Annotated in this window: 48 protein-coding genes, 1 tRNA gene and 1 pseudogene (1 of these 50 running past the window's edge); 20 read left to right on the top strand and 30 right to left on the bottom strand. The window is 66.7% G+C overall.

The window, feature by feature from the left end:
• The first annotated feature begins 49 nt into the window (after positions 1-49).
• From UU7_RS05220 to UU7_RS05230, 3 genes are all read left to right on the top strand, one after another.
• Positions 50-1153 (top strand): Glu/Leu/Phe/Val dehydrogenase dimerization domain-containing protein, encoded by a 1104-nt coding sequence (locus UU7_RS05220; RefSeq protein ID WP_007806066.1) that lies wholly within the window; start codon positions 50-52, stop codon positions 1151-1153.
• A 138-nt stretch (positions 1154-1291) separates the two neighbouring features.
• Positions 1292-2836 carry a phospholipase D family protein gene (locus tag UU7_RS05225; protein WP_157581921.1) on the top strand — a complete coding sequence of 515 codons (1545 nt, stop codon included), beginning with the start codon at positions 1292-1294 and terminating at the stop codon, positions 2834-2836.
• A gap of 79 nt (positions 2837-2915) precedes the next feature.
• A complete protein-coding gene (locus tag UU7_RS05230) occupies positions 2916-4073 on the top strand; it encodes an isovaleryl-CoA dehydrogenase (RefSeq protein WP_040672900.1) in 1158 nt (385 codons plus the stop codon).
• Between the two features lie 153 nt (positions 4074-4226).
• Here the strand turns inward: UU7_RS05230 and UU7_RS05235 are convergent, their stop codons facing one another.
• The 6 genes from UU7_RS05235 to UU7_RS05260 form a co-directional block, all read right to left on the bottom strand.
• Entirely contained in the window at positions 4227-6293 is a 2067-nt protein-coding gene (locus tag UU7_RS05235; protein WP_007806072.1) for an alpha-galactosidase, read from the bottom strand.
• A 125-nt stretch (positions 6294-6418) separates the two neighbouring features.
• Positions 6419-7666, bottom strand: a complete 1248-nt coding sequence (locus UU7_RS05240) for an RICIN domain-containing protein (RefSeq protein WP_007806074.1) — start codon at positions 7664-7666, stop codon at positions 6419-6421.
• Between the two features lie 113 nt (positions 7667-7779).
• Positions 7780-10719, bottom strand: coding sequence for a TonB-dependent receptor (locus UU7_RS05245; RefSeq protein ID WP_007806076.1), 2940 nt, complete (start codon positions 10717-10719; stop codon positions 7780-7782).
• A gap of 306 nt (positions 10720-11025) precedes the next feature.
• Entirely contained in the window at positions 11026-11955 is a 930-nt protein-coding gene (locus tag UU7_RS05250; protein ID WP_007806078.1) for a 1-phosphofructokinase family hexose kinase, read from the bottom strand.
• Positions 11952-12875, bottom strand: coding sequence for a carbohydrate kinase family protein (locus tag UU7_RS05255; protein WP_007806079.1), 924 nt, complete (start codon positions 12873-12875; stop codon positions 11952-11954). The genes UU7_RS05250 and UU7_RS05255 overlap by 4 nt, the downstream gene beginning before the upstream one ends.
• The gene (locus UU7_RS05260; protein WP_238530897.1) at positions 12872-14173 is read right to left on the bottom strand and encodes an SIS domain-containing protein; all 1302 of its coding nucleotides are present in this window, start codon (positions 14171-14173) and stop codon (positions 12872-12874) included. Before UU7_RS05260 ends, UU7_RS05255 begins: the two co-directional genes overlap by 4 nt.
• On the opposite strand from UU7_RS05260, the gene UU7_RS05265 reads away from it, so the two are divergent.
• Genes UU7_RS05265 through agaR form a run of 3 tightly spaced genes read left to right on the top strand, consistent with a single transcriptional unit; the run spans position 14168 to position 17130 of the window.
• Positions 14168-15073: a class I fructose-bisphosphate aldolase gene (locus tag UU7_RS05265; protein ID WP_040672904.1), complete on the top strand. Its 906-nt coding sequence runs from the start codon at positions 14168-14170 to the stop codon at positions 15071-15073. The genes UU7_RS05260 and UU7_RS05265 overlap by 6 nt on opposite strands.
• Positions 15074-15098: 25 nt before the next feature.
• On the top strand, positions 15099-16340 hold the full coding sequence (locus UU7_RS05270; protein WP_007806085.1) for an amidohydrolase family protein: 1242 nt from the start codon (positions 15099-15101) through the stop codon (positions 16338-16340).
• On the top strand, positions 16333-17130 hold the full coding sequence (agaR, locus tag UU7_RS05275) for a transcriptional repressor AgaR (RefSeq protein ID WP_007806087.1): 798 nt from the start codon (positions 16333-16335) through the stop codon (positions 17128-17130). The genes UU7_RS05270 and agaR overlap by 8 nt, the downstream gene beginning before the upstream one ends.
• 16 nt (positions 17131-17146) lie before the next feature.
• Here agaR and UU7_RS05280 read toward each other — a convergent pair whose 3' ends face one another.
• Positions 17147-19978, bottom strand: coding sequence for a S8 family serine peptidase (locus UU7_RS05280; RefSeq protein WP_007806089.1), 2832 nt, complete (start codon positions 19976-19978; stop codon positions 17147-17149).
• 226 nt (positions 19979-20204) lie between these two features.
• Between UU7_RS05280 and UU7_RS05285 the strand changes: the two genes are divergently transcribed.
• The 5 genes from UU7_RS05285 (at position 20205) to UU7_RS05305 (ending at position 26862) form a co-directional block, all read left to right on the top strand.
• Positions 20205-21389, top strand: a complete 1185-nt coding sequence (locus UU7_RS05285) for an acetyl-CoA C-acyltransferase (RefSeq protein ID WP_007806090.1) — start codon at positions 20205-20207, stop codon at positions 21387-21389.
• 161 nt (positions 21390-21550) lie between these two features.
• Positions 21551-21976, top strand: a complete 426-nt coding sequence (locus UU7_RS05290) for a hypothetical protein (protein WP_007806092.1) — start codon at positions 21551-21553, stop codon at positions 21974-21976.
• Positions 21977-22132: 156 nt separating this feature from the next.
• Positions 22133-23740, top strand: a complete 1608-nt coding sequence (locus UU7_RS05295) for a carboxyl transferase domain-containing protein (RefSeq protein WP_007806094.1) — start codon at positions 22133-22135, stop codon at positions 23738-23740.
• 42 nt (positions 23741-23782) lie between these two features.
• Entirely contained in the window at positions 23783-25471 is a 1689-nt protein-coding gene (locus UU7_RS05300) for a molecular chaperone HscC (RefSeq protein WP_007806096.1), read from the top strand.
• Positions 25471-26862 carry a J domain-containing protein gene (locus UU7_RS05305; RefSeq protein ID WP_007806098.1) on the top strand — a complete coding sequence of 464 codons (1392 nt, stop codon included), beginning with the start codon at positions 25471-25473 and terminating at the stop codon, positions 26860-26862. The genes UU7_RS05300 and UU7_RS05305 overlap by 1 nt, the downstream gene beginning before the upstream one ends.
• Here the strand turns inward: UU7_RS05305 and UU7_RS05310 are convergent.
• The 6 genes from UU7_RS05310 to UU7_RS05335 form a co-directional block, all read right to left on the bottom strand.
• Positions 26844-27728: an FTR1 family iron permease gene (locus UU7_RS05310; RefSeq protein ID WP_007806100.1), complete on the bottom strand. Its 885-nt coding sequence runs from the start codon at positions 27726-27728 to the stop codon at positions 26844-26846. The two genes, UU7_RS05305 and UU7_RS05310, sit on opposite strands and share 19 nt — an antisense overlap.
• 4 nt (positions 27729-27732) lie before the next feature.
• Positions 27733-28059 carry a cupredoxin domain-containing protein gene (locus UU7_RS05315; protein WP_040672893.1) on the bottom strand — a complete coding sequence of 109 codons (327 nt, stop codon included), beginning with the start codon at positions 28057-28059 and terminating at the stop codon, positions 27733-27735.
• A gap of 201 nt (positions 28060-28260) precedes the next feature.
• On the bottom strand, positions 28261-29340 hold the full coding sequence (gene cgtA, locus UU7_RS05320; RefSeq protein ID WP_007806103.1) for an Obg family GTPase CgtA: 1080 nt from the start codon (positions 29338-29340) through the stop codon (positions 28261-28263).
• 148 nt (positions 29341-29488) lie between these two features.
• Positions 29489-29746, bottom strand: a complete 258-nt coding sequence (rpmA, locus tag UU7_RS05325) for a 50S ribosomal protein L27 (protein ID WP_007806105.1) — start codon at positions 29744-29746, stop codon at positions 29489-29491.
• Between the two features lie 19 nt (positions 29747-29765).
• Positions 29766-30080, bottom strand: a complete 315-nt coding sequence (rplU, locus tag UU7_RS05330; RefSeq protein ID WP_007806107.1) for a 50S ribosomal protein L21 — start codon at positions 30078-30080, stop codon at positions 29766-29768.
• A gap of 152 nt (positions 30081-30232) precedes the next feature.
• Positions 30233-30748 (bottom strand): DUF2059 domain-containing protein, encoded by a 516-nt coding sequence (locus UU7_RS05335; RefSeq protein WP_007806109.1) that lies wholly within the window; start codon positions 30746-30748, stop codon positions 30233-30235.
• 140 nt (positions 30749-30888) lie between these two features.
• Here UU7_RS05335 and uvrA point away from each other — a divergent pair, with 140 nt between their 5' ends.
• Positions 30889-33831 carry an excinuclease ABC subunit UvrA gene (gene uvrA, locus UU7_RS05340; protein ID WP_007806112.1) on the top strand — a complete coding sequence of 981 codons (2943 nt, stop codon included), beginning with the start codon at positions 30889-30891 and terminating at the stop codon, positions 33829-33831.
• The gene (locus UU7_RS05345) at positions 33828-34283 is read left to right on the top strand and encodes an acyl-CoA thioesterase (protein WP_007806114.1); all 456 of its coding nucleotides are present in this window, start codon (positions 33828-33830) and stop codon (positions 34281-34283) included. The genes uvrA and UU7_RS05345 overlap by 4 nt, the downstream gene beginning before the upstream one ends.
• Positions 34284-34333: 50 nt before the next feature.
• On the opposite strand, the gene UU7_RS05350 is transcribed toward UU7_RS05345, so the two are convergent.
• Entirely contained in the window at positions 34334-36016 is a 1683-nt protein-coding gene (locus UU7_RS05350) for a serine hydrolase domain-containing protein (protein ID WP_162098638.1), read from the bottom strand.
• Between the two features lie 207 nt (positions 36017-36223).
• Between UU7_RS05350 and UU7_RS05355 the strand changes: the two genes are divergently transcribed.
• Together UU7_RS05355 and UU7_RS05360 are read left to right on the top strand one after the other, a co-directional pair.
• Positions 36224-37675 carry a DUF4139 domain-containing protein gene (locus UU7_RS05355; RefSeq protein ID WP_007806118.1) on the top strand — a complete coding sequence of 484 codons (1452 nt, stop codon included), beginning with the start codon at positions 36224-36226 and terminating at the stop codon, positions 37673-37675.
• 19 nt (positions 37676-37694) lie between these two features.
• Positions 37695-38459 carry an enoyl-CoA hydratase/isomerase family protein gene (locus tag UU7_RS05360; RefSeq protein WP_007806120.1) on the top strand — a complete coding sequence of 255 codons (765 nt, stop codon included), beginning with the start codon at positions 37695-37697 and terminating at the stop codon, positions 38457-38459.
• Positions 38460-38524: 65 nt separating this feature from the next.
• Here UU7_RS05360 and UU7_RS05365 read toward each other — a convergent pair whose 3' ends face one another.
• The 3 genes and pseudogenes from UU7_RS05365 to bamJ form a co-directional block, all read right to left on the bottom strand.
• Positions 38525-39379 (bottom strand): sulfurtransferase, encoded by an 855-nt coding sequence (locus tag UU7_RS05365; protein ID WP_007806122.1) that lies wholly within the window; start codon positions 39377-39379, stop codon positions 38525-38527.
• A pseudogene (locus UU7_RS05370) lies at positions 39376-40181 on the bottom strand (NUDIX hydrolase). Before UU7_RS05370 ends, UU7_RS05365 begins: the two are co-directional and overlap by 4 nt.
• Positions 40182-40208: 27 nt before the next feature.
• Positions 40209-40937 (bottom strand): BamJ family beta-barrel-assembly machinery protein, encoded by a 729-nt coding sequence (gene bamJ / locus UU7_RS05380; protein WP_007806123.1) that lies wholly within the window; start codon positions 40935-40937, stop codon positions 40209-40211.
• A gap of 159 nt (positions 40938-41096) precedes the next feature.
• Here bamJ and UU7_RS05385 point away from each other — a divergent pair, with 159 nt between their 5' ends.
• Positions 41097-41879, top strand: coding sequence for an enoyl-CoA hydratase/isomerase family protein (locus UU7_RS05385; RefSeq protein WP_007806125.1), 783 nt, complete (start codon positions 41097-41099; stop codon positions 41877-41879).
• Between the two features lie 29 nt (positions 41880-41908).
• Here the strand turns inward: UU7_RS05385 and UU7_RS05390 are convergent, their stop codons facing one another.
• From UU7_RS05390 to UU7_RS05415, 6 genes are all read right to left on the bottom strand, one after another.
• Complete coding sequence (locus UU7_RS05390) at positions 41909-42817, bottom strand: DUF1684 domain-containing protein (protein ID WP_007806128.1); 909 nt, start codon at positions 42815-42817, stop codon at positions 41909-41911.
• Positions 42801-43709 carry a DUF1684 domain-containing protein gene (locus UU7_RS05395; protein WP_040672897.1) on the bottom strand — a complete coding sequence of 303 codons (909 nt, stop codon included), beginning with the start codon at positions 43707-43709 and terminating at the stop codon, positions 42801-42803. The genes UU7_RS05390 and UU7_RS05395 overlap by 17 nt, the downstream gene beginning before the upstream one ends.
• A 34-nt stretch (positions 43710-43743) precedes the next feature.
• Entirely contained in the window at positions 43744-45555 is a 1812-nt protein-coding gene (mutL, locus tag UU7_RS05400; protein ID WP_007806132.1) for a DNA mismatch repair endonuclease MutL, read from the bottom strand.
• Between the two features lie 333 nt (positions 45556-45888).
• Positions 45889-47376: an N-acetylmuramoyl-L-alanine amidase gene (locus UU7_RS05405; RefSeq protein ID WP_007806134.1), complete on the bottom strand. Its 1488-nt coding sequence runs from the start codon at positions 47374-47376 to the stop codon at positions 45889-45891.
• Between the two features lie 167 nt (positions 47377-47543).
• The gene (gene tsaE, locus UU7_RS05410; RefSeq protein ID WP_007806136.1) at positions 47544-48020 is read right to left on the bottom strand and encodes a tRNA (adenosine(37)-N6)-threonylcarbamoyltransferase complex ATPase subunit type 1 TsaE; all 477 of its coding nucleotides are present in this window, start codon (positions 48018-48020) and stop codon (positions 47544-47546) included.
• A complete protein-coding gene (locus UU7_RS05415; RefSeq protein ID WP_007806138.1) occupies positions 48013-49512 on the bottom strand; it encodes a bifunctional ADP-dependent NAD(P)H-hydrate dehydratase/NAD(P)H-hydrate epimerase in 1500 nt (499 codons plus the stop codon). The genes tsaE and UU7_RS05415 overlap by 8 nt, the downstream gene beginning before the upstream one ends.
• Positions 49513-49527: 15 nt before the next feature.
• Here UU7_RS05415 and queG point away from each other — a divergent pair, with 15 nt between their 5' ends.
• Positions 49528-50622, top strand: a complete 1095-nt coding sequence (gene queG / locus UU7_RS05420) for a tRNA epoxyqueuosine(34) reductase QueG (protein WP_007806140.1) — start codon at positions 49528-49530, stop codon at positions 50620-50622.
• 201 nt (positions 50623-50823) lie between these two features.
• Here the strand turns inward: queG and panD are convergent, their stop codons facing one another.
• The 5 genes from panD to pcnB form a co-directional block, all read right to left on the bottom strand.
• Entirely contained in the window at positions 50824-51216 is a 393-nt protein-coding gene (gene panD / locus UU7_RS05425; RefSeq protein ID WP_007806142.1) for an aspartate 1-decarboxylase, read from the bottom strand.
• A gap of 104 nt (positions 51217-51320) precedes the next feature.
• Positions 51321-52166, bottom strand: a complete 846-nt coding sequence (gene panC / locus UU7_RS05430) for a pantoate--beta-alanine ligase (RefSeq protein ID WP_007806144.1) — start codon at positions 52164-52166, stop codon at positions 51321-51323.
• 49 nt (positions 52167-52215) lie between these two features.
• Positions 52216-53046, bottom strand: a complete 831-nt coding sequence (gene panB / locus UU7_RS05435; RefSeq protein WP_007806147.1) for a 3-methyl-2-oxobutanoate hydroxymethyltransferase — start codon at positions 53044-53046, stop codon at positions 52216-52218.
• A gap of 55 nt (positions 53047-53101) precedes the next feature.
• On the bottom strand, positions 53102-53581 hold the full coding sequence (gene folK, locus UU7_RS05440; RefSeq protein ID WP_007806149.1) for a 2-amino-4-hydroxy-6-hydroxymethyldihydropteridine diphosphokinase: 480 nt from the start codon (positions 53579-53581) through the stop codon (positions 53102-53104).
• On the bottom strand, positions 53578-54936 hold the full coding sequence (pcnB, locus tag UU7_RS05445; RefSeq protein WP_007806151.1) for a polynucleotide adenylyltransferase PcnB: 1359 nt from the start codon (positions 54934-54936) through the stop codon (positions 53578-53580). The genes folK and pcnB overlap by 4 nt, the downstream gene beginning before the upstream one ends.
• Before the next feature lie 194 nt (positions 54937-55130).
• On the opposite strand from pcnB, the gene UU7_RS05450 reads away from it, so the two are divergent.
• Both UU7_RS05450 and fdxA read left to right on the top strand, forming a co-directional pair.
• A tRNA-Glu gene (locus UU7_RS05450) sits at positions 55131-55206 on the top strand.
• A 204-nt stretch (positions 55207-55410) separates the two neighbouring features.
• The gene (gene fdxA, locus UU7_RS05455) at positions 55411-55734 is read left to right on the top strand and encodes a ferredoxin FdxA (RefSeq protein WP_007806153.1); all 324 of its coding nucleotides are present in this window, start codon (positions 55411-55413) and stop codon (positions 55732-55734) included.
• Positions 55735-55806: 72 nt separating this feature from the next.
• Here fdxA and UU7_RS05460 read toward each other — a convergent pair whose 3' ends face one another.
• Both UU7_RS05460 and dapA read right to left on the bottom strand, forming a co-directional pair.
• Positions 55807-56397: a hypothetical protein gene (locus tag UU7_RS05460; protein WP_007806155.1), complete on the bottom strand. Its 591-nt coding sequence runs from the start codon at positions 56395-56397 to the stop codon at positions 55807-55809.
• Between the two features lie 35 nt (positions 56398-56432).
• Positions 56433-57329, bottom strand: a complete 897-nt coding sequence (gene dapA, locus UU7_RS05465; protein ID WP_007806157.1) for a 4-hydroxy-tetrahydrodipicolinate synthase — start codon at positions 57327-57329, stop codon at positions 56433-56435.
• A gap of 171 nt (positions 57330-57500) precedes the next feature.
• Here dapA and UU7_RS05470 point away from each other — a divergent pair, with 171 nt between their 5' ends.
• Positions 57501-57671 carry the 5' portion of a glycine cleavage system transcriptional repressor gene (locus UU7_RS05470; protein WP_040672912.1) on the top strand. It continues 348 nt past the right edge of the window, so only the first 171 of its 519 coding nucleotides appear in the window; it begins with the start codon at positions 57501-57503; the stop codon falls past the right edge of the window.

Consider the following 57671-nt stretch of genomic DNA (forward strand, 5'->3'; position numbering starts at 1 on the left):
CCCTCTGCAGATGCCCATCGGCACCGTAAATCATGGAGTCACCGTTGCAATGATCTTTGAAACCATCGAAAAGACGGGTCACGAAGAAGTCGTCTTCTGCCACAACAAGGACGCCGGCCTGAAGGCCATCATCGCGATCCACAACACGGTGCTGGGCCCCGCGCTCGGCGGCCTGCGCATGTGGCCGTACAAGACCGAGCAGGAAGCGGTGAACGACGTGCTGCGGCTGTCGCGCGGCATGACCTTCAAGAACGCCGTGGCCGGCCTGAACCTGGGCGGCGGCAAGGCGGTGATCATCGGCGACCCGAGCAAGGACAAGTCCGAGGCACTGTTCCGCGCATTCGGCCGCTTCGTCAATTCGTTGAACGGCCGCTACATCACCGCCGAAGACGTGGGCATCGACGTCAACGACATGGAATACGTGTTCCGTGAAACCGAATATGTCACCGGCGTGCACCAGGTGCATGGCGGTTCGGGCGACCCGTCGCCGTTCACTGCCTACGGCACCTTGCAGGGGCTGATGGCCGCGCTGCAGTTCAAGCACGGCAACGAGGACGTGGGCAAGTACAGCTACGCCGTGCAGGGTTGCGGCCATGTGGGCGGCGAGTACATCAAGCTGCTGCGCGAACAGGGCGCCAAGGTGTTCGTCACTGACATCAACAAGGAAGCGGTGCAGCGCTGCGTCGACGAGCTGGGCTGCGAGGCGGTGGGCCTGGACGATATCTACGATGTCGATGCCGACGTGTACTCGCCGTGCGCCCTTGGCGGCACCGTCAACGAGCAGACCATCAACCGCATCAAGGCCAAGATCATCTGCGGCCCGGCCAACAACCAGCTGGCCACCGACGAGATCGGCGACGAACTGCAGCGTCGCGGCGTGCTGTACGCACCGGACTATGCGGTCAATGCCGGCGGCGTGATGAACGTGTCGCTGGAAATCGACGGCTACAACCGCGAGCGCGCGATGCGCATGATGCGCACGATCTACTACAACCTGGGCCGCATCTTCGAGATCAGCAAGAACGAAGGCATCCCGACCTACAAGGCCGCCGACCGCCTGGCCGAGGAGCGCATCAGCGCGATCGGCAAGATCAAGCTGGCCCACATGGGCAATGGCGGCACCCGCTTCCAGGGTCGCATGCGCGGTCAGTAAGCGTGTCACCAGGGGCATGCCGGCAGACCGGCACGCCCCGTTTCCGCAAGGGCCTGCCGTCGATCACGGCAGGCCTTTGCGCATCTGCGACAGCCCCCCAATAATCGGAAGCCGGAGGTGCCAGGGATGCGCAGGATCATGATCTGGATGGGTTGGGCCGTGCTGGCCGTGGTGCTGCTGGTCGCCAGCGGCCTGTTGCTGGCCGACCACCTGACCCCGCGCGCCAGCGGCGCCGCCAGCACGACCCTGCCGCTGCAGGCGGCACAGACTCCGATCGATCGCGAACTGGCACCGTATCTCGCCACCCGCCCGGGGCAGACCGCGGCGACCCTGCTGCATGACGGCCTCGACGCCTTCGCCGTGCGTGCCGCTTCCGCGCGCATCGCCGGGCGCAGCTTGGACCTGCAGTACTACATGTGGCACGACGACCTGGTCGGTCACCTGCTGGCGCGCGAGGTGTACGCCGCGGCCGAACGGGGCGTGCGCGTGCGCCTGCTGATCGACGACATCAACACCAAGGGCCTCGACCCGGCACTGCTGGCGCTCGATGCGCACCCGAACATCGAAGTGCGCCTGTACAACCCGTTCCGCAACCGCAGCGGCGTGTGGCGATTGCTGGAGATGGTGCAGCGCTTCTTCAGCGTCAACCATCGCATGCACAACAAGGCGTGGATCGTCGACGGCCGGCTTGCCGTGGTGGGCGGGCGCAACATCGGCGACGAATACTTCGATGCCTCCAGCCGGGTGAACTTCCGCGATCTGGACATGCTGCTGGCCGGTCCGGCCGTGGCCGATGCCAGCGGCATCTTCGACGCCTTCTGGAATTCCAGCGCGGCGGTGCCGATCGCCGCGCTGAACCCGCAGACGCCGCAGGCCTTGCATGCACTGGCCGCGCGACTGGCCAGTGACTCGGCGCTGCCCGGGGCGCGGGACTACCTGCGCCGGGTCGCCGCTTCGCCGTCGGCACAGCGTCTGGTCAACCACGAACTGTCGGCGCACTGGAGCGCCAGCATCGTGGTCGCCTCCGACCCGCCGTTGAAGTTCCGTTCCAGCGATCGGGACAGCTGGCTGCAACACCGCCTGATCGCACATCTCGACGGCGCGCATCGCGAGGTATTGCTGATCTCGCCCTACTTCGTGCCCGGCACGAACGGCACGGCGACCCTGGTTGGGCTGGCGCACGCAGGTGCACAGGTCGGCGTGATCACCAATTCGCTGGCCGCGAACGACGTGCCGGCCGTACACAGCGGCTACGAGCGCTACCGCCGCAAGCTTCTGGAGGGTGGCGTGCACCTGTTCGAGATCCGCCGCAACGGCCCCAAGCCAAACCAGGGCCTGTTCGGCAGCAGCGGCGCCAGCCTGCATACCAAGGCGTTCGTGATCGATGGCGAACGCGGTTTCGTCGGTTCGTTCAACATCGACCCGCGCTCGGCCAACCTCAACACCGAAATGGGCGTGCTGTTCGCCGACGCCGGACTGGCGCAGGACCTGCGCCAGGAATACCTGCGACTGGCCGCGCCGGCGCTGAGTTACCAGGTGCGCCGTGCTCCGGATGGCTCGCTGCAGTGGCTGGACCGCAGCAGCCAGCCGCCGCGCGTGCTGGACCACGAGCCCGACGCCGGCTGGTGGCTGCGCGCCACCACGCGCGTGATGAGCTGGCTGCCGATCGAGTCGCAGTTGTAGTCGCTGCGGTCGTGGTGGCGCGTCATGCGCTAAAATCGCCGTTCTGCATGCCTTGTCCTGCACACCCATGGAGTTCGTGATGCGCCCGTTTCCGCTTGGAGAAGACATCGACCTGCTGCGCGAATCCGTGCATGCGTTTGCGGAAAAGGAGATCGCCCCGCGCGCCGACAGGATCGATCGCGACAACCTGTTCCCGGCCGACCTGTGGCGCAAGTTCGGCGAGATGGGCCTGCTCGGCGTGACCGTGGCCGAGGAGTACGGCGGCAGCGGCATGGGCTTCCTGGCGCACATGGTGGCGATGGAGGAAATCTCCCGCGCGTCCGGTTCGGTCGGGCTTTCGTACGGCGCGCACTCCAACCTGTGCGTCAACAACATCTTCCACAACGGCAACGAGGCGCAGAAGCAGAAGTACCTGCCGAAACTTTGCAGCGGCGAGCACGTGGGTGCGCTGGCGATGAGCGAGCCCGGCGCCGGCTCCGACGTGGTCGGCTCGATGAGCTGCAAGGCCGAGCTGCGCGGCGACGTGTGGGTCGCCAACGGCAACAAGATGTGGATCACCAACGGCCCGGATGCCGACGTGCTGCTGGTCTACATGCGCACCGCGCCGCGCACCGCCGGCAGCCGCTGCATGACCGCCTTCATCGTCGAGAAGGGCATGAAGGGTTTTTCCACCGCGCAGAAGCTGGACAAGCTGGGCATGCGCGGCTCCAACACCTGCGAGCTGGTGTTCGACAACTGCGAGATCCCCGCCGAGAACATCGTGGGCGAGGTCAACGAAGGCGTGCGCGTGCTGATGAACGGCCTGGACACCGAGCGGCTGGTGCTGTCCGGCGGCCCGATCGGCCTGATGCAGGCGGCGCTGGACCTGGCCCTGCCCTACGTGCGCGAGCGCAAGCAGTTCAACGCGCCGATCGGCACCTTCGGCGTGATGCAGGCGAAGATCGCCGACATGTACACCGCGCTGCAAAGCTCACGCGGCTTCGCCTACATGGTGGCGCAGCAGTTCGACGCGGGCGTGAAGTCGCGCATCGATCCCGCCGCCTGTCTGCTCAACGCCTCGGTCAACGCGGTGCAGGTGGCGCTGGAAGCGATCCAGACGCTGGGCGGCAACGGCTACATCAACGAGTTCCCCGCCGGCCGCCTGCTGCGCGACGCCAAGCTCTACGAGATCGGCGCCGGCACGAATGAGATCCGCCGCATGCTGATCGGCCGCGAGCTGTTCCACGGCAAGGCGTGAGGCGAGGACGCCGATCACGAGCCATCGGCGCCGGCACACCATATCGACTTCCGCCGCATGGAGATCGGCCGCGAGCTGTTCCACGGCAAGACGTGACGAGATCTGGTGCGAATGACCGGCGTTTCCGCCCGATCATTCGCACCACCCGGAGTATCAGGATCCTGCCGCCACCGGCGTCAGCTCCAGCGTCAACACCTCGAACGGCGCCAGCGTGACCGTGCCTGGCTTGTCCGCATCAAGTGTCATTCCGGGCTTGGCCGCATCGCTTTTCCACGCACTGTGCGCATGGAAACGGCGCACCGCGTCAGCAGGAAGTTCCAGCTGACGTTGCAGGTCGATCACCGCCAGCTGCGCGTGTTCACTCGGATTGCGCAGGGTGATGATCGACTTGCGCGGCGACCACGCTGCCCAACCGTATACGTCGAGCCGATCCGGATCGCCGCCGATCCAGTGTGTGTCGCGCAGCACGTCGGCGTTCGCGCGCGACCAGTTCGCCGCTTCGGCCAGCACGTCCCAGTCGTGATCGCTCAGCAGCGACGGCGTGATGTACAGCTCCTGCAGCTCGGTGCCGCTGGCGAAGTACGAGTGCACCTCGTTGGCGAAGTCGTGGCCCGGATCGGTGTTGAGCTTGCGGTTTTCCTTCGCGTAGATGATGCCGTGGAGCATCAGCGAGTTGATCGGGAACAGCGGGCCCTTCAGCACGATGTTGCGGTAGGTCTGCGCATCGCGATAGGTGATCCACTGCTCGCGCGTGCTGCCGACACCGGTTTCGCTGTCGTCCTCGCCATCGCGCCAGATGGTGTCGGCGTAGCGCAGCCAGAACGGCGACGCCCAGGTGCCGGTGGTGAGGTTGATGAAGGTGTCCGGCTTGGCCGCGCGGATGTCGTCGATCAACTGGATCGCCGCCGCGAAGTCGCTGTCGAAACGGCTGCCCGGGAACACCTTGTCGGCGTTGCCGGTGCCGTCGAACTTGAACTGGTTGATGCCGTCCTTTTTGACCAAATCCATCACCGCGTCGTGGAAGCGCTGGTAGTACTTCGGGCCAGACAGGGCCAGGCCGCCGTCGATGATTTCGTAACCCGCTTGGGCACCGCGCTCCGCGCGCTCCTTCGCGGGCGGGCCGTAGCCGCCCCACGGCGACAGCCACACGCCCGGCGCGGCGCCGTACTTCGCGGCGGCTTCGCGCAGCGGCACGAAACCTTGCGGAAAGTCCTTGCTGAAGTGCCAGCTGCCGTTGCGGTCGTCCCAGCCGTCGTCGAACAGGAACGAATCCAGTTTCACGCCGCGCCTCACGTACAGCTCGGTGCCCACCATGTTGATGCGGTCCAGCGCCTGCGCCTCGGTATACGGCGTGAAGTAGCCGATGTCGTACCAGGAGTTGTAGTGCAGGAACGGCCGGTACGGATGTGCCCTCTCGCGCTCGACGTAGCTGGCGAAGTCGCGCCGCAGCTGGCCGTCGCGCACCACGCCGACCACCGCCGAATAATCCACGGTCTTGCCTCTTTCCAGTGGCAGCGTGCGCGTCAGCGTGAGCTGCACGTCGTTGTGCCGCACCGCGCTGTCCGATTGCGGGTTCTCGAAACCGAGATAGACGTTGCCGGCCACCACCGGCGAGCCGTTCACGCTGCCCACCACTTCGGCGTCCACCAGCTGCGTTTCCAGCAGCGACACCTTGGCGATCTTCTCGTCCTGCTTCAGCGCGGCGATGCTGACCACCTCGCGCAGGTAGGGCGAACCGTCACGCTGCACCAGCTTCCAGTCCACCCGGAAGCGGCCATTCGCGTCACCGAAGCTGGCCTCGACGGCCTTGCCGGGCTGGCGCATGGCGAGGCGCGAAGCCTTGGCGTCCACGGGCAACGAGTGCGCGCGCGGCGGCGACAGCAGCTTCATGTCGGAAGCCTTGATCGTGCTGCCATCGGAAAGCAACAGCGCGAACGGCCCGGGCACCGCGAACGTGCGGTCGTGTGCCCGGTCGGTCATCGTCATGTCGACGAGCCGCTGGCCATCCAGTTTCCACGCCATCTCGATCGCGGCATTGCCGAAGCGTTCCACGCCCTGCCGATCGGCGAAGGTCGCTGCGCCGGGTTCGAGTACAGCCTTGTCCCGGACGGTGCCGTCCCCTGCGTGTGCCGTGCTGAAACCCGTCGGCGCAGCCAACAGGCAGGAAGCCAGCACGCTCATGCGCGACAGGCGAAAGGGATGCGGATGCGTTGCTGCCATGGTTGCCTCTCATGTTGATTCATTGATATCGACCCGTCGGTTGCGCTCGATGCCCGGTGCCTGTGCGGCTTCGCATGACGATGGGCGATGGCGGCATCGAACGACAGGTCGCCCTGCAGACACGCTTACAGCTGCCTGGGTATCCACTGCTGATAGTCGGACGAATCGCAATCCGCCAGATTCACCGTGCTGTTCTGGCCGGCATCACCGGCTGCGTTCAGGCATTGACCGGAGCCCACGTTGAACCAGGCCGCCGACTCCGGCATGTACAGCCACTCCTGGCTGCTGTCGGCGGTGCAGCTTGCGGCAAGTACGGCACTGCTGCCGTTTGCCTGCAGGCATACGTTGCGATCGATCAGATTCAGCCGGTTGCCGACATCGTTCGCCAGCAGCTGGTTGCCCACCGCCCAGGACGAGCTGTCGCTGCCCGCACAGATATTGAGACCAAGGTGGTTGCCGCCCAACGTATCCGCGCAGTAGTGCTGGACGCGGTTCCGGGCGATGAAAGGCGCCCCGGGCGGCTGGTTGATGGTGGCGATGGCCGTCTTGTCCGGGTTCATCATCGAACTGGCGATGGACGCGCAATCGCCATAGGTTTCTGTCGAGGCGTTATTGGTTTGCACGGCATTGCCCGCGGGGTCGTACATGACCGGAGCGTAGAACACCGCCGTCGTGGGCGGCACCTGGGAGCAGGAGGAATACTGCTGCGATCCCTGGGTGAAGTTTTCGACGAACTGCGGCACGACGGCCTGCAACAGGCCGTTGCCCGCCGGCGAGTGGATGGTTCCGATCACCGTGGTCGTGCCCATGTCTTCATCGGTGATGGAGGCCTGCCACAGGTAGTTTTCGCCGGCGTCGGCCGCGCCCGCGGGGATCGTCGTCTTTCCCGTGTACTCCACGTGCAAGGTGTACCTGGTCCCTCCCCTCCACGCCGGCTCCTTGCTGCCTTTGGTGGTGAACAGGCATTGGGTGCCGGTGCCCTCGCCACCGAATGCCCGGCATACCGCACCGGGGGCGGAGCCGGGTTTGTCGACATTGGAATCGTAGGTCTGGCCGAAGATCGAAAAGAGAACGGTCTTGGTCTTTTTCGAATTTTGCTGGATCCCGGCATAGCCGCCCTGGTTGACGTTGACCGTCCAGAAGAACTGGCTGGCGTAGAACGTATTGCCGTTGTTGCCAGGCTCATGGGTCACCCGGATGGAAGCATCGATCCCGTTGTAACCGTACAAGCCGTCGGCATTCGCGACGGTCGAGGCGGGGTAGTAGTAGTGATTCGCCGCCATGCCGCCCGCAATCACGGCGTGGGCCGGGCCGGCCAGGAAGGCTCCGATACCTGCAAGCCCATAGGCGAGATGCAACAGATATTTTTTCATGGGATACCTCGATGGATAAGCGAAGGTGATGCCGTCGGCCGCGTGGCGCGGGAGCGTGGTTCGCGGACAATCAGCAGGGGCGTCGCACCGTGTCGGCACGACGCCCTGCGTCCTCATCGAAAGGTGTAACGGGCGATCAGCATCGTCGTCCGCGGTGCCTGCCAGGTTGCCGCGCCGTAGCTCGGGTTGAGGATCGGCGAGCCATCGTTCTGGAAACTGCCGGTGTCGTAGCGCTGCTCCGCATCGATGCCACCCTGGCGATTGGTGACGTTCTGCACCTGCAGATCCAGGCTCAGGTGATTGGAGTCGTTGATGGCCCAGTCGTAGCCCACACCGAGGTTCCATTGCCAGAACAGCGGCGTACGCCCGGCCGCGCCCAGCGGTGCCGGTACGTTGTTGCAGAAGTGGCTGGCGGCGCCGTACTGCTCGGCGGGGTTGTCGATGTCCGGATAAGTGCCGAGGCAGTTCTGCGGCGTGCCGGTGGACAGGTCAAACGTGCTACCGATACGCAGGCCGCTTGGGAAGTAGTAGATGCCGTTGAGCTTGAGGCTGTGCCGCACGTCGCCGGCCAGGTTGCCGGAGCTGTGCTCCATCAGGCCGGGGAAGTCCCACAGGATCTGCTCGGAGGGTCCGCCGTTGGTGCGCGTACCCAGGTTGAGCAGGCCGTCGTAGTTGCCGTACAGGTGCGCCCAGGTGTAGCTGAGGTCGAGGAAGTACGGCTCGTCGTTGTTCTGCGCGTGCGTCAGTTCCAGCGTGAGGTGGACGTACTTGCGCGTGGGCGCCGGGCCAAACACGCTGCCTGGCACGGTCAGCGATTCCAGCTTGCCGTCGCCGTCGTAGTCGCGCATGAATACCTGGGCGATGCCCGGGTTGATCATTGGGCAGCCGCTGGAATCCTCGTAGTCCGGGTAGCCATGGGCCTGCGCGTAGTCGGTGATGCCCTGGGTGTAGCAGGTGTCCTCGATGGCGCGCTTGAGCGAGGAGTAACCCAGCTCGGCCATCGACGACCAGCTGTTGCCCAGCGTCTTCTGCACGTACACCTGGAACTCGTACTGGTACGGCGCCTTGATGTTGGACGTGGCGACGTTCGCGGCGCTGGGCGCCTGGCCGTTGATCAGCGTCTCCTGCGGACCGATCTGGGTCAGCCCGGTCGGCGCCTGCGTGTTCGGATCCCTGCCGCCGTAGGTGTAGTAGCGGTACCACTGGGTGACGGCGCCAGCCGCACCGTTGTTGACGCTGGACGGGATCGGGATGGTGTACTTGCCGGCGTTCGCACCGACCTTCATCGTGCTGTCGCCGTACACATCCCACGACACGCCGAACCGTGGCGACAGCAGCGGCAGGTGCCAGAAGTTCTGGCCGTTGACGTTCTTGTTGATGAAGGTGTCGTCGCGCAGGCCGGCATACACGATCCAGCGGTCGGACGCCTGCCAGTAATCGTCGATGTAGAACGCCTTGTTGACCGTGTAGAACGGGCCACCGGTGCTGATGAAGTACTGCGCCACGTAGCGGCCATCAGCCGGTACCGGCGAACCGTTCGGCAGCACGCTGCCGGGCTGGGTGTAATAGGTCCAGTCGCCGCCGTCGGTGGTGGTGCTGACGTTGTTGATGAAGTGCTTGTAATGCTCGCCGCCGATGGTGATCTTGTGGTCGCCCAGGTTCCAGGTGAAGTCGCCCTTGAAGCCGCGGCGCCAGTAGGCGAACGGATACAGCTTGCTGCTGGTGGTGGTGAGACCGATGTTCTTGTGCACCTGGGTCACCGGATCGACTTCGATCACATAAGGCAGGTTGGTGCCCGAGGTGGAAGTCGGGCTGAGCGAGGACTGGCTCAGGTATCCGCCCATCAGGCGCAGGCTCATGCTGTCGTTGATCTGCCAGTGGTAGTTGCCGATCAGGAACTGGTTCTTCACCTGGGTCGAGGTCCAGCCTGCGTACGCGCCTTGCGAGGACGGATCGTAGTCGCGCGTCAGGCTGTACCGGTTGTTGAACGTGTTCTTCCAGTCACGGTTGCCGACCACGTTGAACGACTGGTCGGCGTTGATGTTCCAGGTGAGGTTGAGCAGCCCGTTCTTGTCGCGGTTGGCCGTGTCGATGTGCCGGTTCTGCGTGTTGCTCTGACTGGTATTGGCCGGCGAGTTGCCCAGCATGGCGAAGAAGAACAGCTTGTCCCTGACCAGCGCACCGGATGCGAACACGTACTGGTTGGCCACATTGGCGCTGTGGCTGTTGGAGGAGTTGAAGTGGTAGTAGTCGCCCTGCGATGTGCGCGAATCGCGTGCATGCGGGTTGAACCACGAAGTCGCCGGCGTGAAGTACAGCGAATAGCCTGCCTGGAACCGGTTGGTTCCCTGGCGCACGGTGGAGGCGATCGTGCCGCCGGTGGTGCTGGTCCAGCTCACGCCCGCATTGGCGCTCAACACCTGGGTCGAGGTGATCGCCTCGGCCGGCAGGTAGGTGGCACCGAGCCCGTTGTAGTCGTAGGTGCTGTCGAATTCGTTGTAGTAGTAGCGGTTCTCGGCCGGACTCGCGCCGCCCATCTGGATCAGGCCGGTGGTCTGGTTGTCGTACTTCACCTTCGAGCTCAGCAGCGCGACGCTCTCGGGGCCGCGCCCGGTCGGCAGCTGGTTGACCACGCTCATGCTGTAGTTGTTGGAGAACTCCGGCGTGCTCACGTCGATCGGCATCACGTCGGCATCGATGGCTCGTCCGGACACCCGAATCGCGCCGAGATTGGTGGCGCTCGCCGACGCGGTGGCGGCGGCCTCGACGCCGGAAAGCGCCGGCACCATGGTCTGCACGTTGGCACTCACCACGACAGTGCGGGTGCCGATGGTGGAGCCGTCCTGCAACACGGTGACGGTGTACTTGCCCGGATTGAGGCCGCCCACGTTGTAGCGCCCATCGCTGTCCGGCTGCAGTTCGCGGTGGTAGCCGGTAGCCGGATTGGCTACTTCGAGCGTGACATGACTGCCGCCAGGCTCCCTGCCATACAGGCCGCCGGTGATCGATTGCGCCTGCGCGACATTCGCGCCCAGTGACACCAGCAAACCCATGGCGAGCAGCGTTCGCCGCAAACCGTCAGCCCTGTTCCCGGCGCCCGGGTGTGCGGCAGCGATCAACAACTTCCTGCTCCTGCCCGCGACGGTGAAACCATCATTCTTTTCAGCATGCATTGAAATGCCCCTCACGTAGTTCGTTGTCGCCCTGCGCAGAAATGCCCTCCCCTCTGCCACAGGCGGTTGTGGTTATCCGTGGGAACACCTCATGCCCACGAACTCGCTTGCACGTTCTCCAGAATTTCGGACAAAAGCCTCCCTGCCGGACCCATGACTGGCCCGGTTTGACTTCCTGCTTTTCAATCACGCCAGACGCTGCACTCGAACCTTTGCGAGCAACGTCTCAACCGCCCGTCGTTCGACGAAACCGGTTTCCTGACCTTGCGCATTGGCCGAGCCGCAGGCCACGCCCAGACGCAAGATCCCCTCCAAATTCATGTTTCGCGCCATGCCTACCGTCATGCCGGCCAGCAGGCAGTCGCCGGAACCCACCGTGTTGCGTACCTGTTCCAGTTCGATCAAGGCATGCCAGACGCCACTCGCATCGGCAGCCACCGCGCCCAGTGCACCCATCGTCACCACCGGCATCGCGATGCCGTCGGCACGCAGTTCGCGAACCGCGTCGACTGCCGCGGCGAGATCGCCGATCGGACGTCCGAGCAGATCGGCGATCTCGTCGCGATTGGGCTTGACCAGAAATGGTCGAGTCTGCGCCGCGTGCTGCAGCAGTTCGCCACCGGCGTCGATCAGGCAACGCTTGCCGGCATCGCGCACATGCGCTGCCAGTTCGGCATAGGTGGTCGACGGAAACCCTCGCGGCAGGCTGCCGGACAGCACGATCAGCTCGCTGTCATCGACGCCACGACGAAACGCGCGCAGCAAGGCTTCCTGCTGCGCGCCGTCCAGCAGCGGCCCCTGCCCGAGAATCTCGGTGACCTGGCCGTCCGCATCCTGCAACGCGATGCAGGTGCGCAGGCTCTCGGCAACCTCGATGCCGTGGAACACAACGCCGCGTTCGCACAGCAGTCGACCGATCATGTTGCGATGGGCCGGGTCGACCAGGCCGACCAGTTGCACGCGCTCACCCAGCGCGGCAATGGTCTGTGCCACGTGCAACCCCTTGCCGCCGGGATACGCCTGTTCGTCGAGTGCGCGGCTGACTTCGCCGGGACGCAGCGCATCCAGCCGGATGAGCCGATCGATCGCGGTGTTGAAACCGATGACCGTGATCACGACAGGTCCGCCAGCAGGGTGTCCACTTCCGACACGCTGGCCTGGCCGACCGTGCCGCCGGTTCGGCGCGTGGAGAGGCTGCCGCAGGCACTGCCCCAGCGCATGCAGTCCTGCAGGGTCTGGCCACGTAGCCACGCATGCAGGAAACCGGCATCGAACGAATCGCCGGCGCCGGTGCTGTCGACCGGATGGACCGCAAACGCCGGCACTTCGAGCAGTTGTCCCTGATCCAGACTGGCGCAGCCGAGCTGTCCGCGCTTCACCACGGTTTGCGTGCGCCCGTTGTGCAGCGCATGCAGGCCATCGAGCACTCGCTCGCGGCCAGTGATGGCCGCCAACTCCAGCTCGTTGGGCAGAAACAGGTCGACTTCCTCCAGCGTGCCAAGCAGGTCGGACGCCCACGCCTGCTGCGGATCGAAGCCGGGATCGAGCGAAGTGCTCAGACCGGCGGCATGCGCACGCGCGAACAGCGCGCGGCAATCGGGCCGCAGCGCACGCTGCAGGTAATAGGAGGAAACGTGCAGGTGATCGGCGCTGGCAAGCAACGCATCGTCCACCTCGTCCGCGCGCAGCGTGGCGATCGCGCCGGGGAACGTCACCAGAGCGCGATCCTGCGGCGTCGACAGCGAGACGGTGACGCCGGTGCGCAAGCTCGCCTGCGGCTGCACGGCGGCAATGTCGATGCCGGCGTTACGCAACGCATCGAGACAATAGGCGCCCCAGCTGTCGTCACCGAGCTTGCCGCGGAATGCCACGGGATTGCCCAGCCGGGCCAGCCCCATCGCACAGATCATCGAGGAGCTGCCTGGCGTCATGCAGAAGTCGTCGGCCAGCACTTCGCGGCCTGGCGCAGGCAAGGCATGGCAGTGCTTGAAGACCAGATCGACGTTGATTTCGCCGACGACCAGGATGCGCTTCATGCTTCCCCCTCATGCTCATTTTCCGAGCTGCGCTCCCGGTGCATCGGAAAGTGCTCGACCACGCGCGTGAGTACGCCCTGCGACGGCGTGTCGGGTTTGCCACCCAGCTTGAGGCAACGGAAGAACGCGAGCAGTTGCCCCACCACCACATCCGGCAGCAGCGGCAATGCATCGTCCGTCGCGCCCAAGCCCGCCTGCTCGATCGCCACGTCGTGCGGCCCCAGCACATCTGCCGGAATGTGCTCACCCACCAGCACGCGGGTCATGCCCAGCTGCTTGCGTGACAGTTCGCGCAGCAGGTCGAGCTCGTAGGCACGCACCGCCGGGGCCGGTGACAGAAAGCCGACCACCAGGGTCCTGTCGTCCAGACTCGACATTGGCCCGTGGCGCAGGCCGAGATAAGTTTCCGCCACCGTGACGACCGCGCCGCCGGTCATCTCCAGCATCTTCAGCGCACATTCGTGGGCCGCGCCGAGCGCGCCGCCACTGCCGAGATAGACGACCTTGCCGAACTCGCCACGGGCAACGGTCGCAAGCGCGTCGGCCTGTTCTTCGAAGATGCGCTGGACGCCGCGCGCCAACCGGGTTGTCGCCGCGATGGTGTCGCTGCCTCCGCGCTGAACCAGGCCGAAGCCGGCCAGCAACAGGTTGGTGAAGCTGCTGGTCATCACCAGGCTGCGGTCATTGGTGCGCTCGTCCAGCACCAGCACGGTGACCCGCGGGTCATTGCGATAACGGGTGGCGAGCTTGCCGTTGGCGTTGCAGGTGATGACCAAGTGGCGATAGTCGGGGGCATCCGCCAGCAGGCGATCCAACACGCCACAGCTTTCCGGGCTGTCGCCGGAACGCGCCAGCGAAATCAGCAAGCCGGCGCCGGGTGGCAGCACACTGCGCCAGTGCGTGAGCAAGCTACCGGCTGCAATCGCCTGGGCGGGGATACCCAACTCGACCTGCAGGCTGGGTGCCAGGCATTCGCCGATATACATGGAGCTGCCCGAACCGGTCAGCACGATATGGCTCGGGCGCGGCACCAGCGCTGCCTGCATCAGCTCGCGCAGTTGCGGCTGGCGCAGCAGCTCGGCCGTATCCGACCAGGTCGCCGGCTGCTGCAGGATCTCGCGCAGGGTATCGGCGTAGCCGTGCGCCTGCTGCGCCGCCAACGGGGCTGCATGCAAGGCGTCCAGCTCAGTCGAAACTTTCGTTTTATTGTTTAATTTTGACATTTTGCCAAATTCGATTGAATATGAAAGTATGTAGCTTCCGAACCGAGAGTATTCGAAATGAAACAAAGCTTGCAAGAGGTTTCGAACACCGGCAGCCAACTTTCCCGGCTCGCCCTGTCCCATGGCAAGCGCACCCGTCTGTGGCGGTTGCTGTACGGCTACGGTCCCCGCAACGGCAGCTTGCTGGTGCTCCCGCTCGACCAGGGACTGGAGCATGGTCCCACCGACTTCTTTCCCCACCCGCCGGCCGTCGATCCGAGCTATCAGTTCGAGCTCGCCGCAGCCGGTGGCTTTTCTGCCATCGCGCTGGGCATTGGCCTGGCCGAGAAGTACATGGCCGAGTACTGCGGCCGGGTGCCGCTGATCCTCAAGCTCAACGGCAAGACCAACATCGCCAGCGACGCCGAAGCCACCTCGCCACTGTTCGCCTCGGTCGAGGACGCGGTGCGTCTCGGTGCCGACGCGGTCGGCTACACCATGTACGTGGGTTCGCCGCGCCAGCACGACGAAATTCGCCAGTTCGAAAAGGTGCGCCAGGACTGCGAACGCTATGGCATGCCGCTGGTCATGTGGGCGTATCCCCGCGGTAGTGCGGTCAACGCCAGGGGTGGCACCAATACGCTCTACGCGCAGGATTACGCTGCCCGCGTGGCGCTGGAGATGGGCGCCGACATCGTCAAGCTGCACGAGCCGAACGACAGCGTGGCGAATGTACCGGCGCCTTACGACAAGTTGCAGGAGGATGCAGCTGCCCGCTGCGAACGCGTGGTGCGCTCGGCCGGTCGCACGATGGTGCTGTTCTCCGGCGGCGAGAAGAACGACGATGACGCGGCGGTACTGCGCAAGGTCGAGTTCTACATGCGGTCCGGCGCCAATGGCGTGATGTTCGGTCGCAACATGTGGCTGCGCCCGTTCAATCAGGCAGTGGCGCTGGTTCGCTCCGTCCACGACATCATGGCGAAATATCCGCGCTGAACAGGCAGACGAGGCACGCAACCCGATGAGCGACAGTTCCTCCCGATCGCAATTCCTGATGCAGGCCGGCTGCCTGTGCTGCGCGCCGCCCGGCGGCGCCGGTACGGTGCGCACCGAGGGCAGCAAGAATCCCCTGCAAACCCGGCCTGACGCTGGCAAGAGCGGGTTGCGACTGAAGGACTTCCAGCCGCGCAGCATGCTGCAGGTACCGAAGACGCGCGTCGAGCAACCGCGTTATCCGGTCATCGATGTGCACGCGCACCTGAGCTGGTCGAGCAACGTGCGCAATGGCATCTCGGTGGGCGAAGAAGTGACCTTGTTCGCCCGGCCCGAGGACCTGCTGCCGGTGATGGACCGCAAGGGCATCCGTACCCTGGTGAACCTCACCGGGGGTGTCGGCGCCGGCCTGGAAAAGAGCATCCGCAGCTTCGACCAGGCCGCACCCGGTCGTTTCCTCACCCTCACCGAACCGTCATACGAATATTTTGCCGAACCGAACTACGCGCAGTTGCAGGGAGATGCGATCGAACATGCCAAACATGTCGGCGCGCGCGGACTGAAACTGTTGAAGACGCTGGGCCTCTACTTGCGCGAGCGGATCGATGAAGGCCCGCTGGTGGCGGTGGACGACCGCCGCTTCGATCCGATGTGGGAAGCCTGTGCGGCCCACGACCTGCCGGTATTCCTGCACGTCTCCGACCCGGAGGCATTCTTCCTGCCTACCGACGAGAACAACGAGCGCTATGAGGAACTGGCCAATCATCCGGACTGGTCGTTCTACGGTCCGGAGTTCCCCGGCAATGCGGAGTTGCTCGCCGCGCGCGACCGCCTGATCGCACGCCATCCGAAGACCACGTTCGCCCTGCTTCACGTGGGCAACAACGCGGAAAACCTCGCCGCCGTGGCCGCCTGCCTCGACCGCTTCCCCAACACGGTGATCGACATCAGCGCCCGCATCGGCGAGCTGGGTCGCCAGCCACGCATCGCGCAACGCTTCTTTGACCGTTACCAGGACCGGATCATGTTCGGCACCGACGCGGTACCATCACCGTACGGGGACGACGTGCCGCAGCAGCTGTTCGGCGACGAGCTCTACGAGATCTACTACCGCTTCCTGGAAACCGACGACGAATACTTCGATTACGCACCGGCGCCGACGCCGCCGCAGGGTCGCTGGTCGATCTACGGACTCGCCCTGTCGGACGAAGTGCTGCGCAAGGTTTACCATGACAACGCTGCCCGAATTCTGAAAATCGCCCATGAGTGAAACCCCCGTCGCCTCCCGCCGCCTGCTGGTCGAAGAACGTCGCCGCCTGATCGTCGAACTGGTCGAACAGCAGGGGCGCGCCACGGTGGAGGAGCTGGCAACCCGCTTCGGCACCTCCACCGTCACCATCCGTGCAGACCTGGACGCGCTCGCGCGCAGCTCGGCAATCGCCCGCTCGCATGGCGGTGCCTTGCCGGCTGCGCCAGCAACGAACGACACCCCGCTCAATATCAAGGAAACCCGCTGGCACGCGCAGAAGCTGCGCATCGGCCAGGCCGCGGCGAAAATGATCCGGGACGGCGAGACGATCATCCTCGACTCCGGCTCGACCACGGTGGAGATCGCCCGGCAGATCCGCCAGCTGAAGTTCGAATCGCTCACGGTGATCACCAACGCGCTGAATATCGCGATGGAGCTGTCCGGCCTGCCGCAGATTCGCGTGATGATGCTGGGTGGCATGCTTCGGCAGACTTCGTATTCACTGGTCGGCCCGGATGCCGAGCAGGCGCTGGCCAAACTTTCCGCGGATCGCCTGTTCCTCGGCGTCGACGGCCTCGATCCGGAGGTGGGCGTAACCACGCCCGATCCGCTCGAGGCGGCATTGAACGCGCTGATGATCCGCGTCTCGCGCCAGACCATTGCCGTGCTCGATGCCAGCAAGCTGGGCCAACGCAGCCTGTCGGTGATCACGCCGGTGAAGAACCTCGACATCGTGATCACCGACACCAGCGCGCCGGCCGAAACCGTCGAGGCACTGCGCGCCGCCGGCGTGCAGGTCGTGCTGGTCTGACGTCGGCGGGCGTCGCTCAGAAGTCCAGACGGAAGTTCGCCGTGGCCATCCTGGCCTGCTGTCGCTGACCGAGATACTCGTCGTAGCCCATCTGCAGGCTTGCGCGCGGGCCCATGCGCCAGTCCAGCGTGGTGCCGAGCACGCCACCATAACGCGACAGCCCGATGCCGCCGACCGGCGCGAACTGGTCGATGCCGCTGAAGCTCGCGTCGAACACTTCGCCACGCACGCCGAATGACTGCTGCCACGACACGCGTCCCTGCAGGCTGAGGCTGCCGCCACCGGGCAAGGCCCAGTCACGCGTGGCCCGCAGGCCCGCGCCGGCCTGCCAGCGCGCCGTGGTCTGCGCCGCCGATTTCAGGCCAAAGCCGTAGGCGCCCCGCTCGTTGAAACCGTCGCGCTGGATCTGCGCATATTGCAGGTTCATGTAGGGTGTGACCTGCGTGCGGCCCAGCGCCAGGCGATAGCCGCTTTCGCCGTAAGCCACGCCGTAACGACCGTTGCCGTCGCTGGCCACGCCGGCGAACTGATCGCCGAGCTGCAGCTGACGGCGCATGGTTTCGCGGTAGCTGCCGATGCCGAAGCGGCCCATCGTGTACCACGAGCCATGGATCACGCCGCCATACAGCATCGCTTCCAGCGCATGGCTGTAGCCCTGGTCCGCACGCTCGGCCAGCCGCCCCAGGCCCTGGCTTTGGCCCAGCGCGTAACCGACGATGCCGTTGCCGTCGACGCGATAGTCCTGTCCGACCAGCGCGCCGCCAAGGTCATAGCCGACGCTGTCGTAGCCACTGCGCGACAGGCCGCCGTGATAGCCGAGGTTCTGCGTCCAGCCACCCACGGCCGGTGCGTCGAGCAGGCTGTCGAAGCGATCGGACAACGCCCGCGTACCGGCATCGATCGCCTCGAACGTCATCGCCGCGCTGGCCGCGTGCAACTGGCCGGAGAGGCTCTCCAGCGAACGCGCAAACGTAGTCGTCGAAGGTGACTGTTGCAGGCTCGCCGCGCCATCGATGAATTGTCCACTGACCGCCACCGAACCGCCCGTGCCCATGGGCGAGCCAAGCGCGTTGTCGATCTGCCTGAATGCATTCTCCACCCGCTGGGCAGCGCCGTTCGACGCACCGGTGTAAGTCATGCCTTGCACCGAGGTGACATCTGCACGCGTGACATCAAGCCACATGCTGCTGCTGTCGTAGCCAGGCGTGGCGGTAAGCAGGACGCCGGAGCCAGCATTGATTGCGCTGAAGGTGCCGGTCAGTCCACCGGACGCATTGATGATATCCGTGTGCAAATGGGCCACGTAACCAGCACGCTTGCCCATCACCAGCAAGGTTGTGGTGCCGGACAACGTTGCCTTGCCGTTGACCTGCAAGACCGATCCCAGCGACACATCGAGCATGCCATTGTTGGTCTGGCTGTAGTCGCCGCCGATGGTGATCGGACTGTCGCTGTTCAACGTGAAAACACCACCGTTGACCACCGAGCCACCAATGCCGATCGTCGGGTACAACGTGCCTCCTGGCGAAATGTTCACTGACGAGGCCAGCGACGTCACATTGAGATTGCCCATCTGGACCTGGGTCAATCCGGTATAGCTGGCGTCCTCGGTGAGGTTGAGGGTACCGGTACCCTGCTTGATCAAGCCGCCAGTACCGGCAATGGAATTGGCCCAGGTCGATGATGTGCCATAGCCGGGCAAGTTGACCGTGACGTCACCCCAGTCGAACTTTGCCGGCCCCCGGACGGCCTTGCCCACATTCAGTTCGCCATAACCGAATACCGGATCCGGCCCCGGTGCACCCAGATCATCGGCGGTGCCGAGCAGGGTCTGCCTCACCAGGTCGTTGCTGAAATACGGAAACGCCTGCCACACCAAGGCCGCGGCGCCAGACACCTCCGGTGCCGCGAACGACGTTCCGCTCACGATCCAGTAGGTCGGTTTGGTGCCCGCCACCGTATCCTTGTCGCTGACGATCACGTCACCCGGCGCGGCAAGGCAGTAACTCATCGCCTTGCCACACGCATTGGAGTAGCTGGCCAACTGGGTCGGATGATTGCTGTCGACGGCTACCGCGACCAGCCAGCCCGCCTCCAGTTGCGGCGCCAGGCTGGGCAAGGCGGCGATGTCGCTGGGATCGCTGCGCGAGTCGTTGCCCGCGGCAAACACCACCAGCCCGCCATGCTGCACCACGAACGGCTGGTAGGCCTGGGCGAAGGCTTGGTTGATGCTGGCGTTGGCGGTGTCCCAGTAGATGCCACCCCAGGAGTTGTTCATCACCTGCACACCGGCATTGATCAGGGCGGGGTTGAGCGTCTGCGCGAAGAAGTCGGCATCGGCGGCAGTGACTTCGTTGCCCTTGCCCGAGCCGTCGTCCTTGGGCGTGACATCGCTGATGATTCGCGCCGACACCAGGCTGGCGCCCGGCGCGATGCCGCCGGGAAACTGATCGAACGCCTGGCCGGCGGCAATCTGCGAGACCCAGGTGCCGTGACCGACGACGTCGTCGATCGCCGTGTTGTTGACCGAGGGATCGACATAGACCAGTTCCTGCCGCACCCGTCCGGCCAGCGCGGGATGGTTCCGCATGATGCCGCTGTCCACTACGCCGATGGTCACCCCGACACCCGTGTAGCCCAGGCTGTGTGCCCCGTACGTGTTGGTGAGCGCAAGCTGGGCATCCAGCGGCGGCTGGTTGTTCGAGGTGGTGGGGGGCGGCGAACTCGGTACCGTCGGGGGCGGCGTCGGCCTGACGTTGCCGCCACCGCCGCAGGCGCTCAGGCCCAAGGCCACCGCCACCAGCAGCGCCAACTCGCGGCGCCGCAAAACCGAATCGAGTCTGTTCATCCCGCCCCCCGCACGCGCGCTTCGATCTGACCGCCGTCGGTGCAGCCGCCACCCGGCGCAGTCCCCGCACGCATCTTCGCACAACGAAATTCCAATGAAACACACGCAAGCCCTTGCGCCTCAAGGATTCGTCGCGGTTTGCCCAGCCTCCCGGCGGACTGCGATAATCGTCGAGTTTCCTTTCAGGCGTTCGCGCCCCACCGAAGTCTTGCAAGCGGAGTTGTCCATGTCGGATGTCAGCGTCGTCATCGTCGGTTCGAAGCGCACAGCGATCGGCTCGTTCCTGGGCCAGTTCACCGGCGTCCCCACCCCGAAGCTCGGTTCCGTCGCCATTCGCGCGGCACTGCAGCAGTCCGGCGTGGCTCCGGCCGACGTCAGCGAAGTGATCATGGGTTGCGTGCTTCCCGCCAACCTCGGCCAGGCACCGGCGCGCCAGGCGGCGCTGGGCGCGGACCTGCCGGTCGGCACCGGCTGCACCACCATCAACAAGGTGTGCGGCTCGGGCATGAAGGCGATCATGCTCGGCCATGACCTGATCAAGGCGGGCTCGGCCAACGTGGTGGTGGCCGGCGGCATGGAGTCGATGACCAATGCGCCGCACATGGTCAACGCCCGCACCGGCATCCGCTATGGCGATGGCCAGCTGGTCGACCACATGGCCTGGGACGGCCTGACCAACCCCTACGACGGCAAGGCGATGGGCGTGTTCGGCGAACTGTGCGCCGACAAGTACCACTTCACCCGCGAAGAGCAGGACGCGTTCTCGATCGAGTCGGTCAACCGGGCCAAGGCGGCCCAGCAGAATGGCGCCTTCGCCGACGAGATCGCCCCGGTCACGGTGAGCCGCCGCAAGGGTGACGTGATCGTCGATACCGACGAGCAGCCGGGTCGTTCCGACGTGGCGAAGATCCCCACGCTGAAGCCCGCCTTCCGCAAGGAGAACGGCACGATCACCGCGGCCAGCTCCTCCAGCATTTCCGACGGCGCCGCGGCGGTGGTGCTGCTTTCCGCCGACGACGCGAACAAGCGGGGACTGAAGCCGCTGGCGCGGATCGTGGCGCACGCCACCCATGCGCAGGAGCCGCAGTGGTTCACCACGGCGCCAGTCAGCGCGATCCAGAAGGTGCTGGACAAGGCCGGCTGGAAGGTCGAGGACGTGGACCTGTTCGAGATCAACGAGGCGTTCGCCGTGGTCGCGATGACGCCGATGAAGGAGCTGGGCATTCCGCACGACAAGCTCAACGTCAACGGCGGTGCCTGCGCGCTCGGCCACCCGATCGGCGCCAGCGGTGCACGGCTGGTGGTGACCCTGCTGAACGCGCTGAAGGTGCGTGGCCTGAAGCGCGGCGTGGCTTCCCTGTGCATCGGCGGCGGTGAGGCGACCGCCATCGCGATCGAATCGATTGACTGATCCGGAGGCCGGCCGGCCACTGTCGCGCAATATTCACATGACGGCCGGTTAAATCTGTTTTTAATACGCACTGAAGGGTCGCCATAAACATCTGGCGCAATGTCCACGAAAGCGTTATTAATACACGGCCAAACGGCATTCCACGGCAAAGGAGATCCACCATGAAGTTTACGCGTACCCTACTCGCCGCCGCGCTCGTCGCGCTGTTGGCGGCATGCAGCAACGGCGCGCAGGATTCCGCGCAGGACGCCCAGAAGTCGGCTGATACCGCACAGCAGGCTGCCGATACAGCGCAGCAGGCTGCCGCGGCGGCTCCGACCCCGGCGACTGAGCAGGCTGCAGACCAGGCCAAGACCGCTGCTGACGCAGCTGGCCAGGCCGCCGACCAGGCTGCACAGGCTGCCGTCGCGGCTTCCGCCGCTGCTCCGGCCAACACCGACGCTGCGAAGGACGCCATGTCGCAGGCCAAGGACGCCGCCGGCAACGCTGCCGACGCCGCCGACAAGGCTGCCGACGCTGCGAAGGACGCCGCTGGCAACGCCAAGGATGCTGCCGACAAGGCCAAGGACGCGATGAAGGGTCACTGATCCCTCTCGGTTCTGCATTAAAGAAACGGTCGCCTCGTGCGACCGTTTTTTTTGGCCCGTGATTAACCCGCTGCACGGATTCTTTTGGTGGTGGCACGACGCCCCGCTATCATCCATGGTTTGTCCCCGACGGGAACCGACCGTGAGCTTCCATCCATGAGCGTCATTGCATCGCAGATCGATCCGCGTTCGCCCGAATTCCAGGCCAGCAGCCAGCAGTTGCGCACCGTGGTCGAAGACCTGCAGCGCGAACTGGCCCGCAGCGCGGAAGGTGGAGGCGCCAAGGCGTGCGAGAAGCACGTTGCCCGCGGCAAGCTGCTGCCGCGCGAGCGCATCCGCGCACTGCTCGACCCGGGCTCGCCGTTTCTGGAACTGTCGCCGCTGGCGGCGCACGGCATGTACGACGATGCCGCCCCCGCCGCCGGCGTGATCACCGGCATCGGCCGGGTCAACGGCACCGAGGTGGTGGTGGTCGCCAATGACGCCACGGTCAAGGGCGGCACCTATTTTCCGATGACCGTGAAGAAACACCTGCGCGCGCAGGAAGTGGCGCTGGAGAACCGCCTGCCCTGCGTCTACCTGGTCGACTCCGGCGGCGCCTTCCTGCCGTTGCAGGACGAGGTGTTCCCGGACAAGGAGCATTTCGGCCGGATCTTCTACAACCAGGCGCGGATGTCCGCGCTGAACATCCCGCAGATCGCGGTGGTGATGGGCAGCTGCACCGCCGGCGGTGCCTACGTGCCGGCGATGAGCGACGAGACCATCATCGTGCGCGAACAGGGCACCATCTTCCTCGGCGGCCCGCCGCTGGTGAAGGCCGCCACCGGCGAGGTGGTGGACGCCGAAACGCTGGGCGGCGCAGACGTCCATACGTCCATTTCCGGGGTGGCCGACCACTATGCCGAGAATGACGCCCACGCGCTGGCGATCGCCCGCGACATCGTCGGCCACCTCAACCGCAACAAGCCGATGCCGCTGGCCCTGCGTGCGCCGGTCGAACCGAAGTACCCGGCCGAGGAACTGTACGGGGTGATTCCCGCCGACACCCGCCGTCCGTTCGACATCCGCGAGGTGATCGCGCGCATCGTCGACGGCTCGGAGTTCCACGAGTTCAAGGCGCGCTACGGCAAGACCCTGGTCTGCGGCTTTGCGCACATCCACGGCTACCCGGTGGGCATCGTCGCCAACAACGGCATCCTGTTCGCCGAGAGCGCGCTCAAGGGCGCGCACTTCATCGAGCTGTGCAACCAGCGCAACGTGCCGCTGGTGTTTTTGCAGAACATCACCGGCTTCATGGTCGGCAAGAAGTACGAGCAGGCCGGCATCGCCAAGGACGGCGCCAAGATGGTCACCGCGGTGGCCTGCTCGCACGTGCCGAAGTTCACCGTGGTGATCGGCGGCAGCTTCGGCGCCGGCAACTATGCGATGTGCGGCAGGGCTTATGGAGCAAGGTTCCTGTGGATGTGGCCGAACGCGCGCATCAGCGTGATGGGCGGCGAGCAGGCCGCCAGCGTGCTGGCCACGGTCAAGCGCGACGGCATCGAGGCGAAGGGTGGCGAGTGGTCGGCCGCCGAGGAGGAAGCCTTCAAGGCGCCGCTGCGCGAGCAGTACGAGCGCCAGGGCCATCCGTACTACGCCAGCGCCCGCCTGTGGGACGACGGCATCATCGACCCGGTCGACACGCGGCGGGTGCTGGGCCTGGCCATCTCCGCGTCGATGAACGCACCGATCGAGCCGCAGCGTTACGGCGTGTTCCGCATGTAAGCTTTGCCGTCACGCACAACGACTTCACAGGGGAAGTCAGGGATGATTGTCGGTATCGATCTGGGCACCACGCATTCGTTGATCGGCTGTTACGACGAAACGGGGCCGCGGCTGTTCGCGAATGCGCTGGGCGAGTTCCTCACGCCCTCGGTGGTCAGCGTCGACGAGGCCGGCCAGGTGATCGTCGGTCAGCCGGCCCGCGACCGCCTGGTCAGCCATCCGCAGAGGAGCGTGGCCAGTTTCAAGCGCTGGATGGGCACCTCGCGGGAGACCCGGCTGGGCACGCACGGCTTCCGCCCGGAAGAACTGTCCGCGCTGATCCTGCGCTCGCTGCTCTCCGATGCCGAGGCGGCGCTGGGGGAAAAGGTCGACGAGGCCGTCATCAGCGTGCCGGCCTATTTCTCCGACGCCCAGCGCAAGGCCACCCGCGCCGCTGGCGAGCTGGCCGGCATCCGCGTCGAGCGGCTGATCAACGAACCGACTGCCGCCGCGCTGGCCTACGGCCTGCGCGAGCAATCCGACGGCGCCCGCTTCCTGGTCTTCGACCTCGGTGGCGGCACCTTCGACGTGTCGGTGCTGGAAATGTTCGAGGGCGTGGTCGAAGTCCACGCCAGCGCCGGCGACAACTTCCTCGGCGGCGAGGACTTCCTCGACCTGCTGGAACAGACCTGCCGCGCCGACCTCAAACTCGCTGACGACACACTGGACGCCAGCCAGCGCGGCCAGCTGCGACGGCGGCTGGAGGTGGCCAAGCGCACGCTGGGCAGCGAAGGTCATGCACGCATCGAGTTCGCGCTGGGCGACCGGCAGCTGGACTGGCGGATCGACGAGGAACGCTTCAACCGGCTGGCCGATCCACTGGTGCAGCGCATGCGTGCGCCGCTGGAACGGGCGATGCGCGATGCCCGGCTGAAACCGGAACAGCTGGACGAGATCGTGCTGGTCGGCGGCGCCAGCCGCATGCCGCTGGTCGCCCGCACGGTGTCGCGCATGTTCGGCCGGTTGCCGCTGCGTCACGTGAACCCCGACCAGGCCATCGCGCTGGGTGCCTGCATCGCGGCCGGGCTGAAGTCGCGCGACCAGCGCCTGGACGAGATCATCCTCACCGACGTCTGCCCGTATTCGCTGGGTACCGAAGTGGCGCGCCGCGACGAACAGGGGCGCGCCGTGACCGGCTTCTTCGAGCCGGTCATCCAGCGCAACAGCACGGTGCCGGTGAGCCGGGAGGAAACCTTCTGGCCGGTCCACGAACGGCAGCAGCAGGTGCAACTGGACGTCTACCAGGGCGAGAGCCCGCTGGTCGAGAAGAACATCAAGCTGGGCGAGTTGACGGTGGACATCGACCCGACGCTGTCGATCACGGAGAACGCCGTGACCGTGCGCTTCACCTACGACATCAACGGCGTGCTGCAGGTCGAGGCGCGGGTGCATGCCAGTGATCGCCGCTACGAGCTGCTGCTGGAACAGAATCCGGGCCTGCTCGACGCGCAGCAGATCCGCGAACGCCTGGCGGCATTGAACGACCTCAAGATCCATCCGCGCGGCAAGCACGAGAACCTCGCCATGCTGGCGCGCGCGGAGCGCCTGTACGAGGAACACCTGGATGCACGCGACCAGCTGCAGGAATGGATCGCGCGTTTCCGCACCGCACTGGAAAGCCAGGACGAGGCGGTCATCCGCGAGCATCGCCGCGAATTCGGCCGCGCGCTGGATACGCTGGAGTCGGCCTGATGTCGCCGTTCGAGTTGCTCGGATTGGCCGCCGACGCCGACGAACGCGCAATCAAGCGTGCTTACGCGCAGCGGTTGCGGCTCACCCGACCCGACGACGACCCGCAAGGGTTCCAGCAGTTGCACGCCGCCTATCAGGCGGCGTTGGCCCATTGCCGGGCCGCGGCCGTCGATGCAACCGCACCGCCGCATGAGCCGGTGCGCGAGCCATCCCTGCCCTTGTCCTCCGCAGTCCCGGCCGCTGCGGGCGCAGCGGATCTCCCGGCCGCCATCGAGCCACCCGCGCCGTTTCGCTTCGACCTGGCCGCCTTCTGCAGCGCCGTGTTCGCGCAGGCTTCGGGCGGCGATGCCGTGGCACTGCAGGCGTGGCTGGCGGGTCGCCAGGAGCTGTGGTCGCTGCAGCTCAAGGCACGGGTCGGCCGATACCTGCTGAATGAGCTCCACGAACAGGCGCCGCCGATGCCGGTCGACTGCATGGAGACCCTGCTGCGTTTCTTCGATCTCGATCACGCACTGGCCGATCACGATCCCCTGGCCATGCTGCAGCTCACGCGGCGTTCCCGCCTGGCCTGGCAACTGCAGGACGACGACGAAGACCGTCTTGGCGCGCGGCTGGAACTGCGTACACCGCTGCAACGCTGGCGGGCGCACTGGGTTCTGCGCCAGCTGCAACGCCCGTTCCGCTGGTCGCGAGTGCTCTGGCTGGGCGTGAATGTCGTCGTTCCCGAACGCATCGCGGACTTCGTCGCCGAGGCAAGCGACAACCACCCGGAAGATCTGCCCGAAACGATCGACCGCACCCAGCTCGGGTTCTGGCTGGCTGCGGCAAATCGTCAGCGCGTCACTCGTCCGCGGCTGATCCTGGGTGGCGTCCGCAGCACGGGCATGCTGCTGCTTGGCATCCTGCTGGCGCCGCTGCTGAGCTTGCTCTGCACCGACAGCATCGCGTTTCGCCCCATGCTGATCGTGGTCGGCGTGGTGATGGTGCCCAGTGCGCTGTGGGCTCTCTGGATGGCCTGGTCTGCGCTCGTCCTCTGGTACATCGAACGGGAACCGCGCGCCGCGCGCAAGTTCGTGGTGCCGCTCCTGTGCGCTGCCGGCGTGGTGCTCGGCGCCGTCGGGCAGGACGGTCCAGGACTCGTGCTCATCGCGCCGGCCTTGTGGCTGTCGGTTCGTCGCTACTGGTACCACCACGCGAGCCGGTACGCGGTCTTCAACTCGGGCTACGTCCGACTGGCGCTGCTATTGGCCATTCCGGTGCTCCACGCCGTATTGAACGCGGGCCTGGGCGCAGACCTGCTGTCGTCCGGTGACGTGATTGCGGCAGCAGCCATGCTGGCATGGACGGCCGATCTGCGAAGGCAGCCCCGGGGTCAGGCCAGCGTTCGCTGACCGAGGTTCGATGCGGCATCGTCAACGGACGTGGTGCGCGACGGCGTCGTGCCGGGCCGGACTCGCGGCGTTTGCTGACGCCGCATGAAGCGCGCGCCCCACCACAGCACCAGCAGGGTCATGGCGAGGAACACCATCTGCATGCCGGCCGGGCGGGCGTCGTAACCGATCAGCACGTGGGCGGTCTGGCCCAGCAGCGAACCGTTGCCGAGCAGCCACGAGCTGTCCCACAACGGCTGCCCCCAGGCCGGCAGCAGGTCGGCCTGGATCAGGTAGCGTGCGGCGCTGGAGGCCAGACCGGCAGCCAGCAGCACCAGCATGGCGTTGGTGGCGCCGAAGAAGTGGCGCAACGGAATCCGCAGCAGGCCCGCATACAGGCCGAAACCCACGGCGGCCCCGGCCAGCACGCCAAGCGCCAGCCCGGCCCACAGGTGATCCGCGCCGCCGGCGCGCATGCCGTACAGGAACAGCACCACTTCCGAACCTTCACGCAGCACCGCCAGGGCCACCACCAGCAACAGCAGGCCCAGCGAACTGACGCCGCGGTGCACGGCCGTGCCCAGTGCCTGCATCTGCCGGCTCAACTCCCGCCCGTGGCTGGACATCCACAACACGTGCCAGCCAATCATCAGCACGGCGGCGATCAGGATGCCCGCGTTGAACAACTCCTGGCCCGCGCCGCTGAAGGCATCGGCCAGCAGGCTGGCCGACAGCGCCACCAGCAACGCGCCCAGCACGCCGAGCGCGATGCCACCGCCGACGAACCAGCCGCGCCGCGACACCCCGCGGGTGGCGGCGGCGACCACGGTGACGATCAGCGCCGCTTCCAGCACTTCGCGAAATACCAGCAAGGCGATGGCCCACATGGCGCTACTCCACCACCAGCGTGCCCTGGGCGGTGGGCTGGTGGAAGTCGCCGTAGAAGCGGTAGCGACCCGGCTTGAACGGACCGATGAAGATGCTGATGCGGCTGTTCGGCATCACGATCTTCTCCGCCGGGAAATCATCGCTCTCGAATTCCTCCGGTGACGGGTCCTGGTTGACCAGTTCCACTTTCACCCGGGTATTGGCGGGGAGATGCAGCTCGGCGGGCTGGTAGCGGTGGTCTTTCAGGGTCAGCGTGTAGCCGGGCACCTCGGTCGCGCTGGCCAGCAGTGGCAGCATCAGGGCGAGCACGGTGGACATCAGGGCTTTCATGGCTTGGGCATGCCTCATCAAGTTGATTGATAATCATTATCAACCATGGCGACAAGAAAGCCCGCATTCAAGTCCTCCCCCCGACAAGGCACGGGTCTGGCATCGCTGCGGGCAACGGGCGTCATTCTGGCAGCAGAATGCAAGCGGGCCCCTGATCTGGATCAGGAGCCCGGGCCGCGAGGAGGACGGAGCCGTCGCAGTTCAGTCCTGCGGCGGGTCCCCGCGCAGGCGCACGTCGTTGGGCAACATGTCGGTACGCTCCCGGTTCTCCTCGCGCTGGGACTCGAAGAAGCGCTGCACCTGCTGGCAGACCGGCATGGTGTTGTCGCGGGTGGCGGCGGAAACCAGGAACCATGGCGCGGTCCAGCCCAGCTCGGCGACCACCTTCTCGGCGGCTGCCTGGCGTTCGTCCTCGGCCAGCAGGTCGGCCTTGTTCAGCACCAGCCAGCGCGGGCGCTCCAGCAATTCGGGGTTGAACTTCTCCAGCTCCTGTTCGATCGCCCGTACCTGGCCGGCCACGTCGGAGCCGTCGATCGGCGCGATGTCGACGATGTGCAGCAACAGGCTGGTGCGCGACACGTGGCGCAGGAACTGGATGCCCAGTCCGGCACCTTCGGAGGCGCCTTCGATCAGGCCGGGGATGTCCGCGATCACGAAACTCTGGTCGGTGCCCAGGCTGACCACGCCCAGGTTCGGATGCAGGGTGGTGAACGGATAATCCGCCACCCGCGGCGTCGCCGCCGACACCGCGCGGATGAAGGTCGACTTGCCGGCATTCGGGAAACCGAGCAGGCCGACATCCGCCAGCAGGCGCAGTTCCAGCTTCAGCTCGCGCACGTCGCCCGGCGTGCCCGGCGTGGCCTTGCGCGGCGCCCGGTTCACCGAGGTCTTGAAATGGATATTGCCCAGTCCGCCCTTGCCGCCCTGGGCCACCAGCATGCGCTGGCCGTGGCTGGTCAGGTCGCCGATCACCTCGTCGGTGTCGACATTGGTGATCATGGTGCCGACCGGCACGCGGATCGTGGTGTCCTCGCCGCCCTTGCCGTACATCTGGCTGCCCATGCCGTTCTCGCCGCGCTTCGCCTTGAAGCTGCGCTGGTGGCGGAAGTCGATCAGCGTGTTCAGGCCCTCGTCGGCCACCAGCCAGATCGAGCCGCCGAAGCCGCCGTCGCCGCCATCGGGGCCGCCGAACGGGATGAACTTCTCGCGGCGGAAGCTGATGCAGCCATTGCCGCCGTCACCGGCCATAACCTTGATGTGTGCTTCGTCGACGAATTTCATGGGTGGGTCCGGGGAACGGGGAACGGGGAACGGGGAACGACAGTTACAGAGTACGGGAAGCGCATGCCCCGTTCCCTGTTCCCCGTTCCCCGCTTCAAAAACAAAAGCCCCGCCGAGGCGGGGCCTTCGCTATCGCATCGCGACAGGCTTACGCCTGGACGACGTCGACGAAACGGCGGTTCTTGTCGCCACGGATGGCAAACTTGACGGTGCCGTCGATCAGCGCGAACAGGGTGTGGTCACGACCCAGACCCACGCCCACACCCGGATGGAACTGGGTGCCGCGCTGACGCACGATGATGTTGCCGGCTTCGATGGCCTGGCCACCGTAGATCTTGACGCCGAGGTATTTCGGGTTCGAATCGCGACCGTTGCGGCTGGAACCTACGCCTTTTTTATGTGCCATGACTCAATGCTCCAGTTGCTCAGGCGTTGATGCCCGTGATCTCGATTTCGGTGAAATGCTGACGGTGACCCTGCTGACGCTTGTAGTGCTTGCGGCGGCGGAATTTGATGATGCGGATCTTGTCGGCACGGCCGTGCTTGCGCACGGTGGCGCTGACGGTGGCGCCTTCGACGACCGGCGCACCGACGGTGACCGACTCGCCCGAACCGACCAGCAGCACCTGGTCAAAGCTGACCGTGGCGCCCTCTTCGGCGGTCAACAGTTCCACGCGCAGGACGTCGCCCTGCATGACGCGGTACTGCTTGCCACCGGTCTTGATGACTGCATAACTCATGGGAATGCCCTTCTGTCGTTATTCTCTTGGGTATCGCCATGACCCTTTTCCGGTCTGGCGAACCGCGGATTATAGCGACGCGACCCCGCACTGGTCAATTACTGACCACGCCAGACCCGAACGGCCTTGCCGGGGCCCCCGCGGTGAACCGTTTAGTGGCCCGACCCGGGCACCGGCACGGCCGGCTTCGCGGCCGCGGGACTGGCCGGACACTGGCCATTGGCGTCCAGCGTGCCCTTCTGCTGCAGCTGCCTGATCATCGCCTGGCCGCGCTCGCGGCCCCAGGCCTGGCCCACCTTCATGCCCTCGGCCATCGTTACCGGCATCTGGGTGATCACCTTCTGGCCCAGCGGGGAGCGATAGAACTTCAGCAAACCTGCCACATCCTGGGCGGTGAAATGGCGCTGGTAGATCGGCACCATCTGGTCCAGCAACTGCCGGCTGCCGCTGGCGTCGATGAAACCCTGCCAGTAGGACGCCGGAACGCAGGGCACGGCCTGTCCCATCACCGTGACCATCTGCGTGTTCATCTGCCCGAACATGCGATCCATGTGCATCACCTCGAACAGTTCGCGCACCTGCTTTTCGCTCGGCTGCGCGGCAACGGCCTGTCCGGCGGCGCCCAGCGCCAGCGCTGCGGCGGCAGCGATTCCCGCCCACTTGTGCATGACTTGCCTCCGTACGGGTGAAACCGGCATTTAGCCACAGCCGGCACGGTGAGCCAAATCCGGCCGTCACCTGACGCCGTCGACACTGAACCATCAAAACTCCTTGGTATAGTAATGGTTCCCCCCCATATCCGGCGTCCATGGACACCATACGCATCCGCGGTGCGCGCACGCACAACCTCAAGAACATCGACCTCGACCTGCCCCGCGATCAGCTGATCGTGATCACCGGCCTGTCCGGTTCGGGCAAATCCTCGCTGGCCTTCGACACGATCTACGCCGAAGGCCAGCGCCGCTACGTGGAATCGCTTTCCGCGTACGCGCGCCAGTTCCTGTCGATGATGGAGAAGCCCGACGTCGACCACATCGAAGGCCTGTCGCCGGCGATCTCGATCGAGCAGAAATCCACCTCGCACAACCCGCGCTCCACCGTGGGCACGATCACCGAGGTATACGACTACCTGCGCCTGCTGTACGCCCGCGTCGGCACGCCGCGCTGTCCCGACCACGGCATTCCGCTGGAAGCGCAGACGGTGAGCCAGATGGTCGACGCCACGCTCGCGCTCGATGCGGAGACCCGCTACATGCTGCTGGCGCCGGTGATCCGCGAGCGCAAGGGCGAGCACGTGCAGGTGTTCGAGCAGTTGCGCGCGCAGGGCTTCGTGCGTGCCCGCGTCGACGGCGCGGTGTACGACCTCGACGCGGTGCCGCCGCTGACCTTGCGCCAGAAGCACACCATCGAGGTGGTGGTCGACCGCTTCCGCCCGCGCGACGACATCAAGCAGCGCCTGGCCGAGTCGTTCGAGACCGCGCTGCGGCTGGGCGACGGGCTGGTGATCCTGGCGAACATGGACGATCAGTCCGCGACGGAGCAGCTGCTGTCCTCGCGCTACTCCTGCCCGGTCTGCGACTACTCGCTGCCCGAGCTGGAGCCGCGACTGTTCTCGTTCAATTCGCCGGTGGGCGCCTGCCCGTCCTGCGACGGCCTCGGGGTGACCCAGGTGTTCGACGCCGCGCGTGTGGTCGGCCATCCCGAGCTGGCGCTGTCCAGCGGCGCGGTGCGCGGCTGGGATCGGCGCAACGCGCACTATTTCCAGCTGATCCTGTCGCTGGCGGCGCACTACGGCTTCGACGTGGACGCCCCGTGGCAGAAGCTTCCGGTGGACGTCCAGAAGGCCATCCTGTACGGCAGCGGCAAGGAACGCATCGCGTTCCGCTACATCACCGAACGCGGCGGCAAGGTCACCCGCGAACATCCGTTCGAGGGCATCCTGCCGAACCTGGAACGGCGCTACAAGGAGACCGAATCCGCCGCGGTGCGCGAGGAGCTGGCCAAGTACATCAGCGACCAGCCCTGCCCGGTCTGCGAAGGCCAGCGACTCAACCGCTCGGCGCGCAACGTGTTCGTCGCCGACCATGCGCTGCCATCGCTGACCCATCGTTCGATCGACGACGCGCTTCAGTTCTTCGAAGAACTGAAGCTCACCGGCTGGCGCGGCGAGATCGCGGTGAAGATCGTCAAGGAAATCCGCGAGCGGCTGACCTTCCTCAACGACGTCGGCCTCAATTACCTCACGCTGGATCGCCAGGCCGACTCGCTCTCCGGCGGCGAGGCACAGCGCATCCGCCTTGCCTCGCAGATCGGTGCCGGCCTGGTCGGCGTGATGTACGTGCTGGACGAGCCCTCGATCGGCCTGCACCAGCGCGACAACGAGCGCCTGCTCGGCACACTGACCCGCCTGCGCGACCTCGGCAACACGGTGATCGTCGTCGAGCACGACGAGGACGCGATCCGCATGGCCGACCACGTGCTCGACATCGGCCCCGGCGCCGGCGTGCACGGCGGCGAGATCGTGGCACAGGGCAGCGTGCAGGACATGCTGGACTCGCCACGCTCGGTCACCGGCCAGTTCCTCTCCGGCGCGCGCGCGATCGAGGTACCGAAGGAACGCCGCCAGCCGATCGACGACGAGTCGTGGCTGCACCTGAAAGGCGCCAGCGGCAACAACCTCAAGAACGTCGACCTGGCGATTCCGGCCGGCCTGTTCACCTGCGTCACCGGCGTCTCCGGATCGGGCAAGTCGACCCTGGTCAACGACACCCTGTTCCGCCTCGCCGCGGCCGAACTGAATGGCGCCGGCACGCAGGCAGCGCCGCACAAGTCCGTCACGGGCATGGATCTGTTCGACAAGGTGGTCGACATCGACCAGTCGCCGATCGGCCGCACGCCGCGCTCCAACCCGGCCACCTACACCGGCCTGTTCACCCCGCTGCGCGACATGTTCTCGCAGGTGCCCGAGGCGCGTTCGCGTGGCTACACGCCGGGCCGCTTCAGCTTCAACGTGCGCGGCGGCCGCTGCGAAGCCTGCGAAGGCGACGGCATGATCAAGGTGGAGATGCATTTCCTGCCCGACGTCTACGTGCCCTGCGACGTCTGCCACGGCAAGCGCTACAACCGCGAGACGCTGGAGATCCTGTACAAGGGCCACACCATCGCCGACGTGCTCGACATGACGGTGGAGGACGCGCTGAAGCTGTTCGAGAACGTGCCGACCATCGCGCGCAAGCTCGACACGCTGCGCGCCGTGGGCCTCGACTACATCAAGCTGGGCCAGAGCGCGACCACGCTGTCCGGCGGCGAGGCGCAGCGCGTGAAGCTGTCCAAGGAACTCTCCAAGCGCGACACCGGCCGCACGCTCTACATTCTGGACGAACCCACCACCGGCCTGCACTTCCACGACATCGAGCAGTTGCTCGACGTGTTGCATCAGCTGGTCGACCAGGGCAACACCGTGGTGGTGATCGAACACAACCTGGACGTGATCAAGACCGCCGACTGGGTCGTCGACCTCGGCCCCGAAGGCGGCGCGGGCGGCGGCCGCATCCTGGTTGCCGGCACGCCGGAAACCGTGGCGGCCACGCCCGGGTCGCACACCGGCCATTTCCTCGCGCCGCACCTGAAACCGGCCAAGCCGAAAAAGCCCGGCACCGCCGGGCGCGTCAAGGCCGCCACCAAGCACATCGCCTCGGCCGACAAGTACAAGCCGATGCGCGGCAGCGGAAAGAAGAAGAAACCTTCATGAGCAACTCATCGACCGACATCGCCGAAAGCGCAACCGGTGCGTCCCATGCGCCGCTGTTCGTCGCCTCCCTCGGGGTGCGCTGGCGCGACCTCGACGCGTTCAACCACGTCAACAATTCCAACTTCCTCACCTACCTGGAAGAGGCGCGGCTGCAATGGCTGCAGCATGTGCGCGACTGGTTCAGCGAGGACGCGATGCCGGTGCTGGCCGCCAGCGAACTGCAGTATCGGCGCCCGATTCCCTGGCCTGCTTCACTGCACATCGAACTGCGCTGCACTCGCCTCGGCACCAGCTCGATGACGATCGCACATCGCATCGTCGACGCCGATGACGCCGGCCGCCTGTATTGCGACGGCCACGTGGTGATGGTGTGGATGAATCCGGTCAGCGGCAAGGCAATGCCGCTTCCCGCCACGATCCGCACCGCTGCCGGTGTCTCGAGCGGCGGCTGATCGCGCTGCCTGGGGCGCCGGAACCGGGAATCCGGCTCGATGACCGAAGGTCACCTGGTCGACCTCGCCGGGCTCTGCGGCGGGGCCGCCCCGCGGGAGCGCGCCTTGCGCGCGAATCGATCGCCATCCCAGTCGATCGCGTCGCGGGCCGCGTCGTAGCGGAATTCCTCCGGCGGATCGAGCGTCTGCGGCCACGCTGCGAACAGCCCCGCTGCCGCCGGCTGCAGGCGCAGGCGCTGTGCACCGAGTATCGCCACCAGCGCGTCGCCGTCACGCTCCACCCGCAGCGTGCCCAGCCGAGGGCTTTCGAACACGCCGGCGTGTGCATCCAGTTCGCGGAGTGACGGGCGCCAGGCGAACCCGGCCCACCTGGCATCCGCCCGTGCCGTGGCGATGGCATCGCCGCGCCGCTTCACCAGTTTCGCCAGGCGCGCCGGATAGTCGATCACGATCCTCCGCAGGCGCGCATCTTCGCCGTCCTTGCCGGTGGACAGGCCGATGAAGGCCTTGATCGTTTCCAGTTCCAGGCCCTCGATGGCACTGTCACTGTTGATGACCAGCGACAAGCCCGCGTGGCGCGTCGGCAGCAGCACGGTCACGGATACCACGCCGGGATAGGAGCCCGGGTGCATCAGCACCCGCTCGCCCCGGTAACCGCAGCTGTACCAGCCGAGGCTGTAGCCATCACAGTCGATTTCGTGGTCGGCCAGATCGGCGTGGACGATCGGCCGCTGCACCCGCTCGAAGCTCGCCGTGGTCGGCGTGCCGGAGGGCGAGAGCCGCGCCAGATTGACGCGCATCCAGCGAGCCATGTCGTCCGCTGAAAGTGCCAGCCCGCCAGCGGCGTGCATCAAGGCATCGGGCTTGGGCGGCAGCGCGCGCCAGCGCTCGCCATCCCACTGATGGTTCCAGGCCAGCCGCCGCGGCGCGACAGTCGAGGTTGCGGTAAGCGCATCGGCCAATCCCAGCGGCTGCAGGACTTCGTCGTGCAGCCAGTCCTGCCAACTGCGCCCGGTCCGCACCTGCAGCGCCGCGCCGTAGATCAGGTCGCCGAGATTGGAGTAGCGAAACCCGGGCTTGCGCACTTCGGTGTAGTGCGCAAGCAGATCCGGATAGTCCGTCGCCGGCACCGTGCGCACGTAAGCGGTCAGGTGGTTGAGCGTTTCCGTCGTCAGCGGCTCCTGGTGCGAAAGCAGATCCGCGAGGGTGATCGCTGCCGGATCCGCCGGCGCCGGCAAATGCAGGTCGGGCCAGATCCCGGCCAACGTCGTGTCGAGCGGAAGCACGCCTTCCGCGTCGAGTTGTGCCGCCAGCAGGCCCATGAAGGACTTCGTCTGCGAAGCAACATAGAACAGCGTGGCGTGATCGGCGCGCACGCCGGTGCCGGCATGCGCCTCGCCGTTGACGTAGAGCAACCGGGTGGCGTCACCTTCGACGACAACGGCGGAAACCGCCGGAAACGATCCCGGCACCCGTTGCACCTGTTCCAGCATGTGACGGATCCGCATCGCCGCGACCTGCACGGTCGTGGCCCGTGACGGGTCGGCCGCTGCAAGTACGGGACTTGCAGCGAGCAGCAGCACGCACGCTCGGAGGCCGCTCACCCGGGCTTTCCGCATGCCTCCAGTCCACCCGCCGGCTTCGGGCATCTTGCGGTATTCGCCGACAGCAGCCTTGATCGCACAGGCGATGCCGGGGAAGAAGCTGCCGGGGGTCAGCCGTATGAAGTTCATGGACGCACCGATGGCGAATGTCGGAGCAAGGGATACCATCCGCGCCGAACCGGTTGCAGGCCGGCCGCGGGAACACTCGCCACGGCGCGCGCCGGGCGCATCCCGGTCAAGATGGAAGCGCGGCGTGGTCGAATCGAGTCACCCGCGATTTCCTTTCGCCCATCATCGCTATCATGGTCATCCACTCCCCACGATGGAATGCGCCCCATGACGACGCCACATCGCACCGCCCTTGCCCTTGCCTGCATCGCCGCCGTCGTCGCGTCCGCGGCACATGCCAGCGACACCACCGAACTCACGCTGTACCGCAGCGACAGCGCCGCGCTGTATGCCGGCAACGACGGCGGCAGTGTCAACGACGGCTACGCCGTGGTGCGCGAACAGCGCACGCTGGATCTCGCCACGGGCACACATGATGTGGTGATCGGCGACCTGCCGAATTCGCTCGACGCCGAGGCGCTGGCGCTGGGCTTTCCCGACGGCAACGCGAAGGTGATCTCGCAGCGGCTGCTGCTGGCACAAGGCGCGAACGCGGCCTTGACCGGACTGGTCGGGCATGCGGTGGAAGTGCTCGGCGCCGGCGGCCTGCCACTGGCCAACGGCACCCTGCTGCGCGCGGGCGACGGCCTGCTGATAGACGGCATCACCGGCACCACACTGGTGCGCAGCTACGCCTCGGTACGCAGCACCGACGGCAAGTTCCCGCTCGGTTCCAGCCTGGCTCTGCGCGTGGACGCCGCACGCGCGGGCACGTCCCGCGCCGTGCTCAGCTATCCCACCTCGGGCCTGGGCTGGCGCGCTGCCTATGTGGCGACTTTGCAGCCGGGTGCCACCTGCCGCATGCAGTTCGAAGCACGCGCCAGCATCGCCAACCGCAGCGGGCGCGACTGGCACGATGCAAAGCTCACCCTGATCGCCGGCGAGCCGAACATGGCCAAGCCCTCGGCACCGCAACCGATGATGGCGATGGCACGCGGATTCAACGCGAAGGCCGACGCCATGCCGCAACAGGACAGCATCGGCGACTATCGCAGCTATGCCCTGCCCGGCGCGATCGAGCTGCCGGATGGCAGCGTCAGCCAGGTGCCGCTGTATGCCAGCCGCGCGATGGATTGCACGCGCACCGCGCTGTACGAGAACGGCGGCAGCTTCCAGCCGCAGCAGCCGATCGTGAACCGCGACTTCAACCAGGGCGGCGGCAACGCCGTCATCAGCACCCTGAAGCTGAAAGCCTTCGACAGCCTGCCGGCCGGCTACCTGCGCGTACTCACGGCCGACCGCAACGGCACGCCGCAGTTCATCGGCGAAGGCCGCATCGACGACACGCCCAAGGGCAGCGACGCCACGATCACCCTGGGCACTGCGTTCGACCTGCGCGCAGAACGCGAGCGCACCAGCTTCAGCATCGACAAGGCCGCCCGCACGATGGACGAAGGCTTCCGCATCAGCCTCAGCAACGCCGGCGACAGCCCGCGCACCGTGACGGTCCGCGAGCATCCCGGCCGCTGGCGACAGTGGGTGCTGCTATCGTCCACCGGCAAGCCCAGCCAGCAAAGCCCCGACACACTGGAATTCCGCGTCGAGGTACCGGCCAATGGCAAGGCCGTGCTCGACTACGCGGTGCGCTACAGCTGGACTGCCGACGAACAGCCGCAGTAATTTCTGACCGGAGTACTTCATGCTCAACCTGATTACCCATGCCAATGCGATCCGCGAGATCCAGCTCGCCCGGCCGCCGGTCAACGCGCTGGATCTGGACCTGGTGCGCGGACTGCGCGGCGCCATCGAAGCGGCCGTCCTCGACGACGCCCGCGGCATCGTGCTGTCCGGCGCGCAGGGCCTGTTCTCCGCCGGTGTCGACGTGCCCGCGCTGCTCGCCTGCGACCGGGCCGGCGTGCGCGAATACTGGCGCGAGTTCTTCGCCCTGTGCGCCACGCTGGCACGCTGCCCGATCCCGCTGGTCGCCGCGATCACCGGCCACAGTCCGGCCGGTGGCGCGGTCCTGGCGCTGTTCTGCGACTACCGCGTGATGGCTTCTGGCCCATTCCGGATCGGCCTCAACGAAGTGCAGGTGGGCCTGATCGTGCCCGAATCGATCCAGCTGGCATTGCGCCGAATCGTGGGCACTTACCGTGCCGAACGCCTGCTGGTGGCCGGGGCGATGATCGAATCGGACGCGGCACTGGCCTGCGGCTTCGTCGACGAACTGACCGGCGTGGACCAGGTCGTTACCCGCGCCCTGCACTGGCTGGGCGAGCTGCTGGCGCTGCCGTCGAACGCCATGCTGACCACCCGCCGGCTGGCCCGTGCCGACCTGGCCGGCGCCTATGCCGACGTCGACGCGCTGCCGCTGGATGAATTCGTCGACGCGTTCTTCCATCCGGAAACGCAGGCGGTGCTGCAGGCGCTGGTGGCGAAACTGAAGAGCAAGAGCGAGAAGTGAGTGGCGAGGAGTGAGAAGAGAAAGTGGGAGTCGATAGCTCTATCTCGCTTCTCACTCCTCTTCACTCACTCCTCGCCCTTGGCCACCGGCCGCGACGGGTCGCTGACCCAGCCGCTCCATGACGGCGCGTACAGCCGCGAGCCGTGCAGGCCGGCATGTTCCATCGCCAGCAGGTTGTAGCAGGCGGTGACGCCGGAGCCGCACATGTGCACGACCTGGTCGGGCGTGGCGTCGCCCAGCACCGCCGCGAATTCCTGGCGCAGCTGCGCCGGCGACTTGAAACGGCCGTCGGCCTGCAGGTTGTCGACGTACGGGCGGTTGCGGGCGCCGGGCACGTGGCCGGCGGCGCGATCCAGCGGCTCGACCTCGCCGCGATAGCGGGCGCCGGCACGGGCATCGATCAGCAGCGGCGCCGGCGCGGCATGCAGGGCCACGTGGTCGACGATCACCTGGCTCGCGTCGCGGGGCAACGCCACCTCGGTCGTCGCACGCGGATGGACGTCCGTTTCCAGTGGCAGGCCAGCGGCCTGCCATGCGGCGATGCCGCCATCGAGCACCGCCACGTTGTGCACGCCGGCCAGTCGCAGCAGCCACCACAGACGGGCTGCCGCCAGCGCGCCCGGGCCAGCGTCATAGCAGACCACCTGCAAGCCCGGCTTCCAGCCCCAGCGACCGAGCACGGCGTTGAAGGCCGACGTCGACGGCAGGGGATGCCGGCCCAGTCCCTCGGGCACGCGCGACATGTCGGATAGATCGCGTTCCAGATCGGCGAACACCGCGCCGGGAATGTGGCCGGCCAGATAGGTGCGCTCGCCTTGCGTGCGGTCGGCCAGGTCGACGCGGCAGTCGACGACCAGCACCTCGTCGGACGACAGCGCGGCCAGTGCATCGACATCGATCAGGGTGGTCTTCAGCGTCATGTCCGTCCCATCCTCTGCAGCAGGTTGTGGAGCATCGAGGCGGTGGCGCCCCAGATGCGATGACCGCCGTGGACGAATTCCACCATCGGCCGGGTCTGGCCGCGGAACTCCATCGTGTAGCGGCGCAGGTTGGCCGGCTCCAGCAGGAACGCCAGCGGCACTTCGAAGACTTCGGAGACTTCATCGGGCGCCGGATACAGCTGCGCACCGACGTCGATGCTGGCCACCACCGGGGTGATGCAGAAGCCGCTGATGGTCTCGAAACGGTCGAGGTAGCCCAGCGGCTTCACCAACTGGCGATCCAGCCCGATCTCCTCTTCGCTCTCGCGCAGCGCGGTGGCCAGTGCGTCGTCGTCGGCGGGATCGGTGCCGCCACCGGGAAAGGCCACCTGGCCGGCGTGTGCCTGCAGGTTGTCGTTGCGCACGGTGAGCACCAGCCGTGGCTGCACGCCTTCGCGAAAGCCCACCAGCACGGCCGCCGGCCGGCGCTCGGTGGTGCCCAGCAGCTGCGTCATGTCCGCATGGTTCCAGCCCGGGCCGGTCGGCGGCGACGACAATGGCAGCAAGGCGTCGATCAGGCCATCGATGCGGTCGTCGATCATGGTTGCCGGCGCAATGGCAGGACCTGCTGCATCACGTACCGGCGTTCGGCCTGGCTCATCATGCGCCAGCGGCCGATCTCCTCGCCGCTGCGCTGGCAACCGATGCAGTAGCCCCGCGGGTCCAGCCGGCAGGTGCCGATGCAGGGCGTCAGCGGGGCATCGGGGGCGGCATCTTCAGCGCGGGCGGGATCGTTCGACATGACCCCGGGATGTTATCACCGCAGGGGTCACGGCCGGGCCGGATCGGACTTGATCGCCAGCAGTTCGATCTCGAAAACGAGTGCCTCGTTCGGACCGATGCGCGGCAGCGCGCCCGCCTCGCCGTAGGCCAGCCGCGGCGGAATCACCACCTTCCAGCGGTCGCCGGTATGCATGCGGGGAATCACGTCCTGCCAGCCGGGAATCACCTTGTCGACGCTGAAACTGACCGGCGCCCCATGTGCCCAGGTGCTGTCGAACTCGGTGCCATCGATCAGCATGCCGCGATAGTTCACCGTGACCAGGCTGGTCACGGTGGGACTGACCTTGCCGTCACCCTTGCTCAACACCCGGTACTGGATGCCCGACGGCAACTGCACCACGCCGGGCTGCTGCCGGTTGCTGGCCAGGTAGGCGGCGCTCTTGCGTGCATTCGCCGCGGCGATCCGCTTGAACTCGCTCAGTGCCTCGGCGTGCATCTGCTGGTCGAGGCGCTGCAGCTGCTGGTGCATCTCCTGCATCGACACGCCGGGCCGCCGCCTGGCGTAGGCATCCTCGATCGCCTTCACCAGCACCGGGATCTCCACATCGGGCTTGCCGTCGGCGAACTGGCTGCCGATCTGGTAACCGATCGCGTACGACAGGCTGGCCTTGTCCGTTCGCGCCGGTGCCGGAGCAGCGCTCTGGGCGCAGGCCGCGCCGGCAACCAGCAGCAGGCCGAACGCGGCGCAACGCAGATGTGTGATGCCTTGTTCCACCGATCCTTCCTCTCGCCGGTGCGAGCCTTGATCCCGAGCAAACATCCTAAGCGGTTCGCGCGGCCCGTGCAGCGGATCGCGCCCGTGGCTTGAGAAACCCGGCGGCGGCAAAGGTTCCCGCTGCTACCATCGGCGGCTTGCCACTGTTAGGAGCCAGCCATGGCCTATCGCAATCTCGAAATCGGCAACCGCGGTGCCGTGCGCACCATCGTCGTCAACCGTCCGGACAAGCTCAACGCATTGAACCGCGACACCTTGAACGAACTGACCCTCGCCTTCGCGCAGGCCGGCCAGGACGACGCCGTGCGCGTCGTGGTGCTGACCGGCGCGGGCGAGAAGGCCTTCGTCGCCGGCGCCGACATCGCCGAGATGAACGGCTATACGCCGGTGCAGGCCCAGGGCTTCTCGCGTACCGGCCAGCACCTGATGAGCTCGATCGAGCGGCTGGGCAAGCCGGTCATCGCCCGTATCCAGGGCTTCGCACTGGGCGGCGGCATGGAGCTGGCGATGGCCTGCCACCTGCGTGTGGCCAGCGAGAAGGCGAAATTCGGCCAGCCGGAAATCAACCTCGGTCTGATCCCCGGCTTCGGCGGCACCCAGCGCCTGCTGCGCCTGGCCGGCCGCGGCGCCGCGCTGGAACTGTGCCTGACCGGCGCGGTGATCAACGCGCAGCGCGCGTTCGAGCTGGGCATCGTCACCCGCGTGGTCGCGCCCGAGGCGCTGGACGAGGCGGTCGACGGGCTGGCCGATCAGCTGGCTGCTGCCGCGCCGTTGGCCGCGGCCGGCATCCTCGACGCGGTGCTGCAAGGTGGCGAAACCGCCATCGACCAGGGCCTGGAATTCGAAACCCAGGGCTTCGCGCTGGCGTTTTCCACCGAGGACATGCGCGAAGGCACCGGTGCGTTCCTGGAAAAGCGCAAGGCGGAGTTCAAGGGGCGCTGAGCCCCCACGCAGGGCAGGCGCTGCCTGCCCTACTTTCCGGCTTCGTCGAACTTCTTCTCGCCCGCGGTCACCGCCAGCTTCAGGCGATTCTCCGGCGGCGCCAGCGGGCAGACCACGTGCGGCGTGACCGCGCACGGCGGGTTCTCGGCCAGGTTGAAATCCAGCACGAGCTTGCCGTTCTTCGGCGCGGCCGCGTACAGGAAGCGGGCGCCGCCATAGGTCAGCTTCCCCGCCGTGCGGTCGCTGAAGACGAAGAACAGCCGGCCGTCCTCTTCGATCGGCAGCAGCTCGTAGCTGCGGCCGTCACGCCGGAATACCGCCTTGCCGGCGATCGGCGTATCGCTCACGGTGCCGGTGACGTAGGCCATCTTCAACGTGTGCGACGGCTTGAACGGCACCCAGTCTGCCTCGATCCGCCAGGACGGATCGATCGGGAAATAGTCGAAGCCCGGGAAGTGCGTGCGCAGCGGCGCGTTGTTGTCCTTCACCCGCAAGCCGCGCTGCGCGCCGTTCTCGATCACGTAGAGATAGCTGCTGCCGAAACCCACCCGGGTCGGTCGCTGCTTGCCGTCGGAACCTTGCGTGCGCAAGATGTTGTCGATCGCCGCCGGTGCGCCGTCGACGGTGATGCCGCGGGTATCCGCCAGATGCAGCCTGACCTGCCCGTCCGTCGCCAGCTCCAGCACGCCCAGGTGCGCAGGGGCACCGGAGACGGGGAAGTGGTTGTCCGGCGCACTGCCCACGCTGTTCGATCCGGGCTCCAGCCAACCCGACGCAGTCAACGCCAGATAGCCGTCCATCTGCCTGAGTTGCTCGACCCGCTCGCTGCGCGCGCGTTGCACCGAGGCGACGTAATCAGCCGGCGTGGCCGCCGGCGCGGAGAATGCCAGCCACAGGCCCAGCGCGACCAGCGCGCTCCTTTCAGTGATGCGAGCCACGATAATTCTTCTCGCCCGCGGTCACGCGCAGATCCAGCCGGTTCTCCGGCGGCGCCAGCGGACAGGTGGCGAAACCGGTGAACGCGCACGGCGGGTTGTAGGCCTTGTTGAAGTCCAGCACGACTTTGCCGTCCTTCGGCGGGTCGATGTACAGGAATCGCGCCGCGCCGTAGGTTTCCTTGCCGCTGGTACGGTCGGCGAAGACGATGAAATACTGCGCGTCGCCCGGTTCCTCGATCACCGGCAGCAACTCGAAATGCTTGCCGTCGCGGGTGAACTCCAGCTTGCCCGGCACCGGGTACTTGTCGATGGTGCCGATCACCGAGCCCATCTCCAGCGTCTCGCCCGGCTGCGCCGGCACCCAGGTCGCCTCGATCCGCCAGGAGGGATCGATCGGGAACGAGTCGATGCCGAGGAAGTGCTTGCGCGAGGGCGCTTCGCTGTCCTTCACTCGCAGGCCCTTGCGGCCGTCGCGATCGATCACGTAGAAGCTCACCGTGCCGAACGCCACCTTCGTCGGCGCCGCCTCTGCGGTGGCGTGCGCATCATCCACCAGCACCGCTTCGCTGACGGCCTTGCCGTCGATCGTGGCGTGGCTGTCCTGGTCCAGCGCGATTCGCATGCTGCCATCGGTCGCCAGCGTGACCACACCGAGATGGGCCGGCCCGGCGGTCAGCACGATGTCGTTGTCGGCGGCGCTGCCGACCCGGTTGGCGCCCGGCTGCAGCCACTCCAGCCCGATCAGGCTGAGCCAGCCGTCCGCGGCGGTAAGCCGTCCCACACGGCCGGCATGCCACTGTTCGATGCCCTGCGTGTAGTTATCGATGTCGGTGGCGTGCACGGTAGCGACTCCCAGAATGGCGGCGGCAACAAAAAGGCTGTTACGGAGCATCGGTTTCTCCAGTGAAACATTTCTCGACGGCGCGTCAGCGACCGCGCATGAACAACCGGTCCAGCTCGGGCAGGCTCAGTTGCACCCAGGTCGGACGCCCATGATTGCATTGTCCGGAACGCTCGGTCGCCTCCATTTCGCGCAGCAAGGCATTCATCTCGGGCAGGGTCAGGCGCCGGCCGGCACGGACCGAGCCGTGGCAGGCCATGGTGGACAGCAGTTCGTTTTCCAGTTCCTGCAGCCGACGCGAGCAGCCGTGCTGGGCCAGTTCGGACAACACGTCACGGCTGAGCTGGGCCACGTCGGCACCTTCCAGCAGCGCCGGGATGCGCCGCACCACGATCGTGGCCGGGCCGCTGCGCGAAAGTTCCAGGCCCCAGTCGGCCAGCGCCTCGGCGTGTTCCTCGGCGGCGGCGGCCTCTCTGGCGCTGACTGCCAAGCTCAACGGCACCAGCAGCATCTGCGAGCGCAGGTTGCTGCCGACGCGGCCGGACTTCAGCTTCTCGTAGGTGATCCGCTCGTGCGCCGCGTGCATGTCGACCAGCACCAGCCCGTGCGCGTTCTCGGCCAGCACGAAGATGCTTTTCAGTTGCGCGATGGCGAAACCCAGCGGCGGCGCCTCGCCTTCGGCCGACTCCGGCAGCGGCGCCGCAGCCGCAGGCACGAACGAAGGCTGGCCCAGCAACGCGGCATAGTCGGCCAGTGGTTCCTCACGCGTGCCCAGGCCCAGCCGACTCTGGCTGGACGCACTGGGCCACGCTGACGGATACGCGGCGGCCACCGGCGCCGGATGGGCCTGGGCCGGCATCGGAACAGCTTCCGTCACCGGCAGCGTGCCCAGCCCCGCCCGCGTCTGCGCCAACGCCTCGTGCAGGGTGCGAAACAGGAAGTCATGCACCAGCCGCTGCTCGCGGAAGCGCACCTCGTGCTTGGCCGGGTGCACGTTCACGTCGACGCCGGCCGGGTCCAGCTCCAGATACAGCACGAACACCGCATGGCGGCCGTGGAACAGCACGTCGGCATATGCCTGGCGCACCGCATGGGCCACGATGCGGTCGCGCACCAGCCGGCCGTTCACGTAGAAATACTGCGAGTCGGCCTGCGCCCGCGACGCGGTCGGCAGGCCGACCCAGCCGGACAGGTGCAGGCCCGCCGCCGCGTGGTCGATACGCAGGCTTTGCGCCGGAAATTCATCGCCAAGCACCTCGGCCACCCGTTGCAATTGCGCCTGCTGATCGCGGGCGGCCTTCCAGATGCGCACCGGCTTGCCGTTGTGGCTGAGCCGGAATTCCACCGAGCCGCGGGCCAGCGCCAGCGACTTCAGCAAGTCGTCGACATGCGCGAACTCGGTGCGTTCGGCACGCATGAATTTCCGTCGCGCCGGCACGTTGTAGAACAGGTCGCGCACCTCGACGCTGGTGCCGGAAGGATGCTGCGCCGGGCGCGCCGCCTGCAGCTTGCCGCCGTCGACCTCGATGCGGAACGCGGCGTCCTGGTCGCGCACGCGCGAAGTCAGCGCGAAACGCGACACCGACGATACCGAGGCCAGCGCCTCGCCCCGGAAACCCATGCTGGCGACATGCTCCAGGTCGTCGAAGCTGCCGATCTTGCTGGTCGCGTGCGAGGCTACCGCCAGCGGCAGCTCGTCAACATGGATGCCGCCGCCGTCATCGCGCACCCGGATCAGTCGGGCGCCGCCGGCCTCGATATCCACCTCGATGCGCGTGGCCCCGGCGTCGAGGCTGTTCTCGACCAGTTCCTTGACCACCGAGGAAGGCCGCTCGATGACTTCGCCGGCGGCGATCTGGTTGATGAGTTCGGGGGGAAGCAGGCGGATGACGGTCATCCGCCAACTTTAAGGCAACGCTGATCAAGTATCACCACCGTCACCCACCCTCTCTGTTCGCAGACCACAGGGCCGTCGGCGAAGGCAGACTGGCCGTCTGTCGAGACGACGGACCGAAGGTATGCGGACAGAGAGAGTGGGCCTCAACTTCTTGAATTTGAAATGATGAGGTGATGACTGGAAGGCCCGCAGCCGATGCCGCGCATCTTGGCAAGACGGCCAGTCTTGCCAGCGCCACGCAACATCACCTGCGAGCCTTCCAGTCATCATGACGGCGGCGATACTTGATCAGCGTTGCCTTGACAGCGAACAACCGCAATGCCGCGGGGCACGTCAGCCGGCGGGAATGGTCAGCGTGGTGCCGGCGCGCACCGTATTGCTGCTGATCTGATTCGCGTTCTTCAGCGCACCGACGCTGACGCCGTACTGGCGCGCGATGCTGCTGAGACTTTCGCCACGCCCGACCTTGTGCACGTCGCGCCCGGACGCCTTGCCGGACGACTGGCTGGCGCCGGACGCCAGCTGCACGCCGTTGCGTCGCGCCGCCTCGGCAGCAAACCAGGTGCCCGGCGGCGGGGTCGATTCGAAATAATTCTTCACGCCGCCCATGACGGCTTCGGCGAGCCTCTTCTGGTGTGCCGGATCGCGCAGCTTGCGCTCTTCGGCCGGATTGCTGATGAAGGCCGTCTCGACCAGGATCGACGGCACGTCGGGCGAACGCAGCACCACGAAATTCGCGCGCTCGACATAGCCGCGATGGGTCGGCCCCAGACGCCCCAGCGCCTGGAGCACATTGCCGGCGATCATGTCGCTGGCCTGTATCGCCCAGCCCTGCTGCATGTCCAGCAGCACCTTGGCCAGGCTGTCGTCCTTGTCGTCCAGCGAAGTGCCACCGATCAGGTCGGCGCGGTTCTCGCGATCGGCCAGCCAGCGGGCAGCCTCGCTGGTCTTGCCGCGCGGCGACAGCACCCACACCGAAGAGCCCTTGGCGTCGCCGCTGGTGAACGCGTCGGCGTGGATCGACACGAACAGGTCGGCATTGTGCTCGCGGGCGATCTTGTAGCGCTGCGCCAGCGGAATGAAGAAGTCGCTGTCGCGCGTCAGCACGGCCTTCATGCCGGGCTGGCGATTGATCTCGGCGGCCAGCTCGCGCGCCACCGCGAGGGTGACGTTCTTTTCCAGCGTTCCGCCCGGACCGTGCGAACCGGGGTCCTTGCCGCCATGACCGGCGTCGATCGCCACCACCACCTGGCGCTGGCCGTTGAGCATCGCGGCCGCCTGCTCGGCGGCGACCCGGCGGCTGTGCGTGGGATTGCTGTAGGTCTCGATGGGGGCCGGCTTCGCGACCGCAGCGGCAGTCACCGGGGCTTTCGGCGCCGGCGCGGCACTGTCGGCAGCGACATCATGTTCGACCTCGGCGGCGTTGTCGGCCGGATAGAAATCCAGCACCAGCCGATAGTCGCCCTCATCCTTCGGCTTCAGCAGGAAGCTCTTCAGCCGGCTCGACGGATCAACCCTGGCGGTCAGCTGCATGCCGGTACCGAGGCGGGAATGCGTCATGCCGTGGAACAGGCCCTGCGCGGTCGGGGCGGAAAAATCGCGGCCGGCATTGCTGTCCGGCAGCTCGATCAGCACCTGGCCATGATTCTGGCTGATCTTGTACTGCAGCGGGCCGGACGCGTCGAACACCACCCGCGTATAGGCCGGGCCGGCCCAGACGCGGACATCCTTCAATTGCGCGGCACCGGCCGCGCCCAAGGGCAGCAGCGTCGCGATCGCGACGGCACACCAGCCGATCCGGTTGTTCAGGCAAGCCCTCATGCTCCGCATTGAAACGCAGGGTGACGCGCTTTGCAAGATCTTTTCCCTTGAATATCCATGACCTGCGCGGCATTTGTCAGGTGAGATCAAGCTATGGGATGCAACTCCTGCTTTCGGCGCGAGCCCTCCGGCCCCAAAACCGGATCAGGTTTTCCCAGCGAAAAGAATTACTTGGCGATCCTGTCGAGCAGGCTTGCGCCACGTCCGCCAAGGGCGCGCAGCGAGGCCTGACGACCAGCCCCGGCGTAGTCCAGGGTCACCGCAAGATCCGCCGCGGGCAAAGCCCCGCTGCCGCGCTCGGGCCATTCCACCAGCACCACGGCGTCGGGGTCGGCCAGCGCGTCCAGACCCAGCCACTCCAGTTCGCCCGGATCGGCGATCCGGTACAGGTCGAGGTGCCACGCCGGCCGTCCGCCTGCCGCATAGCCTTCGATGAGGCTGTAGGTGGGGCTCTTCACCCGCTCACCGACACCCAGCGTCGTCAGCAGGGCCCGGGCGAAACTGGTCTTGCCGGCACCGAGCGGGCCGTGCAGGTAGATCACCAGCCCGCCGTCCAACGCAGCCGCCAGGCGCGCGCCCAGTGCCGCGGTGGCCGCCTCGTCGGCAAGCATCCAGGTCGACGTCGCATCCGCCGGTTCAATCATGGTCACGTTCATAGCCCGTCATGCCATTGCCCAGTGCCCGCAATGGCGCCAGCAGGTCGCTGGCCAGCAAGCCGCGCTCCCCCTGCCGCGCCGCCCGGTCGCCGGCACGGGCATGCAGGCCCGCGCCAAGTCCGGCCGCCTGCCACGCACTGCAGCCTTGCGCCAGCAGTGCCGCCACGATGCCGGTGAGCAGGTCGCCCATGCCGCCGCTGGCCATGCCCGGGTTGCCCCACGGACAGACGTCCAGACGTCCATCCGGATCGGCCACCAGACTGCCGGCACCCTTGAGCACCACGACGGCGTGGTAGCGCCGCGCGATTTCGCGTGCCGCGGCAAAGCGATCCTGTTCGACCTCGCCGGTGGTGACCCCCAGCAGACGCCCGGCCTCGCCCGGATGCGGCGTCAGCACGGTCGGCGCGGTGAATCGACGCGGTTCGCGCGCCAGCAGGTTCAGGCCATCGGCATCGAGCACCAGCGGCCTGTTCGCGTCCAGCGCGGTCAGCCACAGGGCGTGACCCCAGGCCGCCTGGCCCAGCCCCGGGCCCAGCGCCAGCACGCTGGCACGGTCCAGCTGCGCGGCCAGCGCCTGGGGGCCGTCGACACCCTGCGCCATCAGTTCCGGTCGCGCCGCGTTCAGCGCGAACACATGCGCCGCCCGCGTCGCCACGCTGACCAGCCCGGCGCCGGCGCGCAGCGCCGACTCCCCGGCCAGGTGCACCGCACCGGCCATGCCATGGTCGCCGCCGATCACCAGCACGTGGCCGTAGTTGCCCTTGTTGGCGTAACGGTTCCGTGGCGGCAGCGACTCGGCGACCAGCAGGCGGGCATCCGGCGCCGCCGCCGTGCAGACGCTTTCAGGCACGCCAAGGGTGGCCAGTTCGAGCACGCCGACGTGATCGGCGGCGCGCCCGGTATGCAGGCCGCGCTTGCCGGCGATGAAGGTCACCGTGACATCGGCGCGAATCGCCGCAGCGGCACAGCTGCCGCGATCGGCATCCAGCCCGCTGGGCACATCCAGCGCCAGCACCGGGCGACCCCGCTGGTTGATCGCCTCGATCAGGCGTGTCGGAGCCGCCCCGGGCGCGCGGTTGAGGCCGATGCCGTACAGCGCATCCACGTGCAGTTCCGCTTCGGGAAGCACGGCCTGTTCATTCCAGATCAGCACCTGCCCGTCCGCGGATTCCCATGCCGCGCGCGCCACCGCCGCGTCGCCATGCGAGCTGGCCGTCAACGCCACCATGTCGACCTGCAGGCCCGCCTCGCGCGCCAGCACCCCCAGCAGGAATCCATCGCCGCCGTTGTTGCCGGGGCCGCAGTGGATGCAGACGTGCTGCACCTGCGGCCAGTGCCTTCGCAGGCTGCTCAGCGCGGCGCTGGCCGCCCGCCGCATCAGTTCGGGCCCGGAAATGCCCAGCGCCGACAGCGCCGCGTGCTCGATCGCGCGCAACTGGTCGACGGTATGCAGGTTGCGGCTGGTCGGGTGGACGGACATGCGCGAATTATAGGCATGCGGCGCACCTACAATAGCCGGATGTCCGACATCGACACCCGCTCCCCCGACTACGCCGCGCTCGCCCGCGACATCAAATGCTGGGCGCGCGAACTGGGTTTCGCCGACACCGGCATCAGCGGCACCCGGCTCGCCGACGACGAGAAGCATCTGCTGAGCTGGCTGGATCACGGCCACCACGGCGAAATGGAATACATGGCCCGGCACGGCACCAAGCGCGCCCGTCCGGCCGAGCTGGAGCCGGGTACGCAGCGGGTCATCTCGGTGCGCATGGATTACATCCCGCCGGGCACCGCGAACGCGTGGGGCGTGCTGAAGGACGCCGAGGCCGGTTACGTTTCCCGCTACGCGCTGGGGCGCGACTACCACAAGCTGATGCGCGGCCGCCTGCAGAAGCTGGCCGAGCGCATCCACGGCGCCATCGGCGATTTCGGCTATCGCGCCTATGTGGACTCGGCGCCGGTGCTGGAGAAGGCGCTGGCGCGCAATGCCGGCATGGGCTGGATCGGCAAGCACACGGTGCTGATCAACCGCAACGCGGGCTCGTACTTCTTCCTGGGCGAGCTGTACACCGACCTGCCGCTGCCGGTGGACGAGCCGGCCAGCGCGCACTGCGGCAGTTGCACGCGCTGCATCGAGGTCTGCCCGACCCAGGCGATCATCGGGCCGTATCAGCTCGACGCCAAGCGCTGCATCTCCTACCTGACGATCGAGCTCAAGGGCAGCATCCCCGAAGAACTGCGCACGCCGATGGGCAACCGCATCTTCGGCTGCGATGACTGCCAGCTGGTCTGTCCCTGGAACAAGTTCGCGCAGACCACCACCGAGGCGGATTTCGCGCCGCGGCACAGTCTGGATGGCGCAAGGCTGGTCGAGCTGTTTGCCTGGAGCGAGGACGAATTCCTCAAGCGCACCGAAGGCATGGCGATCCGCCGCACCGGTTACGAAGGCTGGTTGCGCAACATCGCGGTGGCGCTGGGCAATGCGCCGCAGTCGGCCGCCGCGATCGAGTCACTCAATGCACGCGCCGACGATCCCTCGCCGGTGGTGCGTGAACACGTGGCCTGGGCGCTGGCGAAGCAGCGCCGGTGACGCTCAGGGCCTGTGAAGAAAACCACGGCCTGTGATTTTCTTCTATCGCGAGTCCGGCGCATGTCCGGACTTGCTCACATGAAGCCGTCACTTGCGTGACTGCTTCATGTCCGGCCATCGGGCAACCGCTCCTGCGTTGCCTCGACTCGGGCATCCATGCCCTCGCCCTGACCGGCCTGAGAAGTTGAAACTCACAACTTCTCAGGCGTCGGCCATCTGTTTCGGGATCGAACGATTGGTGTGGCTGATGCGGTTGCCCGGGCCGGCGGCGACATAGACGCAGGTCGGCTGGTAGTTCTCCAGCTCGGCTTCGCTCAGCTGCACGAAGGCGGCGATGATGATGATGTCGCCAGCCTGGGCACTGCGCGCGGCGCTGCCGTTGACCGAGATGATCCCGGAACCTTCCTCGGCGCGCAGCGCATAGGTGACGAAGCGCTGCCCGCTGTTGACGTTCCAGGCGTGGATCTGCTCGTACTCGCGGATGCCCGAGGCGTCCAGCAGCAGACCGTCGATCGCGATCGAGCCTTCGTAGTGCAGTTCGGCGTGGGTCACCGTGGCACGGTGGATCTTGGCCTTGAGCATGTTCAGGTGCATGGGAATCTTTGTTTCCGGCAGGGTCAGCCTGCAAAGTCGGACATTATCGAACTGCTGACGCTGCATCGCAACATCAGCCACCCGACCCCGGATATGCGGTCACCTCAGTCGAACAGCAAGTTGTCGATCAGGCGGGTGCTGCCCAGCCGGGCGGCCACCAGTGCAATCAGCCCGCCAGACTCGCCGTCGGCCGGTGCGGCCAGGTCCTCGGCGCGACGGATCACCACGTAGTCCGGTACGAAGCCCGCACGTTGCAGGCGCGCCGCGGCGGTCTGCTCGATCGCCTGCCACGGATGTCCCTGGGCCAGCAGTTCGCGCATTTTCTGCAGAGTGTCATGGATCAAGGGCGCACGCGCACGCTCCTCGGCGCTGAGGTACTGATTGCGCGAGCTGAGCGCCAGCCCATCTTCGGCACGCAGGATCGGCGCCGCCATCACCTTCAACGGCAGGCCCAGGTCGCGCACCATCCGCTCGACCACCTTCAGCTGCTGGAAGTCCTTCTGGCCGAATACGGCCACGTCCGGCTGCACCAGGTTGAACAGCTTGCACACCACGGTGGCCATGCCGTCGAAGTGGCCTGGCCGATGGGCACCCTCCAGCTCGTCGGTGATCCGCGGCACGCGCACGCTGACGCTGTGCGCGGCGCCGAACGGATAGATCGTGGCGACTTCCGGTGCGAACAGCAGGTCGCACTCGCTCTCGGCCAGCGCGGCCTGATCCTGCACCAGGGTGCGCGGATAACGGTCGAAATCCTCGTTGGGACCGAACTGGGTCGGGTTGACGAAGACACTGGCGACGACCCGCTCGGTCCGCGCACGCGCCAGCTTGATCAGCGACTGGTGACCGGCGTGCAGGTTGCCCATGGTCGGCACGAAACCCACCGTCTGGCCCTGCGTGCGCCAGCCACGGATCGCGGCCCGCAGCGCGGGGATGTCTTGTACGGTCTGCATGATCGGTCGACTCGCAGCCCGGTTGAAACGGGCTCAATGAAAACGAAGGTCAGTTGAAACAGTGTTCGGGCGCCGGGAAGACGCCGCTGCGCACGTCCCCGGCGTAGGTGGCAATGGCCGCGGCGACAGAATCGCGCCCGGCCAGGAAATCCTTGCTGAATTTCGGTCGCTTGCCCGGGGTGATGCCGAGCATGTCGTGGATCACCAGCACCTGGCCGTCGCAATGCGGGCCGGCGCCGATGCCGATCACCGGAATCGAAAGCGCCTCGGTCACCCGCCGCCCCAGTTCCACCGGCACGCCCTCCATCACCAGCAGGTCCGCGCCGGCGGCCTGCACCGCCAGCGCCTCGGCCAGCACGCGGTCGGCGGCGGCCTGTTCGCGTCCCTGGATGCGGAAGCCGCCGAACTTGTGCACGGATTGCGGGGTGAGTCCCAGGTGCGCACAAACCGGGATCGCCCGTGCGCTCAGCGCCGCGATTGCCTCCAGGATGTGCGGCGCGGCGCCTTCGATCTTGACCATCGCCGCGCCCGCTTCGCCGACCAGCCGCGCGCCTGCTTCCAGCGCATGCGCCACGTCGCGATCGGCCATGAACGGCAGGTCGGCCACCAGCATCGTGGCGGCCAGCCCGCGAGCCACCGCGGCGGTGTGGTAGACCATGTGATCGAGCGTCACCGGCAAGGTGCTGCGATGGCCCTGCACCACCATGCCCAGCGAGTCGCCGACCAGGGCGATGTCGATGCCGGCCGATTCCAGCTGCCAGGCGAAGCTGGCGTCGTAGGCGGTGAGCATCACGATGCGCCGACCCTCGGCCTTCATCGCAAGCAGGCCTGGCACGGTCACCGGCTTGCGGTCGGGGACACTGGCGTTCTGCACGTACACGGCAATTCCTGATGGATGCTGGGCCGCCGATTATCCGGCGCGCCACGTTGAGGGCTCAAGCCACGCGTTCACAACCGGACGGATCGAGCCGGGCCAGTTGCTCAGCCACGGTAGCCTGTCCAGCCAGGCGCAGGGCGGGCGCAATGTCGCACAAGGGCAGCAGCACGAAGACCCGCTCGCCCATGCGGGGATGCGGCAGGGTCAGGACGGGGTCGTCGAGCTGCACGCCGTCGACATGCAGCAGGTCCAGATCCAGCGTGCGCGGGCCGTTGCGCTCGGCTCGCACGCGACCGGCGCGCTGCTCGATGGCCAGCAGCGCGTCAAGCAAGCCATGGGGCGAGAGTTCCGTGTCCAGCTCCACCACCGCGTTGATGAAGGGCGGCTGCTCCAGCACGCCCCACGGCGGCGTGCGATACAGCGAGGAGCGCTGCCGCAGGCTGGTGCCGGGCAAGCGCGCCAGCGCGTCCACCGCGTCCAGCACCTGTTGCCGGGGATCGCCGAGATTGCTGCCCAGCGCCACGTAGGCCAGGCTCATGCGGAGCCTGATTTGTTGCCCGGCTTGCGGCGACGGCGGCGTGGACGCGGCGGCCTGGCCGCGACCGGTGCAGGGACGTAATCATTGGCGCCTGCCCCGCCACCGGCCGGCAGGGCCGAAGCCAGCACATCCTGCGGCAGCTGCTGCGCATGGGCCCACCACTGGCCCAGCTCACGCATCGCCGGTGACTCGTCGGCACGCAGCAGCAGGAAATCGAAGGCGGCGCGGAAACGCGGATGGGCCATCAGGCGGAATACGCGCTTGCGCTGGATCTGCTCGAAGCGCGGCTGCAGCGACCAGATCTCTTCCATGGTGAAGGTGAACCGGCGCGGGATCGCCACCCGCTGGCACTGCTCGCCCACCACCCGGGCGGCGGCCTGCGCCCAGGCCTCGTTGCTCTCGACGCCACGCCCGATCAACTGATGGGCCACGTCGCGCACTTCGCCCCACAACAGCACCGCGAACAGGAAGGCAGGAGTTACCGACTTGCCCTCGTGGATGCGGGCATCGGTATTGGCCAGCCCGTTCTCGACCAGCGAGCGCAGCGCATCGTCGCCGCGCCGGAGCGCTCGCGCGGTGGCCGGAAACAGGAACTTGAGCAGGCCGCAATGTTCCAGCATGCGGAAGCTCTTCAGGCCGTTGCCGGACAGGAACATCTTCAGTGATTCGTCGAACAGGCGCGCGGGCGCGGCGTCGGCCAGCAGCGGCCCCAGCGTCTCGAACGGCGCCATCGCGGCGGCGTCGATCTGCATGTCCAGCTTCGCCGCCAACCGGGCCGCGCGCAGCATGCGCACCGGGTCCTCGTGGTAGCGGACGTTCGGGTCGCCGATCAGGCGCAGCATCCGGTCCTCGAGATCCTGCATGCCGCCGACATAGTCGCGCACGGAGAAATCGCTGATGTCGTAATACATCGCGTTGACGCGGAAGTCGCGGCGGATCGCGTCTTCCTCGATGGTGCCCCAGATGTTGTCGCGCACGATGCGGCCATCGACGATGTGGCGGTCGCCCTCGCCGCCCTCCTCGCCGGTACCGCGGAACGTGGCGACCTCGATGATTTCCGGGCCGAACACCACGTGGGCCAGGCGGAAGCGGCGGCCGATCAGGCGGCAGTTGCGGAACAGCCGCTTCACTTCGTCCGGCGTGGCATCGGTGGCCACGTCGAAGTCCTTCGGCTGCAGCCCCAGCAGCAGGTCGCGCACCGCACCGCCGACCAGATAGGCCGTGTGTCCGGCCTCGTTCAACCGGTACAGCACGCGCAAGGCGGCCTTGCTGATGTTCTTGCGCGAAATGATGTGCTGGTCGCGCGGAATGATCCGCAGCGTCGGCGTGGCGTCAGTCCTTGATTGTAGATTCAAGCGGTGGGAATCCTTGGCGGGGCGAAGCTGCCCGTCGGTTGCAATATATCGCGGCACAGAGCAACGCGGGCCGCTCCGCGTGGCGCCGGACACGTGCACCGGCAGCAGGCCCGTTTCGGGCAACGCAGGCAGATGCACGGCAAGCATTGCCGGGCGAAACAATTCCGCTATACTAGCGCGCCTCGCTGCATAACGCTCCCTTCGTCTAGTGGCCTAGGACACTGCCCTCTCAAGGCGGGAACACGAGTTCGAGTCTCGTAGGGAGCACCATTGCGTGGCTTGTGCGATCGTCCATGATCGCTCCTGTCCGGACGATCCCGGATAGCATGGGTTGCTTGCTGTCGGCTGGATCAAAGGCGGCCATCCATGGCCGCACTCTTCACAAGAGCCGTACCATTACTCTACGAGAGCGCCTCGTCGGCCCTCACAAGAGCCTTTCGCCAGCCCCTTACTTACTACAGCCGAGTTGACTCCATGACCTTTGTTGTCATCGACAACTGCATCAAGTGCAAGTACACCGATTGCGTCGAGGTCTGCCCGGTCGACGCGTTCCACGAAGGCCCCAATTTCCTGGTGATCGATCCGGACGAGTGCATTGACTGCACCCTGTGCGAGCCCGAGTGCCCGATCAACGCGATCTATCCGGAAGACGACGTTCCCGCCGGCCAGGAAGCGCTGGTGGCGCTGAACGCGGAACTGGCCAAGGGCTGGCCGGTGATCACCGAGCGCAAGGATGCCCCGGCTGACGCGAAGGACTGGGAAGGCAGGCCCGGCAAGCTGGAACTGCTGCAGCGCTGATATCGGAGCGCGCCGACGCCCGATGCGAAAACGCCGCCCGAGGGCGGCGTTTTCAATGGCCGGACGGAAGACTCAGCCGCCCAGACGCGACTTCAGCGTATCCACGACCTTGCCCACCGCGGCCGGATTCCCGGTGGCACGCACTTCGCTGCCGCTGGCGCCGCTGGTGTTGATGCTGACCTGCACCTGGTGCGAGCCGGCGCCCGGCGCCTGCACCGCGCTGCTCTTGTCGCGACCGAACATGCGACCGAAGAAGCCCTTCTTTTTCTGCTGGGCGACGGCGTCGGACACGTTCAGCGTGTAGCTGTGCGCCGCATCGTCATGCGCGATCACCTCGCCGAGGTTGCCGCCTTCCAGCGCCTGGCCGACACGGCGATAGACGTTGTCGGCGCCATCGGCGACCACGAAGCCGTCGCTGATCTGGCCATTCGACGAACCGACCCTGGCCGTGGCGCCATTGGCGGTCGGCTGGTTGCCACCCGGCGGCGGAATCACCAGCGCCTCGGTGGTCGAGGGGCGGTCAAGCGTGGGCGGGACCTCCAGCGGGGCTTCCTGCAGCGCAGTCTCCCAGGCCTTGTGCGAACGGAATGCGCCGCAGCCGGTGAGCAGCAGGCCACTGAGGGCCACGGCCGGCAAGGCCACGAGGAGCGAAGTTTTCTTCATGTAATCGGATTCCGTAAGGTAAGTCAGGCAACCGTTCAACCGGCCGCAGTCGCCAAGGATGCCAGACTGGACAGCGCTTGGTGCAATCGGGCGCGATCCGGGCCGTCGTTCAGTTCCACCAGCGGCAACCTCGGCAGGGCCAGTCCCAGCCCCAGCAGGGGCAAACCGGCCTTGACCGCGATCGGGTTCGGCGCGCAGTTGATCGCCTCGATCAGGGGTTCCAGCGCGGCGTGACAGCGCGCGGTGGCCACCCGATCCCCGCCGGTGGCCGCGTCGCACAAGCCACGAAACGCCTGCGGAACCAGGTTGGCCACCACCGAGATGGTGCCGGCGGCGCCGGCCAGCATCGCCTGCCCGGCCGTGCCGTCGTCGCCGGACAGATAGACGAAATCCGGACGCACAAGTTCCGCCAGCGCCGAAATCCGCTGCGGGTCACCGCGGGCCTCCTTGATGCCCACGATCGCCGGATGATCGCGCAACGCGGCGACCGTCTCCGGCAGGACATCGCAACCGGTACGGGCCGGCACGTTGTAGAGCAGCACCGGCAGCTCGCCGTGTTCGGCTACCTCCAGAAAATGGCGGCGCATGCCCTCCTGGGTGGGCCGCACGTAGAACGGCGCCACCACCAGGGCGGCATCGGCGCCCAGCGCATGGGCCCGCCGGGTCAGCGCCACCGTCTTTGCGGTGCCCGCCTCGCCGGTGCCGGCAATCACCGGAACCCGCCCGTTCACCCGATCGACGGCATGCGCCAGCAGCCGCTCGAACTCGTCGTGTTCGAGCATGTGGGCTTCGCCGGTGGAACCGGCCACCACCAGCGCCTGCGTGCCGCCGGCGATCTGATGCTCGATCAGTCGACCGAAGGCCGCCAGATCGAGCGCCCCGTCGGCCGCGAACGGCGTGGCCAGCGCGCAGATGCTTCCGCGAATGTTCAAGACCCGATTCCACTGCAAGGCAAGCCCTGCATGTTACTTGCCGCTTCGCGAGGCGGGCAAGTAAGCTCGATGGGAGTAGTCTCACCGTTCCGCATCACGCGGTCGACGTTACGCAGGCAGGCCTCCTTGAAATCCACTTCCGGCTCCGCACGCTCGGGCAACGACAACCAGTTGCTGATCCACGCGCTTACCACCTCGACCCGGTCACCGCTGCTGGCGCTGGCCCGGCGGATCGCCGACGCCGGCTGCAACCTGTCCGAATCGCGAGTCGCCACCATCGGCACGGAAACCTCGCTGATGCTGCTGGCCAGCGGCGCCTGGGATGCGCTGGCCAAGCTGGAA

The organism is Rhodanobacter spathiphylli B39, from assembly GCF_000264295.1.
Taxonomy (GTDB): Bacteria; Pseudomonadota; Gammaproteobacteria; order Xanthomonadales; family Rhodanobacteraceae; genus Rhodanobacter; species Rhodanobacter spathiphylli.

What these genes read in the sequence shown, in the direction of transcription:
- UU7_RS05220 (WP_007806066.1), top strand. Translation starts at nt 50, where the DNA reads ATGATCTTTGAAACCATCGAAAAGACGGGTCACGAAGAAGTCGTCTTC.
- UU7_RS05225 (WP_157581921.1), top strand. Translation starts at nt 1,292, where the DNA reads ATGATCTGGATGGGTTGGGCCGTGCTGGCCGTGGTGCTGCTGGTCGCC.
- UU7_RS05230 (WP_040672900.1), top strand. Translation starts at nt 2,916, where the DNA reads ATGCGCCCGTTTCCGCTTGGAGAAGACATCGACCTGCTGCGCGAATCC.
- UU7_RS05235 (WP_007806072.1), bottom strand. Translation starts at nt 6,293, where the DNA reads ATGGCAGCAACGCATCCGCATCCCTTTCGCCTGTCGCGCATGAGCGTG.
- UU7_RS05240 (WP_007806074.1), bottom strand. Translation starts at nt 7,666, where the DNA reads ATGAAAAAATATCTGTTGCATCTCGCCTATGGGCTTGCAGGTATCGGA.
- UU7_RS05245 (WP_007806076.1), bottom strand. Translation starts at nt 10,719, where the DNA reads ATGGGTTTGCTGGTGTCACTGGGCGCGAATGTCGCGCAGGCGCAATCG.
- UU7_RS05255 (WP_007806079.1), bottom strand. Translation starts at nt 12,875, where the DNA reads ATGAAGCGCATCCTGGTCGTCGGCGAAATCAACGTCGATCTGGTCTTC.
- UU7_RS05270 (WP_007806085.1), top strand. Translation starts at nt 15,099, where the DNA reads ATGAGCGACAGTTCCTCCCGATCGCAATTCCTGATGCAGGCCGGCTGC.
- agaR (WP_007806087.1), top strand. Translation starts at nt 16,333, where the DNA reads ATGAGTGAAACCCCCGTCGCCTCCCGCCGCCTGCTGGTCGAAGAACGT.
- UU7_RS05280 (WP_007806089.1), bottom strand. Translation starts at nt 19,978, where the DNA reads ATGAACAGACTCGATTCGGTTTTGCGGCGCCGCGAGTTGGCGCTGCTG.
- UU7_RS05285 (WP_007806090.1), top strand. Translation starts at nt 20,205, where the DNA reads ATGTCGGATGTCAGCGTCGTCATCGTCGGTTCGAAGCGCACAGCGATC.
- UU7_RS05290 (WP_007806092.1), top strand. Translation starts at nt 21,551, where the DNA reads ATGAAGTTTACGCGTACCCTACTCGCCGCCGCGCTCGTCGCGCTGTTG.
- UU7_RS05295 (WP_007806094.1), top strand. Translation starts at nt 22,133, where the DNA reads ATGAGCGTCATTGCATCGCAGATCGATCCGCGTTCGCCCGAATTCCAG.
- UU7_RS05300 (WP_007806096.1), top strand. Translation starts at nt 23,783, where the DNA reads ATGATTGTCGGTATCGATCTGGGCACCACGCATTCGTTGATCGGCTGT.
- UU7_RS05305 (WP_007806098.1), top strand. Translation starts at nt 25,471, where the DNA reads ATGTCGCCGTTCGAGTTGCTCGGATTGGCCGCCGACGCCGACGAACGC.
- UU7_RS05310 (WP_007806100.1), bottom strand. Translation starts at nt 27,728, where the DNA reads ATGTGGGCCATCGCCTTGCTGGTATTTCGCGAAGTGCTGGAAGCGGCG.
- UU7_RS05315 (WP_040672893.1), bottom strand. Translation starts at nt 28,059, where the DNA reads ATGAAAGCCCTGATGTCCACCGTGCTCGCCCTGATGCTGCCACTGCTG.
- cgtA (WP_007806103.1), bottom strand. Translation starts at nt 29,340, where the DNA reads ATGAAATTCGTCGACGAAGCACACATCAAGGTTATGGCCGGTGACGGC.
- rpmA (WP_007806105.1), bottom strand. Translation starts at nt 29,746, where the DNA reads ATGGCACATAAAAAAGGCGTAGGTTCCAGCCGCAACGGTCGCGATTCG.
- rplU (WP_007806107.1), bottom strand. Translation starts at nt 30,080, where the DNA reads ATGAGTTATGCAGTCATCAAGACCGGTGGCAAGCAGTACCGCGTCATG.
- UU7_RS05335 (WP_007806109.1), bottom strand. Translation starts at nt 30,748, where the DNA reads ATGCACAAGTGGGCGGGAATCGCTGCCGCCGCAGCGCTGGCGCTGGGC.
- uvrA (WP_007806112.1), top strand. Translation starts at nt 30,889, where the DNA reads ATGGACACCATACGCATCCGCGGTGCGCGCACGCACAACCTCAAGAAC.
- UU7_RS05345 (WP_007806114.1), top strand. Translation starts at nt 33,828, where the DNA reads ATGAGCAACTCATCGACCGACATCGCCGAAAGCGCAACCGGTGCGTCC.
- UU7_RS05350 (WP_162098638.1), bottom strand. Translation starts at nt 36,016, where the DNA reads ATGAACTTCATACGGCTGACCCCCGGCAGCTTCTTCCCCGGCATCGCC.
- UU7_RS05355 (WP_007806118.1), top strand. Translation starts at nt 36,224, where the DNA reads ATGACGACGCCACATCGCACCGCCCTTGCCCTTGCCTGCATCGCCGCC.
- UU7_RS05360 (WP_007806120.1), top strand. Translation starts at nt 37,695, where the DNA reads ATGCTCAACCTGATTACCCATGCCAATGCGATCCGCGAGATCCAGCTC.
- UU7_RS05365 (WP_007806122.1), bottom strand. Translation starts at nt 39,379, where the DNA reads ATGACGCTGAAGACCACCCTGATCGATGTCGATGCACTGGCCGCGCTG.
- UU7_RS05385 (WP_007806125.1), top strand. Translation starts at nt 41,097, where the DNA reads ATGGCCTATCGCAATCTCGAAATCGGCAACCGCGGTGCCGTGCGCACC.
- UU7_RS05395 (WP_040672897.1), bottom strand. Translation starts at nt 43,709, where the DNA reads ATGCTCCGTAACAGCCTTTTTGTTGCCGCCGCCATTCTGGGAGTCGCT.
- mutL (WP_007806132.1), bottom strand. Translation starts at nt 45,555, where the DNA reads ATGACCGTCATCCGCCTGCTTCCCCCCGAACTCATCAACCAGATCGCC.
- UU7_RS05405 (WP_007806134.1), bottom strand. Translation starts at nt 47,376, where the DNA reads ATGAGGGCTTGCCTGAACAACCGGATCGGCTGGTGTGCCGTCGCGATC.
- tsaE (WP_007806136.1), bottom strand. Translation starts at nt 48,020, where the DNA reads ATGATTGAACCGGCGGATGCGACGTCGACCTGGATGCTTGCCGACGAG.
- UU7_RS05415 (WP_007806138.1), bottom strand. Translation starts at nt 49,512, where the DNA reads ATGTCCGTCCACCCGACCAGCCGCAACCTGCATACCGTCGACCAGTTG.
- queG (WP_007806140.1), top strand. Translation starts at nt 49,528, where the DNA reads ATGCGGCGCACCTACAATAGCCGGATGTCCGACATCGACACCCGCTCC.
- panD (WP_007806142.1), bottom strand. Translation starts at nt 51,216, where the DNA reads ATGCACCTGAACATGCTCAAGGCCAAGATCCACCGTGCCACGGTGACC.
- panC (WP_007806144.1), bottom strand. Translation starts at nt 52,166, where the DNA reads ATGCAGACCGTACAAGACATCCCCGCGCTGCGGGCCGCGATCCGTGGC.
- folK (WP_007806149.1), bottom strand. Translation starts at nt 53,581, where the DNA reads ATGAGCCTGGCCTACGTGGCGCTGGGCAGCAATCTCGGCGATCCCCGG.
- fdxA (WP_007806153.1), top strand. Translation starts at nt 55,411, where the DNA reads ATGACCTTTGTTGTCATCGACAACTGCATCAAGTGCAAGTACACCGAT.
- UU7_RS05460 (WP_007806155.1), bottom strand. Translation starts at nt 56,397, where the DNA reads ATGAAGAAAACTTCGCTCCTCGTGGCCTTGCCGGCCGTGGCCCTCAGT.